At 67.6% G+C, this 53,516-nt stretch carries 62 protein-coding genes (2 of these 62 running past the window's edge); 36 read left to right on the top strand and 26 right to left on the bottom strand.

All coding sequences use genetic code 11. The features are described from left to right. Together EOJ32_RS02880 and cobF are read left to right on the top strand one after the other, a co-directional pair. Positions 1 to 308 carry the 3' portion of an energy-coupling factor ABC transporter permease gene (locus EOJ32_RS02880; RefSeq protein WP_127897636.1) on the top strand. Its footprint begins 358 nt before the window's first position, so 308 of the gene's 666 nt are visible here — the last part of the coding sequence; the start codon falls outside the window, past its left edge; its stop codon occupies positions 306 to 308. After that, positions 305 to 1,045: a precorrin-6A synthase (deacetylating) gene (gene cobF / locus EOJ32_RS02875; RefSeq protein ID WP_127897635.1), complete on the top strand. Its 741-nt coding sequence runs from the start codon at positions 305 to 307 to the stop codon at positions 1,043 to 1,045. The genes EOJ32_RS02880 and cobF overlap by 4 nt, the downstream gene beginning before the upstream one ends. A 15-nt stretch (positions 1,046 to 1,060) precedes the next feature. Here the strand turns inward: cobF and EOJ32_RS02870 are convergent, their stop codons facing one another. Further along, positions 1,061 to 1,957: a GAF domain-containing protein gene (locus tag EOJ32_RS02870; protein ID WP_164871385.1), complete on the bottom strand. Its 897-nt coding sequence runs from the start codon at positions 1,955 to 1,957 to the stop codon at positions 1,061 to 1,063. Positions 1,958 to 2,288: 331 nt separating this feature from the next. Between EOJ32_RS02870 and EOJ32_RS02865 the strand changes: the two genes are divergently transcribed. The 5 genes from EOJ32_RS02865 to EOJ32_RS02845 all read left to right on the top strand — a co-directional run bounded on the left by EOJ32_RS02865 (position 2,289) and on the right by EOJ32_RS02845 (position 7,181). Then, entirely contained in the window at positions 2,289 to 2,780 is a 492-nt protein-coding gene (locus EOJ32_RS02865; protein WP_127897633.1) for a spore coat U domain-containing protein, read from the top strand. 11 nt (positions 2,781 to 2,791) lie between these two features. Beyond that, a complete protein-coding gene (locus EOJ32_RS02860; RefSeq protein ID WP_127897632.1) occupies positions 2,792 to 3,505 on the top strand; it encodes a molecular chaperone in 714 nt (237 codons plus the stop codon). Between the two features lie 25 nt (positions 3,506 to 3,530). Further along, positions 3,531 to 5,876, top strand: coding sequence for a fimbria/pilus outer membrane usher protein (locus EOJ32_RS02855; RefSeq protein WP_164871384.1), 2,346 nt, complete (start codon positions 3,531 to 3,533; stop codon positions 5,874 to 5,876). Beyond that, complete coding sequence (locus tag EOJ32_RS02850; protein ID WP_164871383.1) at positions 5,873 to 6,853, top strand: spore coat U domain-containing protein; 981 nt, start codon at positions 5,873 to 5,875, stop codon at positions 6,851 to 6,853. The genes EOJ32_RS02855 and EOJ32_RS02850 overlap by 4 nt, the downstream gene beginning before the upstream one ends. Before the next feature lie 127 nt (positions 6,854 to 6,980). Next, complete coding sequence (locus EOJ32_RS02845; RefSeq protein WP_127897629.1) at positions 6,981 to 7,181, top strand: hypothetical protein; 201 nt, start codon at positions 6,981 to 6,983, stop codon at positions 7,179 to 7,181. Positions 7,182 to 7,208: 27 nt separating this feature from the next. Here the strand turns inward: EOJ32_RS02845 and EOJ32_RS02840 are convergent, their stop codons facing one another. From EOJ32_RS02840 to EOJ32_RS02810, 7 genes are all read right to left on the bottom strand, one after another. Beyond that, a complete protein-coding gene (locus EOJ32_RS02840; RefSeq protein ID WP_127897628.1) occupies positions 7,209 to 9,086 on the bottom strand; it encodes a bifunctional sugar phosphate isomerase/epimerase/4-hydroxyphenylpyruvate dioxygenase family protein in 1,878 nt (625 codons plus the stop codon). Further along, positions 9,083 to 9,943 (bottom strand): shikimate dehydrogenase, encoded by an 861-nt coding sequence (locus EOJ32_RS02835; protein WP_127897627.1) that lies wholly within the window; start codon positions 9,941 to 9,943, stop codon positions 9,083 to 9,085. Before EOJ32_RS02835 ends, EOJ32_RS02840 begins: the two co-directional genes overlap by 4 nt. 3 nt (positions 9,944 to 9,946) lie before the next feature. Then, entirely contained in the window at positions 9,947 to 11,440 is a 1,494-nt protein-coding gene (locus EOJ32_RS02830; RefSeq protein WP_127897626.1) for a tripartite tricarboxylate transporter permease, read from the bottom strand. Positions 11,441 to 11,449: 9 nt separating this feature from the next. Next, positions 11,450 to 11,950, bottom strand: coding sequence for a tripartite tricarboxylate transporter TctB family protein (locus EOJ32_RS02825; RefSeq protein ID WP_045982583.1), 501 nt, complete (start codon positions 11,948 to 11,950; stop codon positions 11,450 to 11,452). A gap of 87 nt (positions 11,951 to 12,037) precedes the next feature. Next, entirely contained in the window at positions 12,038 to 13,027 is a 990-nt protein-coding gene (locus EOJ32_RS02820; RefSeq protein WP_045982582.1) for a tripartite tricarboxylate transporter substrate binding protein, read from the bottom strand. Positions 13,028 to 13,132: 105 nt separating this feature from the next. Then, positions 13,133 to 14,059: a LysR family transcriptional regulator gene (locus tag EOJ32_RS02815; RefSeq protein WP_127897625.1), complete on the bottom strand. Its 927-nt coding sequence runs from the start codon at positions 14,057 to 14,059 to the stop codon at positions 13,133 to 13,135. A gap of 65 nt (positions 14,060 to 14,124) precedes the next feature. Continuing rightward, complete coding sequence (locus tag EOJ32_RS02810; protein WP_127897624.1) at positions 14,125 to 14,607, bottom strand: DUF421 domain-containing protein; 483 nt, start codon at positions 14,605 to 14,607, stop codon at positions 14,125 to 14,127. A 162-nt stretch (positions 14,608 to 14,769) separates the two neighbouring features. Here EOJ32_RS02810 and EOJ32_RS02805 point away from each other — a divergent pair, with 162 nt between their 5' ends. Further along, positions 14,770 to 15,207 carry a DUF1810 domain-containing protein gene (locus EOJ32_RS02805; protein WP_127897623.1) on the top strand — a complete coding sequence of 146 codons (438 nt, stop codon included), beginning with the start codon at positions 14,770 to 14,772 and terminating at the stop codon, positions 15,205 to 15,207. Here the strand turns inward: EOJ32_RS02805 and EOJ32_RS02800 are convergent, their stop codons facing one another. From EOJ32_RS02800 to EOJ32_RS02770, 8 genes are all read right to left on the bottom strand, one after another. After that, on the bottom strand, positions 15,208 to 15,834 hold the full coding sequence (locus EOJ32_RS02800) for a TetR/AcrR family transcriptional regulator (RefSeq protein ID WP_127897622.1): 627 nt from the start codon (positions 15,832 to 15,834) through the stop codon (positions 15,208 to 15,210). Positions 15,835 to 15,993: 159 nt separating this feature from the next. Continuing rightward, positions 15,994 to 16,713: a sulfate/molybdate ABC transporter ATP-binding protein gene (locus EOJ32_RS02795; RefSeq protein WP_127897621.1), complete on the bottom strand. Its 720-nt coding sequence runs from the start codon at positions 16,711 to 16,713 to the stop codon at positions 15,994 to 15,996. A 13-nt stretch (positions 16,714 to 16,726) separates the two neighbouring features. After that, positions 16,727 to 17,587, bottom strand: coding sequence for a sulfate ABC transporter permease subunit CysW (gene cysW, locus EOJ32_RS02790; protein WP_127897620.1), 861 nt, complete (start codon positions 17,585 to 17,587; stop codon positions 16,727 to 16,729). After that, positions 17,580 to 18,419 (bottom strand): sulfate ABC transporter permease subunit CysT, encoded by an 840-nt coding sequence (gene cysT / locus EOJ32_RS02785; RefSeq protein ID WP_127897619.1) that lies wholly within the window; start codon positions 18,417 to 18,419, stop codon positions 17,580 to 17,582. Before cysT ends, cysW begins: the two co-directional genes overlap by 8 nt. Then, positions 18,416 to 19,390 (bottom strand): sulfate ABC transporter substrate-binding protein, encoded by a 975-nt coding sequence (locus EOJ32_RS02780; RefSeq protein ID WP_127897618.1) that lies wholly within the window; start codon positions 19,388 to 19,390, stop codon positions 18,416 to 18,418. The genes cysT and EOJ32_RS02780 overlap by 4 nt, the downstream gene beginning before the upstream one ends. A 23-nt stretch (positions 19,391 to 19,413) precedes the next feature. After that, a complete protein-coding gene (locus tag EOJ32_RS20515) occupies positions 19,414 to 19,539 on the bottom strand; it encodes a hypothetical protein (protein ID WP_256370508.1) in 126 nt (41 codons plus the stop codon). 17 nt (positions 19,540 to 19,556) lie between these two features. After that, the gene (locus EOJ32_RS02775) at positions 19,557 to 19,769 is read right to left on the bottom strand and encodes a hypothetical protein (protein WP_127897617.1); all 213 of its coding nucleotides are present in this window, start codon (positions 19,767 to 19,769) and stop codon (positions 19,557 to 19,559) included. A 148-nt stretch (positions 19,770 to 19,917) separates the two neighbouring features. Next, complete coding sequence (locus EOJ32_RS02770; protein WP_045983366.1) at positions 19,918 to 20,382, bottom strand: Rrf2 family transcriptional regulator; 465 nt, start codon at positions 20,380 to 20,382, stop codon at positions 19,918 to 19,920. A gap of 193 nt (positions 20,383 to 20,575) precedes the next feature. Here EOJ32_RS02770 and EOJ32_RS02765 point away from each other — a divergent pair, with 193 nt between their 5' ends. From EOJ32_RS02765 to EOJ32_RS02755, 4 genes are all read left to right on the top strand, one after another. Next, positions 20,576 to 21,058 (top strand): Lrp/AsnC family transcriptional regulator, encoded by a 483-nt coding sequence (locus EOJ32_RS02765; protein ID WP_164871382.1) that lies wholly within the window; start codon positions 20,576 to 20,578, stop codon positions 21,056 to 21,058. Between the two features lie 85 nt (positions 21,059 to 21,143). After that, a complete protein-coding gene (locus EOJ32_RS02760; protein ID WP_127897616.1) occupies positions 21,144 to 21,743 on the top strand; it encodes an alpha/beta hydrolase in 600 nt (199 codons plus the stop codon). A gap of 26 nt (positions 21,744 to 21,769) precedes the next feature. Further along, on the top strand, positions 21,770 to 21,904 hold the full coding sequence (locus EOJ32_RS20510; protein ID WP_256370507.1) for a hypothetical protein: 135 nt from the start codon (positions 21,770 to 21,772) through the stop codon (positions 21,902 to 21,904). Positions 21,905 to 21,937: 33 nt separating this feature from the next. Then, a complete protein-coding gene (locus EOJ32_RS02755; RefSeq protein ID WP_127897615.1) occupies positions 21,938 to 23,335 on the top strand; it encodes an FAD/NAD(P)-binding protein in 1,398 nt (465 codons plus the stop codon). A gap of 512 nt (positions 23,336 to 23,847) precedes the next feature. Here the strand turns inward: EOJ32_RS02755 and EOJ32_RS02750 are convergent. After that, positions 23,848 to 24,750 carry a LysR substrate-binding domain-containing protein gene (locus tag EOJ32_RS02750; RefSeq protein ID WP_127897614.1) on the bottom strand — a complete coding sequence of 301 codons (903 nt, stop codon included), beginning with the start codon at positions 24,748 to 24,750 and terminating at the stop codon, positions 23,848 to 23,850. Between the two features lie 77 nt (positions 24,751 to 24,827). On the opposite strand from EOJ32_RS02750, the gene pcaD reads away from it, so the two are divergent. From pcaD to EOJ32_RS02680, 14 genes are all read left to right on the top strand, one after another. Further along, positions 24,828 to 25,610 (top strand): 3-oxoadipate enol-lactonase, encoded by a 783-nt coding sequence (gene pcaD, locus EOJ32_RS02745; protein WP_127897613.1) that lies wholly within the window; start codon positions 24,828 to 24,830, stop codon positions 25,608 to 25,610. Beyond that, positions 25,607 to 25,996, top strand: a complete 390-nt coding sequence (pcaC, locus tag EOJ32_RS02740) for a 4-carboxymuconolactone decarboxylase (protein WP_127897612.1) — start codon at positions 25,607 to 25,609, stop codon at positions 25,994 to 25,996. The genes pcaD and pcaC overlap by 4 nt, the downstream gene beginning before the upstream one ends. Beyond that, positions 25,993 to 26,706 carry a protocatechuate 3,4-dioxygenase subunit beta gene (gene pcaH, locus EOJ32_RS02735; protein ID WP_127897611.1) on the top strand — a complete coding sequence of 238 codons (714 nt, stop codon included), beginning with the start codon at positions 25,993 to 25,995 and terminating at the stop codon, positions 26,704 to 26,706. The genes pcaC and pcaH overlap by 4 nt, the downstream gene beginning before the upstream one ends. Before the next feature lies 1 nt (position 26,707). Further along, positions 26,708 to 27,301 (top strand): protocatechuate 3,4-dioxygenase subunit alpha, encoded by a 594-nt coding sequence (gene pcaG / locus EOJ32_RS02730; RefSeq protein WP_127897610.1) that lies wholly within the window; start codon positions 26,708 to 26,710, stop codon positions 27,299 to 27,301. Further along, positions 27,294 to 28,133, top strand: coding sequence for a 3-keto-5-aminohexanoate cleavage protein (locus EOJ32_RS02725; RefSeq protein WP_127897609.1), 840 nt, complete (start codon positions 27,294 to 27,296; stop codon positions 28,131 to 28,133). Before pcaG ends, EOJ32_RS02725 begins: the two co-directional genes overlap by 8 nt. A gap of 97 nt (positions 28,134 to 28,230) precedes the next feature. Then, a complete protein-coding gene (locus tag EOJ32_RS02720) occupies positions 28,231 to 29,562 on the top strand; it encodes a lyase family protein (RefSeq protein ID WP_127897608.1) in 1,332 nt (443 codons plus the stop codon). Between the two features lie 525 nt (positions 29,563 to 30,087). After that, positions 30,088 to 31,185 carry an alkene reductase gene (locus EOJ32_RS02715; RefSeq protein WP_127897607.1) on the top strand — a complete coding sequence of 366 codons (1,098 nt, stop codon included), beginning with the start codon at positions 30,088 to 30,090 and terminating at the stop codon, positions 31,183 to 31,185. A 474-nt stretch (positions 31,186 to 31,659) separates the two neighbouring features. Continuing rightward, complete coding sequence (locus EOJ32_RS02710) at positions 31,660 to 31,935, top strand: lipid-A-disaccharide synthase N-terminal domain-containing protein (RefSeq protein WP_127897606.1); 276 nt, start codon at positions 31,660 to 31,662, stop codon at positions 31,933 to 31,935. Between the two features lie 103 nt (positions 31,936 to 32,038). Beyond that, positions 32,039 to 32,404, top strand: coding sequence for a glycosyltransferase family 39 protein (locus EOJ32_RS02705; RefSeq protein ID WP_052714898.1), 366 nt, complete (start codon positions 32,039 to 32,041; stop codon positions 32,402 to 32,404). 24 nt (positions 32,405 to 32,428) lie between these two features. After that, a complete protein-coding gene (locus EOJ32_RS02700) occupies positions 32,429 to 32,728 on the top strand; it encodes a hypothetical protein (protein WP_127897605.1) in 300 nt (99 codons plus the stop codon). After that, on the top strand, positions 32,665 to 33,225 hold the full coding sequence (locus EOJ32_RS02695; protein ID WP_164871381.1) for a hypothetical protein: 561 nt from the start codon (positions 32,665 to 32,667) through the stop codon (positions 33,223 to 33,225). Before EOJ32_RS02700 ends, EOJ32_RS02695 begins: the two co-directional genes overlap by 64 nt. Further along, the gene (locus EOJ32_RS02690) at positions 33,222 to 33,959 is read left to right on the top strand and encodes a glycosyltransferase family 2 protein (RefSeq protein ID WP_127897603.1); all 738 of its coding nucleotides are present in this window, start codon (positions 33,222 to 33,224) and stop codon (positions 33,957 to 33,959) included. The genes EOJ32_RS02695 and EOJ32_RS02690 overlap by 4 nt, the downstream gene beginning before the upstream one ends. Positions 33,960 to 34,219: 260 nt before the next feature. After that, the gene (locus tag EOJ32_RS02685) at positions 34,220 to 34,690 is read left to right on the top strand and encodes a BrnA antitoxin family protein (RefSeq protein WP_127897602.1); all 471 of its coding nucleotides are present in this window, start codon (positions 34,220 to 34,222) and stop codon (positions 34,688 to 34,690) included. Between the two features lie 119 nt (positions 34,691 to 34,809). Continuing rightward, positions 34,810 to 35,454: a hypothetical protein gene (locus EOJ32_RS02680; protein WP_127897601.1), complete on the top strand. Its 645-nt coding sequence runs from the start codon at positions 34,810 to 34,812 to the stop codon at positions 35,452 to 35,454. Positions 35,455 to 36,032: 578 nt separating this feature from the next. On the opposite strand, the gene carB is transcribed toward EOJ32_RS02680, so the two are convergent. The 7 genes from carB to EOJ32_RS02645 form a co-directional block, all read right to left on the bottom strand. Further along, positions 36,033 to 39,371, bottom strand: coding sequence for a carbamoyl-phosphate synthase large subunit (gene carB, locus EOJ32_RS02675; protein ID WP_127897600.1), 3,339 nt, complete (start codon positions 39,369 to 39,371; stop codon positions 36,033 to 36,035). A 139-nt stretch (positions 39,372 to 39,510) separates the two neighbouring features. Next, complete coding sequence (locus tag EOJ32_RS02670) at positions 39,511 to 40,284, bottom strand: DUF1217 domain-containing protein (RefSeq protein ID WP_164871380.1); 774 nt, start codon at positions 40,282 to 40,284, stop codon at positions 39,511 to 39,513. A gap of 7 nt (positions 40,285 to 40,291) precedes the next feature. Continuing rightward, entirely contained in the window at positions 40,292 to 40,696 is a 405-nt protein-coding gene (gene flbT / locus EOJ32_RS02665) for a flagellar biosynthesis repressor FlbT (protein ID WP_045982339.1), read from the bottom strand. Further along, positions 40,693 to 41,058, bottom strand: a complete 366-nt coding sequence (gene flaF, locus EOJ32_RS02660; protein ID WP_052714760.1) for a flagellar biosynthesis regulator FlaF — start codon at positions 41,056 to 41,058, stop codon at positions 40,693 to 40,695. The genes flbT and flaF overlap by 4 nt, the downstream gene beginning before the upstream one ends. A gap of 86 nt (positions 41,059 to 41,144) precedes the next feature. Beyond that, positions 41,145 to 41,987, bottom strand: coding sequence for a flagellin (locus EOJ32_RS02655; protein WP_045982357.1), 843 nt, complete (start codon positions 41,985 to 41,987; stop codon positions 41,145 to 41,147). Positions 41,988 to 42,156: 169 nt separating this feature from the next. Then, complete coding sequence (locus tag EOJ32_RS02650) at positions 42,157 to 42,474, bottom strand: hypothetical protein (RefSeq protein ID WP_127897598.1); 318 nt, start codon at positions 42,472 to 42,474, stop codon at positions 42,157 to 42,159. Then, positions 42,471 to 42,716, bottom strand: a complete 246-nt coding sequence (locus EOJ32_RS02645; RefSeq protein WP_045982336.1) for a rod-binding protein — start codon at positions 42,714 to 42,716, stop codon at positions 42,471 to 42,473. The genes EOJ32_RS02650 and EOJ32_RS02645 overlap by 4 nt, the downstream gene beginning before the upstream one ends. 104 nt (positions 42,717 to 42,820) lie before the next feature. Between EOJ32_RS02645 and EOJ32_RS02640 the strand changes: the two genes are divergently transcribed. Both EOJ32_RS02640 and EOJ32_RS02635 read left to right on the top strand, forming a co-directional pair. Further along, positions 42,821 to 44,083 carry a flagellar hook-length control protein FliK gene (locus EOJ32_RS02640; RefSeq protein WP_127897597.1) on the top strand — a complete coding sequence of 421 codons (1,263 nt, stop codon included), beginning with the start codon at positions 42,821 to 42,823 and terminating at the stop codon, positions 44,081 to 44,083. 9 nt (positions 44,084 to 44,092) lie between these two features. Beyond that, positions 44,093 to 44,761 carry a flagellar hook capping FlgD N-terminal domain-containing protein gene (locus tag EOJ32_RS02635; RefSeq protein WP_045982334.1) on the top strand — a complete coding sequence of 223 codons (669 nt, stop codon included), beginning with the start codon at positions 44,093 to 44,095 and terminating at the stop codon, positions 44,759 to 44,761. 117 nt (positions 44,762 to 44,878) lie between these two features. On the opposite strand, the gene cbbR is transcribed toward EOJ32_RS02635, so the two are convergent. Next, positions 44,879 to 45,811 carry a LysR family regulator CbbR gene (cbbR, locus tag EOJ32_RS02630; RefSeq protein WP_127897596.1) on the bottom strand — a complete coding sequence of 311 codons (933 nt, stop codon included), beginning with the start codon at positions 45,809 to 45,811 and terminating at the stop codon, positions 44,879 to 44,881. Between the two features lie 98 nt (positions 45,812 to 45,909). Here cbbR and EOJ32_RS02625 point away from each other — a divergent pair, with 98 nt between their 5' ends. The 8 genes from EOJ32_RS02625 to EOJ32_RS02590 all read left to right on the top strand — a co-directional run bounded on the left by EOJ32_RS02625 (position 45,910) and on the right by EOJ32_RS02590 (position 53,356). Further along, positions 45,910 to 46,788, top strand: coding sequence for a fructose-bisphosphatase class I (locus EOJ32_RS02625; RefSeq protein ID WP_127897595.1), 879 nt, complete (start codon positions 45,910 to 45,912; stop codon positions 46,786 to 46,788). A gap of 7 nt (positions 46,789 to 46,795) precedes the next feature. Continuing rightward, positions 46,796 to 47,668, top strand: a complete 873-nt coding sequence (locus EOJ32_RS02620; protein WP_127897594.1) for a phosphoribulokinase — start codon at positions 46,796 to 46,798, stop codon at positions 47,666 to 47,668. A 21-nt stretch (positions 47,669 to 47,689) separates the two neighbouring features. Continuing rightward, on the top strand, positions 47,690 to 49,150 hold the full coding sequence (locus tag EOJ32_RS02615; RefSeq protein WP_205963172.1) for a form I ribulose bisphosphate carboxylase large subunit: 1,461 nt from the start codon (positions 47,690 to 47,692) through the stop codon (positions 49,148 to 49,150). A 12-nt stretch (positions 49,151 to 49,162) separates the two neighbouring features. Further along, complete coding sequence (locus EOJ32_RS02610) at positions 49,163 to 49,582, top strand: ribulose bisphosphate carboxylase small subunit (RefSeq protein ID WP_045982330.1); 420 nt, start codon at positions 49,163 to 49,165, stop codon at positions 49,580 to 49,582. Between the two features lie 74 nt (positions 49,583 to 49,656). Continuing rightward, on the top strand, positions 49,657 to 50,583 hold the full coding sequence (gene cbbX, locus EOJ32_RS02605) for a CbbX protein (protein WP_371705834.1): 927 nt from the start codon (positions 49,657 to 49,659) through the stop codon (positions 50,581 to 50,583). A 28-nt stretch (positions 50,584 to 50,611) separates the two neighbouring features. After that, positions 50,612 to 51,295, top strand: coding sequence for a ribulose-phosphate 3-epimerase (gene rpe, locus EOJ32_RS02600; protein WP_127897593.1), 684 nt, complete (start codon positions 50,612 to 50,614; stop codon positions 51,293 to 51,295). 137 nt (positions 51,296 to 51,432) lie between these two features. Then, complete coding sequence (locus EOJ32_RS02595; RefSeq protein WP_045982353.1) at positions 51,433 to 52,212, top strand: SDR family oxidoreductase; 780 nt, start codon at positions 51,433 to 51,435, stop codon at positions 52,210 to 52,212. Positions 52,213 to 52,276: 64 nt separating this feature from the next. After that, positions 52,277 to 53,356, top strand: a complete 1,080-nt coding sequence (locus tag EOJ32_RS02590; RefSeq protein WP_045982329.1) for an ABC transporter ATP-binding protein — start codon at positions 52,277 to 52,279, stop codon at positions 53,354 to 53,356. Here the strand turns inward: EOJ32_RS02590 and EOJ32_RS02585 are convergent. Further along, positions 53,353 to 53,516, bottom strand: the 3' portion of a protein-coding gene (locus tag EOJ32_RS02585) for a hypothetical protein (protein WP_127897592.1). The gene runs 1,546 nt beyond the window's last position; 164 of the gene's 1,710 nt are visible here — the last part of the coding sequence; its start codon lies beyond the right edge, outside the window — the gene reads right to left on this strand; the stop codon is at positions 53,353 to 53,355. The genes EOJ32_RS02590 and EOJ32_RS02585 overlap by 4 nt on opposite strands.

Here is a 53,516-nt window from a genome sequence, read left to right as displayed (position 1 = left end):
TGCCGCTGTTCGCGCTGCAGGCGGTGGCGCGGCGGGTGATCGCGCCGGGCACCGCCTATGTGGACCTGCGCTATGGCCAGGCGCTGGCGCTGTCGGCGACCTATCAGGGGGGCATCGTGGCCTGGGTCGCGTTCTGGGCGTTCTATGGTCAGGGCGCCGGTGCGACGGCGGGGGTCCTGTCCTTTGGCGCGGCCTATCTGCTGGTCATCGTGGTCGAGCCGCTGGTCGATCTGGCCGTGCTGGCGGGCGCCAAGGCGGCCCGCGGCCTGCGCGGCAGCGGGCTGGTGACGCCCCGGCTCTACGCATGATCGATCTGGTGCTGATCGGGGCCGGCACGGGCCATCCCGACCACCTGACCCTGCAGGGCGTCCGCGCCCTGCAGGAGGCCGATCTGGTCCTGATCCCCCGCAAGGGCGCCGGGAAGGAGGATCTGGCCCATCTGCGCCGCGCGATGCTGGACCGCCACCGCCCCGGCGGCGCCGTGGCCCAGATCGACCTGCCGGTGCGCGATGCAAACCTGCCCTATCTGGAGGCCGTCGACCGATGGCATGATGCCATCGCGCAAGCCTGGGCGGCGGCCGTCGCGGCGGCGCTGCCGCAGGGCGGGACGGTGGCGATGCTGGTCTGGGGCGACCCGTCGCTCTATGACAGCAGCCTGCGCATTGCCGCGCGTCTGGACTGGCGCGCACGGGTGATCCCGGGCATCACCGCGATCCAGGCCCTGTGCGCGGCCCATGCCATTCCGCTGAACGCCCTGGGATCCGAGGTGCGGATCACCACCGGGCGGCGGCTGCGCGACGCGGGCTTTCCCAATGACGCCGACCGGGTCTTGGTGATGCTGGACGGCACCTGCGCCTTTGCGACGCTGCCCCCGAAGGGCCTGCAGATCTGGTGGGGCGCCTATCTGGGCATGCCCGAACAACTGCTGGAGGCGGGCCCCTTGACCGAGGCCGGACCGCGGATCGAGGCGGCACGCGCCGCCGCCCGGGCCGCGCATGGCTGGATCATGGATTGCTATCTGCTGGCCCGCGACGATGCAGCGTGACCGGCGCGCGGGACGTCAGGATGTCAGGCGGGTCGCGTCGTTGATCGTGCAGTCCCATGTCAGCCCGCCGTTCCGACCGGATGCGGGAAGCCCATGCCCCTCCAGCCACTTGACCTGACCGTCAGGCAGACGGATGCGCCAGCGATGGTGCCATGGGATCATTCCAGCGGCAGAGTTTCCGAACGATGCGCGGGCCAGCGGGTAATCCTCGACCATGCAAAAGGCGAAGACATCGCCGAACCGCGCCATGTATTCGGCGGCCGGGATGCCCCAGATCTGCTGCGTCTCCGCGGTCGCCGCGTCGATCGTCTCGGTCCCGTCGGGGGCATGGTGATAGGTCAGGACCGCGCTGGCCGGCTGTGGCAGGGCCGAGGCGCCGCCCGGTTCCTGACCGATGGCGGTCCGCATCCGTTCGGACAGGACCATCGTCTTGATCTGGGTCGAGACACCTTCCGCAAAGGCCTGCAGCACCTCGACATTGGCCGACGTCCAGTCCCGCGGCCTGCTTTCGGCCACGCAGAGGGCGGCGATGGCCCTGCCCGTCTCGTCCTTGACCGGCACGCCCAGATAGGCGACCACGCCGAACCTGCCGATTGCCAGATGCCCGCTGAACCGCGGATCGATCCGGGCATCCGCGATGACCAGCGGCGCGGAATTCGCGACGACGATCCGGCAGAAGGAATAGGCAAGCGACGTGACGCGATCCTCCTCCGCGGTCAGCATCAGGCCCGCCTCGGCCTTGAAGAACTGGCGGTCGTTCGCCTCGTCGATGATCGTCAGCAGGCTGGCTTGGCATGAGAATATCCGCCGCGCCTGCTCGACGACGCGGTCGAAGACGGGCGTCCGCGTCGGACGCAGCACGCCGTTTTCGTAAAGACGGATCAGGCCCGAATCGGTCGGCGGAACGTCCATGCCGGACAAGTCCCGTCGCGGGGTGCCATCTGTGGCGGCGGATCCGGCGCCAGGGTCACCCGCACGTTTCCAGTTCAAGGTCATGACCGAATTCTTTCGATACCCGGACTGCGACGGCAATGACCGCCGCGGCCAGGGATAAGGCATGGGTCCGCGGGGCGATCCGCGGATATTGGGAATTTGAGCAAAATCAAGGTTACACACTGGAAGGTTTAGTTTGACGCGAAATCACTGTGCCCGATACTTCTTAATACACCTTTAAGATGTGCTTTTTGCTTAGTCTGCAAAACTTCGGATCGGCGTTCTCGAATTTTGGAGCATATGAACCATCATGACACAGGAAATTTTTCCGACGATCTTAGCCGTCATCGCCCTTTCGGCGACCGCGCCCCTGGCGCAGACGGTGACGAAGGACAGCTTTGACGTCCGGATCACCATCGTCGCCGAATGCGAGATCACCTCGACCGAGACGCTGGATTTCGGGACCCAGGGCGTGCTTGGCACGGATGTCGATGCCACGGCCACGATGGAGGTCACCTGCACCGACACCACCCCCTATGACATCGGCCTGAACGAAGGGCTGGGCGCAGGGGCCACGACCAGCGTGCGCCAGATGACGTCGGGCGGAGAGACGATCGCCTATGCCCTGTTCCAGGACGCCGGGCGGGTGACGAACTGGGGCAATGCCGTGGGCGCGGACACCCAGCCCGCGACGGGGACGGGCGACGCGCAATCCTTCACGGTCTTCGGCCGGGTCCTGGCACAGGCGACGCCTGCCCCCGGAACCTATACCGATACCGTCACGGTGACCGTCACCTACTGAAAGGCCAGACCATGCGTGGATTTCTTGCAGGCGGCCTTCTGGCCGTGTCGATGTCGCTTGGCCTAGCGGTCGGGGCTGCAGCGCAGGGGTTGAGGGTCTCTCCGGTGCTGCTGGAGGTTCCGGCGCCCGGGGCGGCGACCACCCTGACCCTGCGCAACGACGGCAGCCGGCCGATCACCGTCCAGTCGCGCGTCTTCCGCTGGCTGCAGCCCGGCGCCCAGGACAGCTTGGAACGCAGCGCGGATGTCGTGGTCAGCCCGCCCGCGATCCAGCTTGCACCCGGCGCGACGCAGACGATCCGCGTCGTCCGCGTCGCGCGCACCCCGGTCAGCGGAGAGGAGGCCTATCGCGTCATCCTGAACGAGATCCCCGACCAGTCGCGCAGACAGGCGGGCGCCGTGGCCTTTGCCACCGAACTGCGCATCCCGGTGTTCTTTGCCGATGCCGGGGTGCGGTCCGCCGATGTCCGCTGGTCGCTGCGCCGATCGGGGGGCGCGACACATCTGGTGGCCCAGAACACCGGGGACAGCCGCCTGCGCATCGCCGACGTCACGCTGAGCGCGCCGAACGGCGCAACGGTGCGCCATCCCGGCCTGCTGGGATACGTGCTGGGCGGATCGTCGATGGAATGGCCGATCGCGCCGGCGGGGCAGATGGGCGGTTCGGCGCGGCTGTCGGCTGCGACCAACCTGGGGGCGCTGGACGTCGATGTCCCCATGCGCTGAGCGCATCGGCCGAGGGTGGCTGGTCATGACCGTCCTTGCGTCGCTGTGCTGCGGACCGGCGAGGGCCCAGGACATCCCGCCACCCGAGGCGGGGCAGGACCTGTACCTGGAGGTGTTCGTGAACGGCCAGCCCAGGAACCTGATCGCCCGCTTCACCGACGTGGGCGACGGCGTCCTCAGCGCGGATGCCGAGGACCTGCGCACCAGCGGCATCCTGGCCGGTGATGCCGTGACCGGAGAGGTCAGGCTGGACCAGATCCCCGGCCTTGGCTGGCGCCTGGTCGCGCCCGACCAGACGATCCGCTTCATCGTCCCGCCCGACATCGCAGCGCCCCACGAACTTGACGCCGGTACCCCGGCAGAGGACACCCCGCCCGGCGAAGATGCCGGACCCGCGGTCGATCAGGGCTATGGCGTGGTGCTGAACTATGGGCTGAACGTCGAGACCTGGCGCGGCGATGCGGGGGCCGGCGGCCAGCTGGTCTCGGGCAGTGTCGACGGGCGGCTGTTCATGCCCCTGGGGGTGCTGAACCACGCATTCGTCGTCGCGCCGGACAGGGACGGATCGCCCCGGTACCGGCGGCTGGAGACGAGCTGGCGCAGTTCGTTCCCCGGGCGCGCGATGCAGGTCCAGGTCGGGGACATCGCGTCACGCGGTCCCTCCTGGGCCAGGCCGGTCCGCATGGGCGGCGCGATGGTCGAGCGCAATTTCGGCCTGCAGCCCGATCTGATCACGATCCCGCTGGCCGGGTTCGAGGGCAGCGCCGCCCTGCCCTCGACGGTCGAGGTCTTCTCGGATTCGATCCGGGCCTATTCCGCCGAGGTGCCCGCCGGCCCGTTCAGCATCCGCGACCTGCCCTTGACGGGGGGGTCGGGGGTGGCGCGCGTCGTCGTGCGCGACGTGACGGGCCGCGAGACGCAGGTCGATCTGCCCTTCCTGATGTCGGACCTGCTGCTGAAACCGGGGCTTGCCGATTTCGCGCTGTCCGTGGGGCGGCCCAGGCTGGGCATCGGCACGCCAGGCGATCGCTATGGCGACGACATCTTCGGCGTGGGCACGCTGCGCTATGGCGTGACCGACGCGCTGACCCTGTCGGCCCATGCCGAAGGGGGGCGCGGCCTGCAGATGGCGGGGGCGGGTGCGGTGGTCCGGATCGGCCATCTGGGCACGGCCAGCCTTGGCCTGGCCGGCAGCCGGTCCGACAGGGGCAGCGGCGCGCTGCTGGATCTGTCGAGCAGCCTGTCGATTGGCTCCGCCGCCCTGTCCGGCCGGCTGATGCGGACCCAAGGGCGGTTCGATGACGTCGCCGCCGTGTCGGCCACCGCGCAGGGCGCGCGCACCGACCGATACGACTTTCCCCGCCAGATCGCCCAAGTAAGCTTGTCGATGCCGCTGGACAGCCGGATCGGCAGCGGCGCCAGCCTGTTTCTTTCCGACATCCGTGCGCCCGGCCCGGTCGCCCGCGAAACCGCCCTGGGCCTGTCCTTCAGCCGGAGGCTGTGGGGCGACAGCAGCGTGACGCTGAGCGCGACATCGCTGCGTGGATCGCGGCGCGACACGACCGCGGGGGTCCAGCTGCAGATCCCCCTGGGAACCCGGCATTATGCCGGGATGCAGTCCGAACGCCGCCAGGGCGGATGGCGTCACTATGCGCAGATCAGCGGCCAAAGCGCGGGCGACATCCCGCGGTGGAACTGGCGGGTGCAGGCGGACCAGGGGGACGGGCGCTCGATCCGGGCCGATGCGGGATACGAGAACCAGCTGGGTCGGGTCGAGGTCGCGGCGCGCAGCCAGTCGGGCGCCCAGGCCGTGGGCCTGCGGGTAGACGGAGCGATCGTCGCGTCGGGCGGCGGCGTCTTTCTGTCGCGCCCGGTCCAGGACGCCTTTGCCGTCGTCGATGCCGGCGCCCCCGGGGTCGAGGTCAGCGCCGAGAACCGCACCGTCGGCCGCACCGGGCGGTCGGGCCGCATTCTGGTCCCCGACCTGCGCGCCTACGAGGGCAACGCGATCTCCATCGACCCGCTTGGGCTGCCGCTGGATGCGGCCGCCGATGCCACGCAGCGGGTCGTCCGCCCGGCCCACCGGTCGGGGGCGACGGTCACCTTTGGCGTGCAGACCAGCACGCGCGAGGCGCTGATCGGGCTGGTCGACGGCCAGGGCCAGCCGCTGGAGGTCGGGGGACGGGTGGAGCTGAACGATGACGGCGGCGACAACCTGGTCGGATTTGACGGAGAGACGTTCCTGTCCGGCATGCAGGAGACCAATGTGATCGCGGTGTCCTATCCCGACGGGCGGCGCTGCCGCGCCGAGGTCGCCTATGTCGACGAACCCGGTGTGCTGACCCATCTGCAGAAGGTGCCATGCCTATGACCCCTGCCCCCTTCCCGCGTGCCATCCTGCTGTTCCTGATCGAAGGTCTGCTGACCCTTGGGTTGGCCGCGCCGGCCCAGGCGCAAAGCTGCACCTTCTCGGCCAGCAACATCGTGCTGGGGCCCGTCGACGTCCTGGGCAGCAGCCCGACCACCGCCACGGGCAACATCGCGGTCAACTGCTCGACCTTTCTGGGGCTGCTGACCTCGATCACGGTGACGATCGAACTGGGCGACGGTTCGGCTGGCCTGTTCGGCAGCTTGCGCCGCCTTGGGGGGCCGTCGGGCAGCAGCCTGGCCTATGACCTGTACCAGAACCCGACCCACACGACGATCTTCGGAGGACGTCAGGGAACGCATGGCGGGCAGCCCGTGGTCCTGACGGGCAGTTCCGTCCTGTCGCTGCTGACGACGACGGGCATGAACGTGCCGGTCTATGCCCGCGTCCCCGGCGCGCAGAACGCGGCCGTGCCGGGTGCCTACAGCGCGACCTTTTCGCGTCAGCCGCTGGATGTCCGCGCCACGACAAGGGCCTGCAGCGTGCTCGGATGCGACACGCGCGTGACGGGCTTCACCTTTGGCGTGCAGGCCCAGGTCCGCCCGAACTGCCGCGTCGTCGCCGACGATCTGGACTTTGGCCAGCATGGCCTGCTGGATCGACCGGTCGATGCGACCAGCCAGGTCCGCGTGACCTGCACCGCGGGAACCAGCTACAGCCTGGGGCTGGGTCACGGGTTGCAGGCGGCGGGGATCGGCGGCCGGCAGATGCGCGATCTGGCGGGACATCGCGTGGGCTATCAGCTGTATCGCGACGCGGCCCGGACGCAGCCATGGGGACTGATCGCGGACGGCCTGGCCACGACGGATGCGGGAACCGGGGTCTCGCGCGCCGTGACGGTCCATGGCCGCGTGCCCCCGCAGCCGACGCCCCCGCCCGGTGCCTATTCCGATACCGTCGTGGTCACGGTCACCTATTGATCTGTCCAAGGATTGGGCAGCGGCGAAAATCGGCTGATCCGGGCTGGCATGATGCAACCAAAGGATGAACGATGCAGTTTACCTGCGCCGACCGACAGTGCCCAGCTTTTGCGAAGACGGACATGCCATGCCCCGAATGATCCTGACCGATCCCGACACGCTGCAACCGCGGGCCATCGATTTCGACCGCGACACGGACTTTGAAACGCACGAAACGGTGGGTGGCTTGACCTCGCTCACGGTGCTGCATCGCAACCGCGCGACCACCTATCGGGTGGTCGAGACGGTCACGCAGATCCAGCTGCTGCGCAACGTCGCGCTGCGCTGACGCCTGTGAGCCGCGGCCGCCGCGACGCTAGTGGCGCGGCATTCCGGCAGGACGGGCGGCGCGTTTCTGCGCGGCGATGCGGAACGGGGCATTGGGCGCGCCATAGCCCGCATAGTTGCCCTGCCGCTGGACGATCTCAAGGAAGAAGCCGTCGGCGCGCGGTTCGCTGTACAGCTGGAAGAACTGTCCGCCCTCATCCTCGTCATACATGATCGATGCCGCCTGCATCCGATCGACGAAGCCCTGATCCAGCCCGAACCGGGCCTGGATATCATCATAGTAGTTGGCGCCGATCCGCAGCGTGGCGAAACCGCGTTCTGCCAAGGCGGCGGCGGTGGCGAACAGGTCGTCGCTGGCAAAGGCCACATGCTGGACCGAGGCGCCGAAGCTGTCCTCGATGAACCGGCCGGCCAGGGTATGGCGCGCATCGGCCCCGTTCAGCGTCACCCGCAGCCCGCCCGACCGGACCGCCCGGCTGCGCACCAGCCCGTCGGGGTCCACGACATCGACCATGGGCGCCTTCTGCGCGTCGAAGATCGACGTGTAGAACAGCGACCAGCTGAGCATCTCGTCATAGGCCATGGTCTGGCCGATATGGTCGATCCCGGTGATCCCGGCCCCGGCCTGCGCGGGCGTCGCGCGGAAATCGACCTGCCAGATGCCCGCCAGGTCCGACGTGGCATCCAGCAGGCGGATCACGTTTCCGCTGACGCCCCGGATCGCGGGAATCGCCAGCTGTCCCGGCGGCGTCTCCTGGACCAGCGGCCGCGCCAGAAGCGCGGTCGCGCGCTGATACGCGGCGCGGGCATCGGGGACCATCAGCGCGATTTCCGACACGGTCGTCCCGTGGGTCACGTACGCGCTGTGGGCAAAGCCCGAGGGGTCGGAATTGACCAGCACGTTCACGCCGCCCTGACGCCAGACCGTCACCGGCTTGGAGACATGGCGCCCCCCTGCCGCAAAGCCAAGGCTGGACAGCAGCGTCTCCAGCGCGGGGGCCTCGGCCGCGCTGGTGGCGAATTCGATGTATTCGATCCGCTCGACCGGGGCCGGGGCGGGAAAGCGCGGCAGGTCGGGGGCGGCGGCCGGTTCGACACGCCGCACCTGATCCATCAGCGCGATCAGGCTGCGATGCCCGTCCTTGGCCACCATGCGCGGCAGGCCCGACCGGAACTGGTCGTTGAAGATCTCAAGGCTCAGCGGTCCGGCATAGCCCGTCGCCGCGACCGCCTGCATGAAGCTGGTCACGTCCAGATCGCCCTCGCCCGGCATGTTGCGATAATGCCGCGACCAGTACAGCAGGTCCATGTCAATGGCCGGCGCATCGGCCAGCTGCACGAAGAAGATCCGGTCGCCGGGAATGGCCCGGATGGAGGCCGGGTCGATCCGGCGTGCCAGCGTGTGGAAACTGTCCAGGATCAGGCCGACATTCGGGTGGTCGGCGCGGCGTACCACCTCCCAGGCGTCGCGGTGGTCGTTCACGAAACGGCCCCAGCACAGCGCCTCGAAGCCCACGCGGATGCCGTGGCGGGCCGCCAGATCGCCCAGGTCGCGGAAATCGCGCGCCATGCGGTCGATGCCGCCGATGGCCGCCGGATGCACGGTCGAACAGACCAGCATCAGGTCGGTGCCCAGCTGGTTCATCAGGTCGAACTTGCGTTCGGCCCGGGCCAGTGCGCGGCTGCGATGCGGTTCGGGCAGGCCCTCGAAGTCGCGGAAGGGCTGGAACAGCGTGATCTCCAGCCCGTGGTCGCGGACCATGCGCCCGACCTCGGCCGGGGTGAAGTCCGAGGCCAGGAAATCCTGCTCGAAGATCTCGATGCCGTCGAACCCGGCCTCGGCGATGGCGGCCAGCTTGGCGGTCAGGCTGCCCGACAGCGACACGGTGGCGATCGAGGTCTTCATGGCGCGTCCCGCCCGGCCGCCAGATCGTCGCGCAGGCGCCCCTCGGCCAAGGGCAGGCCGGTGAAGATGGCCCAGGCATCCACGCCCTGCCCCACGAACAGCTCGTATCCCGAGATGACGTCCAGACCCGCCGCCCCCGCATCGCGCAGGAACGGCGTGTCGACCGGGGTATAGACCGCGTCGAAGACCCATTCCGCCCCCATCATCAGATCGGCGGGCAAGGGCGTGCCGCCATATCCGACCATGCCGACGGGGGTGCAGTTGATCAGCCCCTGCGCGCCGGGCGCCAGCGCCGCCGCATCGGTGCCGGTCCGCACGACCAGCCCCGGCGCGGCGCGGCGCAGCGCATCGGCCAGGCCGTCGGCCTTGGCCGCGTCGCGATCGGCCAGCCGGATCTCGGTTGCGCCCAAGGCGATCAGGCCGAAGGCCACTGCGCGCCCCACGCCGCCCGCGCCGATCATCAGCACGGCCCCCGGCGCCCGTTCGCCCCGCACCCGCCGATAGGCCGCGACAAAGCCGGAATAGTCGGTGTTGAAGCCGCGCGACCCCTCCGGGTCGAACAGCACCGTGTTGCAGGCCCCGATCGCCTTGACCAGCGGATCGTCGATGCGCAGCCGCCCCGCCACGACCTCCTTGTAGGGATAAGTGACGTTGATGCCGCGATAGCCCCCCGCCGCGCAGCGGGCGAACAGGGCGTCGAAGTCCAGCCCCTCGACCGCGGGGATCAGGCTGTCATAGCGCACCCGGCGCCCGTTCTGCAGGCCTGCCAGACGGTGCAGGCGGGGCGACTGCGAGGCCGCGATGTTGTCGCCGATCAGGCCCAGCAGGATCGTGTCGGTCATGGTCAGGTCTTTCATTGCTCAGGCCTTGCGGGCGCGCCGCCGGGCCCACCACGGCGTGTTGGTGACAAGGATCATCACGACCGCAAGGAACAGGCAAAGCGACAGCGGGCTGGTGAAGATGCCCATCATCATCGCGCCGAAATCCTCGCGCTCGCTGATGATGGCCCGGCGCCAGTTGTCGTCCAGAAGCCGCGACAGGATCACCCCCAGGATGATGGGCGCCAGCGGATAGCCGTAAAGCCGCATGAAATAGCCCAGCACGCCAAAGCCCAGCATCCAGTAGACATCCGTCAGGCTGTTGTTGACCGCATAGGCGCCGACGATCGACAGCACCATGATGACCGGCAGCAGGACCGTGCGCGGCAGTTCGACGATGCGCACGAACAGGCGGATCCCGGTCAGGCCGAAGATCAGCATGAACACGTTGGCCAGCGCCAGCGAGCTGACGATGAACCAGAACATGTCGGGCTGTTCGATCATCAGCATCGGGCCAGGGTTCAGGCCGTGGATGAACAGCGCGCCGATCATGATCGCGGTGACCGCGTCGCCCGGGATGCCAAGCGTCAGCATGGGGATGAACGCCCCGCCCACGGCGGCATTGTTGGCGGTCTCGGGGGCGACCAGCCCTTCGATGGCGCCCTTGCCGAAGGGGGTCTCGGGGTTGCGGGTGACGCGCTTGGCGTGGTCATAGGCCATCAGTGCGGCGATGTCGCCGCCGGTGCCCGGCAGGGCCCCCACGACCGTGCCGATGGTCGAGGTCTGCAGGCCAAGCGGCAGGTGCCGACGCACCTTGGACCAGCTGGGGATGATGCCGGTGATCTTCTGGCGCACGGCCGGGGTGTGGATGCTGTGCAGCTGGATCAGCGCCTCGGACACGCCGAAAAGGCCGATCATCACCGCCACGAACGAGATCCCGCCCCGCAGTTCGGAGATGCCGAAGACAAACCGGTCCTGGATGGTCAGCGGGTCCATGCCCACTGCGCCCACGCCGATGCCCAGGGCGCCCGCAAAGATGCCCTTGACCAGGCTGTCGCCCGACAGCGATCCGACCAGCAGGATGCCCATGATCGCCAGCAGCATGAAGTCGCGCGGCTGGAACCCGATGGCGAAGTCCGACAGCAGCGGGGCAAAGGCGCCCAGGGCGAAGATGCCGATGAAGCCGCCGATGAACGAGACCACGGTCACGATGCCGATCGCCTCTCCGGCGCGGCCCTGCTGGGCCATGGGAAATCCGTCCAGCGCGGTGGCGATGGCCGATGGTGCGCCGGGGATGTTCAGCAGGATCGCGGTGCGCGACCCGCCATAGACGCCGCCCATGTAGATGCCGATCATCAGCGCCAGCGCCGGATAGACCTCCCATGAGAAGGTGAACGAGATCAGGATCGACACGGCCATCGTCACCGACAGGCCGGGGATCGCGCCGACATAGATGCCCGCGAAGGTCCCCACGGCGATCAGCATCAGCAGGTCAAGATTGACGATCGGGATCAGCAGGTTCGACATGATGTCCATGATGCGCCCTCAGAACAGCGACGTGATGGCAGAGACGATGCGTCCCTCGGGAATGATGCCCTGGGGCATCAGGACGGCGAAGATCAGGCGGAAGATGATCCAGATCACGAAGACGGTGCCCACCGACACGGCCAGGCAGAAGCCCCATCCGCGCCGCGACAGAAAGCGGATCATCACCAGCAGGAACAGCACCGAGGTCGGCAGGAAGCCAAGCGGCCGCAGCAGCACCGCATAGGCGGCGATCATCGCGATGGTCACGATCACGATCAGCGGCAGGATGTCGGCGGCCATGGTCTGCCCGCCGCCCGTGCCCTTGCGCAGCGTCTGGACCAGGATGATGATCGCGCAGACCGCCATGATCGCGGTGGTGGCCATCGGCACCGCGCCGGGGGCCGAAAGCGCCTCGAAGCCCGAGATGCCGTAGGCGGAATAGAGCAGGCCGAAGCTGGCCAGCATGACCGCGATGTTGAAGACAAGTTCGCCCGGACGACGTTTGGGGGTCGGTTCCATGGATGGGTCCCTCCGTCGGACCTGTGACTTGCGCGGACCTTGGGATGCCGCCCCGGTCGGACCGGAGCGGCGGATGATCGGGACGGATCAGGGACGGCTGATGCCGAAATCCTCGGGCGAGTTCTTGGCGATCTCGGCGTCGTACAGGATCCAGGCGGTCTGGCTCTGCCAGCCGTCCAGGAACTCCTGGGCTTCGGCGCCGGTCAGCGACAGCATGCGGAAGCCGCGTCCCTCCATCATCGACAGGAAGTCGGCGTTCTGCGTGGCCTGGCCATAGGCGTCGGTCAGCTTGGCCACGATGTCGTCGGGGGTGCCCGCCTTGACGAAGATGCCGAAGAACGGACCCCAGGGCAGCAGGTCGGCGAATTCCGGGTTCGTGTCGGTGATCGCCGGGACATCGGGCAACTGCGGCACGCCTTCGGTGTCGAAGATCGCGATGGCCTTGAGGTTGCCGGCCCGCACCGGCTCCAGCGCGGCGCCCAGCACGGCGGGCATCACGTCGATCGCCCCGCCCTGCAGCGCGGTCAGCGCCGGGCCGTCGCCGTCATAGGGCACGGCGGTCACCTCGATCGGGGTCTTGTCGTTGATCATCGCCGTGACCACAGACGGCAGGCCGCCCGGCCCGGTCGAACCGAAACGGACCTCTCCCGGGTTCTCGTTGATATAGGCGATCATCTCGGGGAAGGTGTCGAAGGGCGCATCGGGCTGGGCGACCAGGATGGGGATGCCGCGCGCGATGACGTTGATCGGCACGAAGTCCGAATAGTCCTTCTCTCCCAGACCCATGACCTTGTAGAGCAAGGGGTTCTCGGCCCCGAACAGCAGGGTATAGCCGTCGGCATCCGCGCGGTCTGCCTGGTTCAGGCCGATGGCCCCGACCCCGCCGGTCACGTTCTGCAGGATCACCTTGGCGCCCAAGATCTCCTCGGCATGCGGCGTCACCGAACGGCTGACCGTGTCGGTCGACCCGCCGGCACCCCACTGGATGATGCCCTGGATGTCGCGTTCGGGGTATTCGGCCATCGCAGGCATCGCCAGACCCAGCACCACGGCCGCGCCGTAAACAAAATGTCGCATCGTTCCTCCCTCAGATCAGCGCCCATCCTCCTGGGCCGTCGCCCATGCATCTCAGATCGCAGGGCTAACCGCAAATACCGATTGAACGCGGAACGTAACCTGACGTTAATCGGCGAGCTGGTCCCACCTCTCGCGTGCCCGCGCCCGGCCCAGTTCGCGGCGGAACAGGGTCACGGTCTGTTCGGCAAAGCTGGACAGCTGCCGCCCCCGTTTCTGCACCGACCAGGCGGTGATCGTCGCGGGCTCGACAAGCGGCCGGCGGACCAGCCCGGCCATGTACACCTCGGCCACCGAGAATTCGTCGATGACCGCGACGCCCAGGCCGTGGCGCACCAGGCTGACGATGGTCTGGGCGAACCGCCCGCGCATCGCATGACGCGGAGTCAGGCCGGCATCGTCGAAGGGCCGCGCCAGGGTCTTGCCATAGGGGTCGGACGGATCGACGCCGATGAACGGATACTGGACCAAATCGTGGATCGACACGGCCAGCTTCTGCGTCAGCACGTGCCCTTCGGGCATGATGGCCACGATCCGGCCCTCGCCGATGGGGGTGCACTGGATGCCGGGATTGTCCAAGTGCGACGACATGATCACCACCTCGCCCTTTTCCAGCAGCAGATAGTCCAGCGTCTCCTCGATCTTGAGGATGTCCAGGTCGATGTCCAGATCGGGGAACCGCTGTCGCAGTCCGCGGATGACCCGCGCCGCGATGAACTGCGCTATCGAGGGCGCGGATGCGAAGGACAGCGTAAACTGATGCCCCTTCTGCAATGCGCTGACCGCAACGTTCAGGTTGTCCATCTGCCGGTGGACCTGCTCCAGCATGGCAAAGATCGCATGCGCCTCGGTCGCGGGGACGAAGATCCCGGCCTTGCGTTCGAACAGCCGGATGCCAAGGCCGCTTTCGGTATGCTTGATCAGCCGGCTGATCCCGGGTGCGGACACGTTCAGCAGATCGGCGGCACCTTGGATCGTGCCGGCGATCATGACGGCGCGCACGACCTCGACCTGGCGCAGGGTAAGCTCTCTCATCGCTTATGCTTCGGGCGGAAAGGCGCGCATTGCAAGGTTCCGATCGCGCCCCGCGCCGGTCACCCTTACTGCTGCAGCGACACGCTGATGGTGCCGTCGGCCTCCAGGATGACGAAGCGGACCTCGGCGATGTCGCGCGCCCCGGCCGACCGGACGACGCCCATGATCTCGTCCTCGGTCAGCCGCTGCTGGGTCATCGTGGCGCTGCAGAACCGGCCGTCGCGGGCCAGCAGGCTCGGCTCGGCCCGGATCAGCCGGGCGAAGGTGGCGGAATGGACCGACCCATAGGTGACGATGAACTGCAGCAGCAGAAGAAGGCCGATCGCCGTGGCCCCTTCGGCCAGCGCGATGGATTCCTGCAGCAGGATGCTGGCCAGGATCGAGCCCAGGGCGACCGTCACCACGAAGGCAAAGGCGTTCAGCTTGGCAAGGCTGCGCTTGCCGGCGATGCGCAGAAAAGCCACCAGCACGACATAGGCCAAGGTGCCGACAAGCAGCGTGCGCACGATGCCTTCCCAGCCCTGAAAGAACATTGCGCCCCAATCCATCCGATCCCCTCCATCATCACGTTGCAGGGTCCAACGTGGCGGGAACGGATCGGTTCGCCTTGGGCCGATGCCCATCGGACATTGGCCCGGGCCATGTGAACCCGGCAGGCTGGTCGGGGCGTTGTCCTGATGTCCCGTCCGAAACCCAAAGGCAGCACCCCCATGACCCGCCATTCGCCCGCACAGGACCCCGAAAGCCTCGATCGGTTCGCCGCCGCGCAGGACCGCGTCTATGCCGTCGCGCTGTCCGAACTGGAGCGGGGCCGCAAGGAAAGCCACTGGATGTGGTTCATCTTTCCGCAGCTGCGCGGATTGGGACAGTCGGCGATGTCTCACCTGTACGGCATAGCGGACCGCGACGAGGCGCGGCGGTACCTGGCGCACCCGCTGCTTGGTCCGCGCCTGGTCGCCTGCGCGCAGGCCGTTCTGACCCATGACGACCGGTCGGCCGAGGCGATCTTTGGCACCATAGACGCGGGCAAGCTGCGGTCGTCGGCCACGCTGTTCGCCGTCGATGGCCCCGCGGTCTTCACGACGATTCTGGACACCTTCTTCGACGGTCGGCCCTGCCCCGTGACGGCGCGCCGCCTGCACGCCTAGTCACGCGACCGCGTGACCCGACGGGCGCAGCAGGTGCAGGATGAAGACGCGCATGTTGGTGCGCGCGGCCTCGATGTCGGACGATCCGGGGTTCCAGCGGGCCAGATCGCCCAACAGCATCTTGCTGGCCACCCCATAGGCAAAGGTGTGCGCGACAGAAACGAAGGTCACCAGGTCCTGATCCCGCGCGATCAGGCCGGATGCCTGCGCCCGCTGCAGCAGCCTGATCATCAATTCGTGGATCGACGCCTCATAGCGCATCAGGCGTTCGTTGCCCTCGAAATTGCCGGCGGGCATCGACCCGACGATCCGGAACTCGCGGGGATGGCGATGCGCCCATTCGACATAGCCGTTCGCGATGGCCAGGAACTGCGCGACCGGATCGTCGCGGCGGGCGGCCGCGACACAGTCGATCAGCGTCTGGTTCAGCACCATCATCGCGCTTTCGGCCATCGCGACCAGCAGGTGCTGAATGCTGGGAAACAGCTGGTCGATCCGGTCCCGGCACACGCCCATGTGGTCGGCGATCTCCTGGATCGACGGCACCGCGCCGTTGCGCGCCGCAAGCTCTGTCAGCGCCTCGATGGCGTTTGCATAGACGTTGCCACGCAGGGTCGTCCCGGTCATCGCAGCCTCTGTGTCCTGTCCGTCATCGCAGCATCGCGAACCGCATTTTGTCTGCGCAACTACAAGCAGAGTTGGCCGCATTTCGCAAGAGGCGGCAGCGGCATTCGCGACACCTGACCACCCGCCACCGACAGGACATCGACCCGCGGCGGGCGTCCGTCACACGCCGACGAATTCGCGCACGAAGGCGGTGGCAGGGCGGGTGCGGATGTCCTGGGGCTTTCCGATCTGCTCGATCCGGCCCATGGACATGACGACGACCAGATCGGCCAGCGCCATCGCCTCGTCCTGGTCATGCGTGACGAAGATGGTGGTCAGCCCGGTCTCGTCATGGATGTCGCGCAGACCCTGGCGCAGCTCCTTGCGGACCTTGGCGTCCAGCGCGCCGAACGGCTCGTCCAGAAGCAGCATGCGCGGCTCGATCGCCAGGGCGCGAGCCAGGGCCACGCGCTGGCGCTGCCCGCCCGACAGCTGGGTCGGATAGCGGTCGGCGATCTGGGGCAGCTGGATCAGGTCCAGCAGCTTCAGCACCCGCCGCTCGATCTCGGCCTTGGGGGGGCGGCTGGCGCGGGGCCGGGCGCGCAGGCCATAGGCGATGTTCTCGAAGACGGTCATGTGCCGGAACAGGGCATAGGACTGGAACACGAAGCCTGCGCGGCGGTCCTGCACCGACAGGCCGGTGGCGTCCTGGCCGTTGAACAGCACCCGCCCCGAGGTCGGGAATTCCAGCCCGCCCAGGATGCGCAAGAGCGTGGTCTTGCCCGAACCCGACGGCCCCAGCAGCGCCACCAGCGCCCCCGAGGGGATGGACAGCGACACCGGGTGCAGCGCGGTGGTGGTCCCGAATTCCTTGGCGATCTCGTCGATCTGGATATGCATGGGATGTCCTTCCTCAGTGGCGGCGGGTGGCCGACAGCGCGTCGGCATGGCGCAGTTCCAGCGCGGTCTTCAGCAGCAGCGTCAAGAGCGCCAGCCCTGTCAGCGTCGCCGCCATCGAGAAGGCCGCGACCGACAGGTATTCGTTGTAGAACATCTCGATGGTGATCGGCATGGTCGCGGTCTGGCCGCGGATCTTGCCCGAGACGACGGCCACGGCGCCGAACTCTCCCATCGCGCGGGCGGTGCAGAGCAGCGTGCCGTAGAGGAGCGCCCACCGGATGTTGGGCAACGTCACGGTGCGGAACACCCGCCAGCCCGATGCGCCAAGCGTCAGCGCGGCCTCCTCCTCGGCGCGGCCGTGCTCGATCATCACGGGGATCAGCTCGCGCGCGACAAAGGGGAAGGTCACGAAGACCGTGGCCAGCACGATCCCCGGAACGGCAAAGACGATCGGGTATCCGCTGGCCACCAGCCAGCCGCCGATGGCCGAATTCGCCCCGAACAGCAGCACGATGCACAGGCCCGCCACGACCGGGCTGACGCTGAAGGGCAGGTCGATGAGGGTGATCAGGAAGGCCTTGCCGCGAAAGTCGAACTTGGTGACGAACCAGGCGGCGGCGATGCCGAAGACCGCATTCAGCGGCACGGCGATTGCGGTGATCAGCAGGGTCAGGCGGATCGCGGATTGCGCGTCCCGGCTGGCCAGGCTTGCGACCGCGGCAGCCCAGCCCCGCGACAGGGCCTCGGCAAAGACGATGACCAGCGGGGCGCCGACAAGCAGGGCCAGGCCCCCCACCGCGACGGCGATCAGTGCCCACCGGGCGGCGGGTGATTCCTCGGTCGCGCGGCGGAAGGGGTGGGTGGCGTCAGACATGACCGATCCTCCGGCGTGACCAGATCTGGATGAGGTTGATCGCCAGCAGCATGGCGAAGCTGATGGCCAGCATCGCCAGGCCGATGGCGGCGGCGGCACCGTAGTTGTACTCCTCCAGCTGGATCACGATCAGCAGGGGGGCGATCTCGGTGCGCAGCGGGATGTTGCCGGCGATGAAGATGACCGACCCGTATTCGCCGACCGCACGCGCCAGCGACAGCGCGAACCCGGTCAGCGCCGCGGGCATCAGCATCGGTGCGATCACGTGGCGCAGGGTGTGCCAGCGCGACGCGCCGAGCGTGGCGGACGCCTCCTCGACCTCGGTCTCGATCTCCTCGATCACCGGCTGGACGGTGCGGGTGACGAAGGGCAGTCCTACGAAGACCAAGGCCAGCCAGATGCCCCATTGCGTATAGGCGATGCGCCAGCCCAGATCACCGGCCAGGCTGCCAAGCACTCCGTTCGGCGCGTAAAGCGCGGTCAACGCGATGCCCGCCACCGCGGTGGGCAGTGCGAAGGGCAGATCGACCGCGGCATCGACGATGCGCCGGCCCGGAAAGCGGTAGCGGACCAGAACCCAGGCCAGGATCACCCCGAAGATCAGGTTGAAGCAGGCCGCCAGGAAGGACAGCCGGAAGGACAGCCACAGCGCCGCCCAGACCCGCTCGCGGTTGATCGTGTCCCACACGGCCGCCGGGCCGAAGGCCGCGCCCTGCCACAGCAGCGCGCCGATGGGCAGGAACACCACCAGCATCAGCATGAACAGGGTGATCCCGGCCGACAGGCCGAGACCGGGCATCGCCGTGCGGCTGATGAGGGGTCGGCCGCTCATTTCGCCACGTAGATCTGGTCGAAGATTCCGCCATCGCCGAAATGCTGGGGCTGCAGCTTGGCCCAACCGCCCAAGTCGTCGATGGTGACCAGCTCCAGCTTGGGGAAGCGGGCGACATCCGCGGGGTCGGCGGCGCTGGCGTCCCACGCGCGGTAATAGTGCTTGAAGGCCAGGGCCTGCCCTTCCGGGGTGTAAAGATAATCCAGATAGGCGCTTGCCAGGTCACGCTGCGCGTCGTCCGCGATGTTGCCGTCGACCAGGGCCACCGGCGGTTCGGCCAGGATCGACAGGCTGGGCACGACGATGTCGAACTGATCCTCGCCCAGTTCGGCCAGCGCCAGATAGGCCTCATTCTCCCAAGCCAGCAGCACGTCGCCGATGCCGCGCTGTGCAAAGGTCGTGGTCGAGCCGCGCGCGCCGGTGTCCAGGACGGGCACGTTGGCAAAGATCTGGCCCACGAACTCGGCTGGATCGCGGCCGTTCTTCTGGGCCCAGGCCCAGGCCGCCAGATAGTTCCAGCGCGCCCCGCCGGACGTCTTGGGGTTGGGCGTGATCACCTCGACCCCCTCGGCGGTCAGGTCGCCCCAATCCTGGATGCCCTTGGGATTGCCGTCGCGCACAAGGAACACGATCGTCGAGGTATAGGGGCTGGAATTGTGCGGCAGCCGCGACTGCCAGTCGTCCGGCAGCTTTCCGGCGGCGGCGATCTGGTCGATGTCGCTGGCCAGCGCCAGCGTCACCACCTGCGCGTTCAGGCCGTCGATCACGGATCGTGCCTGCGCGCCCGACCCGCCGTGGCTGGTCTCGATCCGGGGGGCATCATGGCCTTGGGCCTGCCAATGGGCGGCAAAGGCCTGATTGACGTCGCGATAGAGCTCGCGCGTGGGGTCATAGCTGACGTTCAGCAGATCCTGCGCTTGGGCGGCGGGGGCCAGCAGCAGCAGCGACAGGATGGCGGGGCGGATGAACATGATGGTCCTCGTGATGGGATGGGTCAGATGCCGGTGGGCGTCAGACGGCCGGTCGGCCACCAGCCCGGCGCGGTGCGCCGGGTCTGGGGGGCCGTGGCCGCGTCCGGGCCGGCGGTCTGCGCGGGGATGCTGGCTGCGATCGGGGCCATGGGCCGGCCTGTCCGGGTCAGCGGGCGCTGGCGGGCAGCGGCTGGATGCGGGCATCCCACAGCCGGGCATCGCGGCCGGCCAGCAGTTCGGCCGCGGCGCCGTGGGGGTCGCGGCTCGGCGCAACCAGAGCCGCGCCGTTCACGCGGTGCGGGCGGCCGGTTCGGCGGTCGATCAGCGTCACGGCGCACAGCGCCGGGCGGCCATGGGTCAGGGGGTGGGTCGAGGTCATCGGGTCATCCCTTTCAGTTCGGGCCAAGTGCGGCGCTACGATACCTTAATAACGACAGGGATACTCGTGTTTAGCAAAGGAAGAATCACGCCTATTTCGGCCGTGAAAAGAGATGATTATTCTCCGAAACCGCTGGATCGCGGTCGGCTCAGGCGGTCGCGCCGTCCTGCAGCACAGCCTGCGCCACGTCGGGCGTGCCCAGCATGTCGGCCAGGCTGAGGGATTCGATCAAGATAAGATAGGACCAGAACACCTCCGAGAATACGCGACGCAGGCGGCAGCTGGCCTCGTCGGTGCAGTCCTCGCAGCGCTGATAGGCACGCCGCGACAGGCACGGCAGGGGCGCGATCGGCCCGTCGATCAGCCGCAGCAGCTCCGAGATCGACACGTCCTCGGGGCGCTTGATCAGCGTGTACCCCCCCGACCGTCCACGGATCGAGGCCACGACACCGGCATTGCGCACCTCCAGCAGGATCTGCTCCAAGAACCGCTTGGGGGTGCCCGACCGCCTGGCAATGACTTCGATCGTCAGCGGCTCGGGACGCGGGCTGCGCGCCTCGTCGCCCAGAACCAGCAGGGCCTTCAGCGCGTATTTCATCTTTTGCGTGATCATGACCCTGCCCCGGACTGCGTTGCTGTCCACCGGATATAAGGCGGATCGCGCCCTGCGAAAAGAAAAGACGACCTGGCAGCGGGGTTTTTATTGGACATGTCTGCGCCGGGATCACCCGGTCATCGATAATAACGACAAACACGCTAGACTTTATATTCTATTGCGGCATGCTGACGGCGAAAGGAATCGCACGATGACCCAGATCCCTCCCCTGGACCTGATCGACCGCAAGATCGTCGCCACGCTGATGGCAGACGCCACCACGCCCATCGCGCAGATCGCCGACAGGGTGGGCCTGTCCCAGACCCCCTGCTGGAAGCGCATCCAGAAGCTGGAGGCGAACGGCGTGCTGACCGGGCGCGTGGCGCTGGCCGATCCGGCGATGCTGGGATTCGGCCTGACCGTCTTCGTCGGCATCGAGGCGCCAGACCACGGCACGGAATGGCGCGCGGCCTTTGCCCGCGCCATCGACGCCCTGCCCGAGGTCATGGAAGCCTGGCGGATGGCCGGCGACATCGACTATCTGCTGCGCATCGCGGTGCCGGACATGGCCGCCTATGACCGCTTCTACAGGGCGCTGACCGACGCCGTGGCGATCAAGAACGTCACATCGCAATTCGCAATGGAACGGCTGCGCCACACCACCGCCTATCCCGTCAACACCCGCGACCGATAGAACCCTGTTCCCTTTTCGGGGTGATCTTTGGAATCGCAATACACGACCATCCTTGTAGTCTTATGCGAGATAAAGGAGACATCCGATGACCAAGACCCTGATCGTCCCCGGCCTCGACGGCTCTCCTGCGCCGCACTGGCAGGACTGGTGGGCGCGCACCGACCCCAATGCGATGCTGCTGGACATGGGTGACACGGGCCGTCCCGTCCGCGAGGTCTGGGAGGCCACGCTGGCCGTCCACATCATGGCCCATCCCGACAGCATCCTGGTCGGCCATTCGCTTGGCGCGGTGACCATCGCGCATCTGCTGGCCCGCTGGCCGGGGCTGCGGGTGCGGGCCGCGCTGCTGGTCGCGCCTGCCGATCCGGCCACCTCGGACCGCACCCGCGGTTTCGGTGCCCTGCCGCGCGAACGGTTCGACGTGCCCGCGACGCTGGTGGCAAGCCGCAACGACCCGTGGATGGCTTTCGACCACAGCCGACAGCTGGCGGCGCATTGGGGCGCGGACCTGCACGACATCGGCCATGCGGGCCATGTCAATGCGGCATCGGGCTTTGGCCCCTGGCCCGCGGGCAAGGCGCTGCGCGACGACCTGCTGGCGCGCACCGCGCGACCCGGGGTCCTGCGGCGCCTGTTCGGCGCGCGCCCCGCCCCCCTGTCCCTGCCCGCCCGACGGCTGGCCTGACCCCCATCACCGGACCCGAGATTGCCATGTTCGACATCCAGACCGAGGCCTATCTGCGCCGCACCCATCCCCGCGACACCGACCGTCCCGACCGCATCGTCCCCACGCTGGTCGGTGCCAGCCTGGCCCTGTGGACAGGACTGATGATCGCCGCCCTCTAGGACCGCCCCCGCAGCCAAGCGAAGGAGCCCGCCATGAAGACCATCCCCCTGGCCGACACGTCTGCGCCCCATGCGGCCCATCTGCCCCATGTCGTCATCATCGGTGGCGGCGCCAGCGGCGTCCTGTTGGCCGCCCATCTGCTGCGCGACCCGGCCACGCCCCTGCGTGTCACCGTGATCGAGGGGCGGCACATGCTGGGCTGTGGCGTCGCCTACTCGACTATCGATCCGGGCCATCTGCTGAACACCCGCGTCGCCAACATGAGCGCCTTTCCCGACGATCCCGACCATTTCCGCCGCTGGCTGGCCGCGCGCGGAGACGGCGCGACAGGCGCCTGCTTCGTGGGCCGTGCGACCTATGGCGCCTACATGACCGACCTGCTGGCGCCGCTGTCGGCCGACGGACGGCTGCGCTGTATGCGCGCGACATGCATCCGGCTGGTCACCACGCGGGCCAGGGTCGCGGCGCATCTGGACGACGGCCAGGTCGTTCCCGCCGACCGGGCCGTGCTGGCCACCGGCCATGCCCTGCCCGAACCGGACCCGACAGGCCTGGTCCACGGCGCCTGGCAGCAGGCCGACCCCCCGCCCCAGGGCGGGCGCGTGGTCATCATCGGGTCCGGCCTGTCGATGGTGGACCAGGCCATCAGCCTGCTGTCCCACGGCCACCGCGGGGAAATCGTGGCCCTGTCACGTCGCGCCCAGCTGCCGCGCGTCCACGCCACGGGCGCGCCCCTGTCGATCACCCGCGCCGAGGTGCCCCTGGGCGCGCCCGTCAGCTCTGTCCTGTCCTGGCTGCGCGATCTTGCCGCCAGGGCCGAGGCGCAGGGCGGCACCTGGCGCGACGCGGTCGACGGCGCCCGCCCGCACCTGCCGGCCCTGTGGCGTGCCATGTCCGTGGCGGACCGCGCCCGCTTCCTGCGCCACGCCGCCCCCTGGTGGGAGGTGCACCGCCACCGCCTGCCCCCGGAAAGCGCGGCCATCCTGCATCGCGCGCTGGACAGCGGCCAGATGCGGCAGCTGGCGGGCCGCTTCGACGGGGCCAGCCGGGACGGCGCGATCCTGCGCGCGCATTGGCGCCCGCGCGGGGCCGATCGTATCCTGACGCTGGATGCGTCGCGGATCGTCGACTGCCGCGGCATTCGCCGCGACCCGCGGGCCAACGCGACGCCGCTGGTCGCCGACCTGCTGGCCACCGGCCGCGCCCGTATCGATCCCGTGCGGATCGGTCTGGATGTCGCGGCCGACTGCGCCCTGATCGGCGCCGACGGCCGCCCGGCCCCCCGCATCCGCGTCATCGGCCCGGCATCGCGCGCCGCCTTCTGGGAGATCACCGCCATCCCCGACATCCGCGGCCAGGCCCAAACGCTGGCCGTTGCGCTGATCCGCGACGTGGCCCCGCACCGGCAAGCGGCCACAGCGGCACCCTGAAACCGACGGCAGGGCCCGTCGCCCTGCGGCATGGACTGCTCAGGGGGGAGGCCCTCCTATCGGACATCTCGTTTGTGGGTCTGCAAGGGCGAACCTGTCGGCAGGTGACTGGCCGTTTTGCCCGGCATGGACAAAGACAGATCGTGGTGCCGTACGGCCAAGTCACGACAGACAAAGCCACAAGCATGCTTGGCTTGAGGAAGCGTCCGAACCGCCAGTTGTCCGTGCTCCACGATAGACGGGGAAAAACGGCCTCGATCGCGCAGCGTACCAGATGACGGTGCAGCCAAAGGCATTGTGTACCGCGAAGACAGCACCGAACCTTCCAACAAACAGCGCAAAGACCGCCGGTGGACCGCAATCGCAGTCGCAGCACCTCAGAACATTGATGCGCAGGGGGCGGTCAATGAGGTCGAGGGTTGCAGGCCACCGGCGCGTGCCGTCGTCGACCATGCCTCATGCCGTGGGACATCGCCGCAAGACATGCACAATCATGACGCCCGCGATCCTGCCTAGGTCCGTGCCCCGTCTGTCGCCAGGCGCGTCAGCACGTCCAGCATCGCATTCTCCGGCCCGACCTGCCGGCGCGTCAGGCCGACTGCGCCGGTCAGGAACCCTGCATCGGTCGGCCACTGGATCAGCGCGCCCCGGTCCAGCTCGTCCCCGACCACGCCTTGCGAGATGAACCACAGCGCGTCCGATGCCGCCAGGATGCCCCGACCCACCGCCAGGGCCGCGGTCTCGAACGCGGGATGCAGCCCGGCCAGGTTGCGGGCCTGCAGGTAATCGTCGACCGCCCGGCGGATCAGCGCGTCCTGTGGCGGCAGGATCACCGGACAGGCCGACAGGACGTCACGCACCGGCTGCCCCCAGCACGGATGCCCGGCGCGGGACACCAGCGCGATCTGATCCTCGTAGAGGTGATCGAAGCGCAGGCCCGCCATGTCGGCGGCGGCCGGCATGCGCCCGATCATCAGGTCGATCCCGCCCTCGCGCAGCAGGCGGATCAGATGCGGATGCGGCCCCGTCTCGACCGACAGGGTCACATGCGGATGCATCTCGCGAAAGCGCAGCGCCACGCGCGGGAACAGCCGCGTGGCCGCCGTGGGCAGGATGCCCACCCGCAACCTGTCCGTCCCCGCGACCGGATGCAGCGCGGCGACCCCGCTTTCCAGCATCTGCAGCGCAGCGGCGGCATGGGTGCGCAGCAGCGTGCCCGCATCGGTCAGAACCAGCCGCCGCCGCTCGCGCCGGAACAGCGGCACCTGCAGCAGGGCCTCCAGCTCGGCCAGGGTGCGGCTCAGCGCGGGCTGGGTGATGCCCTGCGCCCGCGCCGCCGCGGTCAGGCTGCCGCGGGCCGCGATGTCCAGAAAGACCCGCAGATGCCGCAGCTTGATGCCGGGATGCATAATCATATGGGCATCCTTTGCTGCCGATTTTGCATTATCGGCGATCCTGCCCCCATGTTACGTTATGGACAGGAGGAGTATCCATGCAAATCTTGTCCCGCCCCTATGGCGCGCTGCACTATCGGCTGGACGGGCCGACGGGCGCGCCGGTGGTGCTGATGGCCAATTCGCTTGGCACGGATCTGCGCCTGTGGGAGGCGGTCCTGCCGCTGCTGCCGCAGGGGCTGCGCTATCTGCGCTATGACAAGCAGGGGCACGGGCTGTCGGATCTGGGCGTCGCAGACCGCATCGCCGACCACGCCGCCGACGCAGCCGCGCTGATCGAGGCCGTGGCCCCCAGCCCGGTGGTCGTGCTGGGCCTGTCCATCGGCGGACTGATCGCGCAGCGCCTGGCGGCCGACCGGCCCGATCTGGTCCGCGCGCTGATCCTGTCCAACACCGCCGCGCGTCTTGGCACGCCCGACAGCTGGCAGACCCGGATCGACGCGGTGGAACGGGACGGCATGGCCAGCATCGCGGACGCGGTAATGGAACGCTGGTTCGCGCCGGCCTTCCGCGCGACGCCCGCGCTGGCACCTTGGCGCAACATGCTGGCCCGTACGCCCGCCGCGGGCTATGTCGCCGCCTGCCGGGCGCTGGCCGGGGCCGATCAACGGCAGGCCAGCGCCGCACTGCGCCTGCCCACGATGGTGATCGCGGGCGAGGCCGACGGCGCATCGCCCCCCGACGTGGTGCGCGCCACCGCCGACCTGATCCCCGGCGCGACCTTCCACCTGATCCCCGGCGCGGGCCACCTGCCCTGCGTCGAGACGCCCGACGCCCACGCCGCGCTGATGACCCCCTTTCTGGAAAGGCATGCCGCATGACCGAATTGTCAGACACCGGCCTTGCCACCCGCATACGCGTGCTGGGACCGGCCCATGTCGCCCGCGCGCAGGCTGCGCAGACGCCCTTCGATGCGCCGTTCCAGGCGCTGATCACCGATGCGGCCTGGGGCCATGTCTGGTCGCGCGGCACGATTCCGCTGCGCGAGCGGTCGATGATGACCATCGCCCTGCTGGCGGGCCTCGGCAATGACGGCGAACTGGCCCTGCATCTGCGGTCCATCCCGAACACCGGCACCAGCCGCGACGACGTGATGGAGGCGCTGCTGCACGTCGCCATCTATGCCGGCGTCCCGCGCGCCAATCACGCCATCGCCCTGGCCCGCCGCATCTTTGCCGAGGCCGACGCCCAAGGAGGACAGGCATGACGCTCTATCAACGCGACCGCACCTGGCATCCGCCCGCGCTGGCCCCCGACTACAAGACCTCGGTCGCGCGGTCGCCGCGACAGGCAATGCTGTCGATCGAGGGCACCGTGTCCGAACTGACCGGCCCCCGCTTCGGTCATGGCGCCATCACCCCGCTGGATGGCGATTTGATCGCGAACTATGCCAAGGACGGCGATCCGGTGGGCGAACGCATCATCGTCCACGGACGCGTCCTGGACGAGAACGGCCGCCCCGTCCCCCGTACCCTGGTCGAGATCTGGCAGGCCAATGCCGGCGGCCGATACCGCCACAAGAAGGACGGCTACCTGGCGCCGATCGACCCGAATTTCGGCGGCTGCGGGCGGGTTCTGACCGACGATCAAGGCCATTACGCCTTTCGGACCATCAAGCCCGGCGCCTATCCGTGGCGCAACTGGGTCAACAACTGGCGGCCCGCGCATATCCACCTGTCGGTCTTCGGCACGGCCTTTGCGCAGCGCCTGATCACCCAGATGTATTTCGAGGGCGACCCGTTGATCGCGCATTGCCCGATCGTGCAGGCGATCCCCGATCCCCGCGCCATCGACGCGCTGATCGCCCCGCTGGACCTGAACCAGGCGGTGCCGCTGGACTGTCTGGCCTATCGGTTCGACATCGTGCTGCGCGGGCGGCGATCGACCGTCTTCGAGAACCGGCCGGAGGGAAACTGACATGCCGCAGCCGCTGAACTACCTCAAGGAGACCCCGTCCCAGACCGCCGGACCCTATGTCCATATCGGGCTGGCCCCGCGGGCGGCAGGATTCGACATCTATGACACCGAACTGGGCTTTGACGCCATGCCCGACGACGTGCCCGGCCCGCGCATCCGCGTCACCGGCTGCGTCTTCGACGGCATGGGCGCACCGGTCCGGGACGTGCTGATCGAGGTCTGGCAGGCCGACGCGGCCGGGCTGTACCCCGATCAACCGGGGGCCGCCGCGGGGTTCCGGCACTGGGCGCGCGTGGTGCCCGATTTCGACACCGGGCAGTTCACGCTGGACACCGTCCTGCCCGGCGCCGTGCCGGGGCCGCGGGGCCACATGCAGGCGCCGCACCTGTCGCTGTGGCTGGTCGCGCGGGGCATCAACACCGGACTGCAGACGCGGATGTATTTCGCCGATCAGGACAACGCCGCCGACCCGGTGCTGTCCCTGATCGAACAGCCGCATCGCCGCGACACCCTGATCGCCCGTGGCGCCGACGGCCACTATCACTTCGACATTCACCTGCAAGGTGACAAGGAAACGGTATTTCTCGATGTCTGACCCCTGCATCATCTGCGTGGCCATCACCGGCAGCCTTCCGACCAAGGCCGACAACCCGGCCGTTCCCGTGACCATCGCCGAACAGGTCGAATCGACCCACGAGGCCTTCGAGGCGGGCGCCGCCATCGTTCACGCCCATGTCCGCGACGACGAGGGCAAGCCCACTAGCGACCCCGACCGCTTTGCCCGCCTGCTGGAGGGGGTTCGCCGGCATTGCCCCGGCATGATCGTGCAACTGTCCACCGGCGGGCGGTCGGGCGCGGGCCGCGACCGGGGCGGCATGCTGCCGCTGCGACCGGACATGGCCAGCCTGTCGGTCGGGTCGAACAACTTCCCGACCCGCGTCTATGAAAACAGCCCCGACCTGGTGGACTGGCTGGCGTCGCAGATGGCCACCCACGGCGTCATGCCCGAAATCGAGGCCTTTGACCTGTCCCACATCCTGCAGGCCCAGGCGATGTGGCAGGACGGGCGGCTGACCACCCGGCCCTATGTGCAGTTCGTGATGGGCGTCAAGAATGCCATGCCGGTCGACCGCAACGTGTTCGACTACTACATCGCCACGGTCCGGCGGCTGTTCGGCACGAATGCGCCCTGGTGCGCGGCGGGGATCGGCCCGAACCAGATCGTCCTGAACGAATGGGCCGTGGCATCGGGCGGTCACGCCCGCACGGGCCTGGAGGACAACGTGCGCCTGGACCGCACGCGCCTGGCACCGTCCAACGCGGCGCTGGTGCGGCGGGTGGTGGACCTGTGCGACCGCTATCGCCGTCCGGTGGCGACATGGCAGCAGGCCCGCGCGATTTTGAACCTGCCAGAGGCCGTTTCATGACACAGGTCCATGTCACGACGGGGCGTAAGTCGCCCCTGCCACCGCCGACCTACGGCCCGCACCGGCAGGCGGTGCGCAGCCCCGCCACGGTCGGTCCATGACCGCGACCGGTAACCCCCTCTATGCCATGCTGTTCGGCGACCCGGACACCCAGGCGCTGTTCACGGCCGAGGCCGAACTGGACGCGATGATCCGGGTCGAAGTCGCGCTGGCCCAGGTTCAGGCGCAGCTTGGGGTCATCCCCCCAAACGCCGGTCCGGCCATCGCCGTGGCCAGCCGTGGCCTGCTGATCGATCCGGCATCCCTGGCCCAGGCCACCGCCCGCAACGGCGTCCCCGTCCCCGCCCTGGTCCAGGAGATGCGGCGGCAGATGGCCGGCGATCCTGCGGCCGCGCATCTGCACTGGGGCGCCACCAGCCAGGACATCATGGACAGCGCGCTGGCTCTGCGCCTGCGCCCCATGCTGGACCTGTGGGGCGCCCGCCTGGATGCCGTTCTGACCCAGCTGGCCGCGCTGGCCGATCGGCACGCCACCCTGCCCATGGCCGCCCGGACCTATGGCCAGACGGCGACACCCACCAGCTTTGGCGCGGTCGCGGCCGGCTGGGGATGGCCGCTGCTGGATCACGCGCAGGATCTCGCGCGGGTTCGCGACGCGGTGCTGCGCGTTTCGTTGTCCGGGGCGGCGGGCACGCTGTCGGCGATGGGGCCGCAGGGCCCGACCGTGCGGGCGGGCCTTGCGCAGGCGCTGGACCTGTCGGATCCCGGCCATGGTTGGCATTCCGACCGTTCAGGGCTGGGTCGGCTGGCGGATTGGGCTGCGGCGGTGGCCGTCGCCCTGGCCAAGCTGGCCGAGGACCTGCTGCTGATGACGCAGTCGGGCCTGGCCCTGGTGCGGATCGAGGGCGGAGGGGCATCCTCGACCATGCCGCAAAAGCAGAACCCGGTCGGCCCGTCGGCGCTGGCGGCACTGGCGCGGCAGGTGATCGGGCTGGCATCGGTTTTCGGGGCGGCGGGGGTGCATCGCCAGAACCGCGACGGTGCAGCGTGGTTCACCGAATGGCTGACCCTGCCGCAGATCTGCGTCAGCCTGGGCGCAATGCTGCGGCTGACGCAGGATGTCCTGGACCGGTTGACCCCTGACCCCCAGGCAATGGAGCGCGACCTTGGTGGCGGGTCCGGCACCATCCATGCCGAGGCGCTGACATTCGCGGTCCTGGCCGAACTGGGCCTGGACCGGGCCTCTGTCGCAGGCAGGGTCGGTCGGCTTTGCGCAACCGCCCTGGCGGAGGGCCGCGACCTGCTGGACCTGGCCCAGAAGGAATGGCCAGACCGGGACTGGGCCGCGCTGGTCCGCGCCAACGGTCTCGGCCTGGCCCCGCAGGAGGCCCGCACCTTTGCCGACCGTCAGCGGACCCGTATGCCCTAGGCGTCGGTCTGTCGGTCTGGCGGCAAGGTGAACAGCAGGCGCACGACCGGCGGTCGTCGCAAGGCCCGCCGTGGCTGGCGTTTCCGACGCGACCCCGTCGCGGCGGGCGCCCTTCCCTGTTGAGATGGTCATGCGTCATGCCATACCGGAACAAACCCCGGCTGCCAGAGGTCATGCCGGGGTTCGGCAGCCGGCGCCCTAAACCGACCTGCGCGCTGCTAACGTCCCCGTCATCGCGTCGCTATGGCGAGCGTCCGACTTACGATCAGTGAGGGGGCTGCACGCAGCTGACCATGCCCCGATGAGGGGACGGAAACGCCCCTAGCAATGGCTCAGGCGACGCGCATGCTCTACCGTGCCTAGACCGTCCGCCCTGTGCCGCGGCTGTCAGCCCCCCATCGCCCGGGCTGCGGATGCTGCGACACCGTGCGTCAGGCAATATTTCACGGCCCTGAAAACATTCCGCCCGCTGCGCGTTACCTGCCCTGAACGACCATGACCAATCACACCCGGAAAGCGGAAACGATGAACCAGAACACGCTCTTTCAGCCCTATGACCTTGGCCCCCTGCGCCTGGCGAACCGCATCGTCATGGCACCGCTGACCCGCAACCGCGCCGCGGAGGGTCTGGTGCCCGGACCCCATGCGGCCGAATATTACGCGCAGCGCGCGACCGCGGGGCTGATCATCGCCGAGGCGACGCAGATCTCGGCGCAAGCGCAGGGCTATCAGGACACGCCCGGCGTCTATACGCCCGAACAGATCGCCGGATGGCGCAAGGTCACCGATGCGGTCCATGCCAAGGGCGGGCGCATCTTCCTGCAGCTGTGGCATGTGGGTCGGGTGTCGCATGTCGACGTGCAGCCGGGCGGCGCGGCCCCCGTGGCCCCCTCGGCGATCGCGGCAGAAACCAAGACCTTCGTGAACGGCGGATTTGTCGAGACCTCGACCCCGCGCGCCCTGCGCCTGGACGAGATCCCGGGCATCGTCGACGATTTCCGCCAGGCTGCGGCCAACGCCATCGAGGCGGGCTTCGACGGGGTCGAGATCCATGGGGCCAACGGTTATCTGCTGGACCAGTTCGCCAAGGACGGCGCGAACAAGCGCACCGACGCCTATGGCGGCTCGGTCGAGAACCGCGCCCGGCTGATGCTGGAGGTGGCCCAAGCCGTCGTGGCGGAGATCGGCGCGGACCGCACGGGCATCCGCCTGTCTCCGGTCTCTCCGGCCGGCGGGGTGTCCTGCAGCGATCCGCAGCCGCAGTTCGAGCACATTGTGGACGGGGTGGAGGCGCTTGGCCTAGTCTACATCCACGTCGTCGAGGGCGCGACCGGCGGCCCGCGCGACGTGGCGTCGTTCGATTTCGACAGCCTGCGCCAGCGGTTCTCGCGCACCTATATCGCCAATAACGGCTATGACCTGGACCTGGCGACGAAGCGCCTGGAGGAGGGCAAGGCGGACCTGTTCGCCTTTGGCCGCCCCTACATCGCGAACCCCGACCTGGTCGCGCGGATGAGGGCCGGCGCCCCCCTGGCCAAGCCCGACGAGTCCACGATGTATGGCGGCGGTGCCGAAGGCTATGTGGACTATCCCCCGATGGATGCGACGGCCGATCAGGCCTGAGTCCCCTCCGCGGCGCCCCATGACAGGGCGTCGCGTCGCACCCGATGGACCGGCCCGATACATGGGCTGGCCCCTGTCACGCGACGCAGTTCATCAGGTGGCGGGACAGCAGGATGCTACCGTAGTCACTTCGTAACATTCCCCTATCTAAGATGACTTGGCGCAATCACGGCGGTGAGCATGCCCCATCAGTCGGCCTCCACCGACCATAGATAGTCGGCACAGCTTTAGCCGGTGGTCAAATCCGGCTGACACCGTAATAAGGCGTCCGGGCCAGCACGGCCGCTGATCCCACGGCCCATCGAAGGCCCGGTGTCGCAGCTGTCATGACCTGAGGGACGGCCCCGGCCATTCGATGACAGGCTTTTTGGAAGACGCCCGGCGATCGACGATGCAGTTCGGCGCATCCAAGCTCTCGACTGCACGCTTCCTGCAAGCCTCGCGTGGCACGGCTGTCCTGCAACGACGGGGCGGATGACGAGTCAGACGGTTTGGCTTAGGATCGGGTTTTTTGGGCAGGCGCTGTTCAGCGCGCGTTTCGTCATCCAGTGGCTGACCAGCGAAAGGATGCGACGCAGTGTCGTCCCGCATCGGTTCTTGTGGGTCTCGCTGGCGGGCGGGGTCACCCTCTTTGCCTATGCGTCGTGGCGTGGTGACCCGGTCTTTGTGCCGGGCCAGGGGCTGGGGCTGTTCGTCTATCTGCGCAACCTGATGCTGATCCGTAGGCATCGCCGGACGGCCGCAGCATAAGGATGCGTCCCGTCCTGTCCGCCACGCTACTGTTCGCGCTGACCGCGCTGACGCTAATCCTGCTGCGCTTGCTGAGGCCCGCTATGTCGCCGCCGCGTGGAAGATGCATGTCGGCGGATCACCCTGGGTCCTGCACCTGAACGGGGCGATCTACGGGCACCAGCCGCCGCTGCTGTTCTGGCTGATGCTGTTCTGGCTGATCAACCTGGTCTGGGCGGTCGTGGGCGTCGATGCCTTCGCGGCCCGACTGGTCGGGCCGGCCTTCGCGACGGCCTGCGTGGCGATGACCGGGCTGCTGGCCTTGCGGCTGCGGCCGGACAGGCCTGCGCGCGGCGGGGCCGCGGCGCTGATCCTGGCGGTGTCGCCGGTCTGGCTGCTGTTCGGATCGACGACCATGTCCGACGCGATGCAGACCGCGGCCACGCCGCTGGCGATGCTGGCGCTGTGGTCGGCGGTCCGCAGGCCGTGACGCGGGGCCTGGGTTGCCCTGGGGATGGCCGTGGCCTTGGGCGTCTATGCCAAGGGGCCGGTGATTCTGATCCACCTGCTGCCCGTGGCGCTGTCGATGCCGCTGCGGGCGGAGGCGGAGCGTCCGTCGGCGCGGCAATGGGCGGGCGGGCTGGCGCTGGCCGTCGCGCTGGTGGCGGTCGGCCTGTGGCTGGTGCCCGCGCTGATCCTGGGCGGCCGGAGTACCGCATCGAGGTCCTGTGGCGGCAAAGCGGCGGGCGCATGGTGGCATCCTTTGCCCATCGCAAACCCTGGTGGTTCTATGCCGCCCTGTTGCCCGCGATGATCTGGCCGTTCGGCTGGACCGGGGCGGGGCTTGGTGCGCTGCGGCCAAGGCAACTTTGGGCCGATCCCGGCACGCGGCTGGCGGCGGTCTGGGCCATGGGGGCGTTCCTGCGGTTGCGGCTGCGGGCGCGGGTCACGGCGCTGGCCGCGCTGCTGCTGGCGCTGGCGCTGATGATCGGGCTGCATCTCGGGCTGAGCCCGCTGCTGTCCGCGTGCTATGACATGACCGATCTGGGCCGGGCCGTGACGCCCCATGATGCCGCAGGCATCGCCGTCACCGACGGCACCTATCACGTGCAGCTGAACTTTTCCGGACGCCTGCTGAACCCGGTCGCCCGCCTGTCCGACGACGCCGTTGCGGGGTGGCTGCGCGACCATCCGGGCGGCGTGCTTCTGGACCAGACGGACCGGCCCGTCCCCGGCATGACCCCCGTCCTGCGGCTGCCGTTCCGCGACAAGACCTATACCCTTCACCGCTCACAGAAGGTCGCGCCATGACGCCCGACATTTCCGTCGTCCTGCCCGCCCGCGACGAGGCCGGCAACATCACCTCCCTGCTGACCGGCATCGCCGCCACTCTGCGGGACCACGCGCACGAGATTATCGTTATCGACGACGCCTCGCGCGATGGAACGCGGGCCGAACTGGCCGCGCTGCAGACGCGGCTGCCGCAGCTGCGGGTGATCTGCCACGACCGGTCCTGCGGGCAGTCCGCCGCGATCCGCAGCGGGGTCTGGGCCGCGCGCGGGGCGCTGATCGTGACGCTGGATGCGGACGGTCAGAACCCGCCCGACAACATTCCTGCCCTGCTGGAGTCATTTGCCGGGGGCGGCATTGCGCTGGGCCTGGTCCAGGGCCAGCGGGTGGACCGCCGCGACCGCCCGTCCCGGCGGCTGGCCTCGGCCGCGGCGAACGGCATCCGCAACGCACTGCTGCGCGACGGCGTGCGCGACAGCGGCTGCGGGCTGCACGCGCGACCTGGCCCGGTCCGGAGCCACCGACCTAAGGGGCGCAGCATGAGCCTCCTGATCACCGGCTCTGCAGTGTCCATCGGCATCACGGCCATCCAAGGCCCTCTGCGATGCCCATGCCATTCCCCTGAACGTGCTTGGCGGAGAGGTCCGCATCACTACCGGCCGTTAGATACAAGAGCGCGGCTAGCCCGCGGGGTAGGAATGAGTGGTGGTGATGCTAGACAGGGGCTGCGCTGCTGGACGCTGAGTTGTTGGTAGAAACCGGGCCGCGGATTGTGTGCGTTGAGAGAGCGGCGCGCGGCGCATGGCTGGATCATGGACTTCTTTCTTCTAGCCCGGAACGGCACGTGCCAGGTGGTCACCGAGGGCGCACTGCGTAGATACAGGGCGTACACCGACAACGCACGGTCGCTTAGGCATCGTTAACGGCCGGGAGGCAGCTTGGCGGGCATCCATACCGCGAAGACAATGTGCCTGTCGCCAAGGCAGAAGGAACCCGGCGCGCGGACTACCACTATTTGGCCGACGCGATGCGGATGCTGGAATGGGACCTGCACAGCACCGTCATGGCGCGGATGCGCATCCCCGACGAATGGCACCGCATCGCGCAGGAAAAGGGCACGGCGCCCAAGATGCGCGTCACGCTGCGGCTGGATGCGGGTGTGGTGGCGTTCTTTCGATCCATGGGGCCGGACTGGCAGGTGCGGGTCAACCGGCTGATGGCGGCCTGGATGCATGCGCGGCTGGCGGGGCTGATCGAGGGGGCCGAGACGATGGATTACCTCAAGCGCCGCGAGGCCGAGGGTCTGGACGGCCCCCGCCCCGAATTCGGCGACCTGCAGCGCGCCGAGGACGCGGCCTGGGCCGAGATGGGCGAGACGCCGCTGCCCCCGGGCGGGCCGGGGGTGCCGATGGAGGGGCCTCGGCGGATGAGTGCGGCGGGGAAGCGGGCGTTACTGGAGGAGATGAAGGGGCGGAGGGGGTTGTGAAACGGTAAGCCCTCGATTTACGCCCTACATTAGAAATCCAAGTTGTTCTTGCGTGACGTTGACGCTGGTGGTCAATACGATGAGGCTGCGCAAAATTAAAAAGGCAAAGATAGATCGTCATGGATAAAGTGCGAAAATTTGCTTTAAAGGATGTTTTGATCGATGGCAGGAGTCTTGGCGCTGCGGTAGTCCCGTTATTCAAGGAAAGATCTGGGCGACTTACCTTTCATATCGGGGCAATTTTCCCTGATGGAAATCCCGACAGCCACGACGATCTCCTTAAAAGCAAGATAGAACTAGTTGGACCTGACGGACGAAGATTTGAGGTGCTTGCAAGTAAACTCGCTCACTCCTTCCACGGAGATCAAAATTCAGTTATAGTTGTCCCTAAGAGAAGGCCGATTAGCCTTATTTACGCAAAACAATTCACCTCAGGTTCGGCGATCATTGCTAGCCCTCCCGAGATGATTATAAAAAACATCGACCTTACGGAATGCAGTGGAAACTGTTTCTCAGTACAATTTGATAAAGATAGTGGAGGGACATTCCTTCGCATTCGCACCGATCATCCTGGTGATTCTGAGCGCCTGCTTGAACACTATTTAGAGTTCCATGAGTTTATATCATTCGCCAAAGGTCAGTTTTGTGGCCTTGGCAACATCGAAGCGTACGACGCCACAAACGGACTTGCCGCAGAAATAATAGGATTCACTCGATACGACGAAAATAAGGTTCAGACAACGTGGTTTGACGAAGGGATCTAGGAGCATCTGCCTGAGATTTTTTTGAAGTTTAGTTTCGCCCGTAGATCTGACCTTCATCGGCGCGCTCTTCGACAAACATTGGAGTTCTATCGGGCATCGAATGCCTCTCGCGATATCTCAATTGAGATGTCAGTTATCGCAGCCCATAGCGCATTAGAAGCGATTGTGAACTATATACTCGAGCATGAAGCTGGCTGTTCCAGAGCATTACTTAGCGAGAGGGCCAATATATTTAGTGACAAAGCCAGAGCCGCATTTAAATTTATGCGGTTAACTAACGACCTCATGGAACACAGCGCCGAGCTAAAGCTTTTGTCGAAAAGCCGACAGAATATGGATGGATTCCAAATCATTAGCTTTTTTAGAAACAAAATAGTGCATCAAGATCTAAATTTCAGCCCTAACGGCGTCCAGTTGCACAAATGCTGGCTGCTAATTCAATGGCTAGTAGAGGCGCTTACGCTAACCTCTATTGGCTACTACGGTAAAATAGTTGATAGAAGAATTTACCAAGGCTGGCGAGGATCAACTTGCCTATTAGGCTGATCCCCGCATGCATGACGTAAAGCTTTCAAAATTTAAGCCTGCAGCGATCTCACCCCGACTTCCCCTTCCTCCCGCGACTTGATCGCGGCCACGGCGGCGATGCTGCCTGCGGCCGTGGTGAAGTAGGGGATCTTGTCGTAGAGGGCGACGGCGCGGATGTCGCGGCTGTCGGCGATGGCCTGGACGCCTTCCGTCGTGTTCAGGACCATCGCGATTTCGTCGTTCTTGAGGCGATCGACGATGTTCGGACGGCCTTCATAGACCTTGTTCACGCGGGTGGACGCCACGCCCTGCGCATCCAGGAAATCGGCGGTGCCCGAGGTCGCGACCAGATCGAAGCCCATCGTCACCAGGTCGCGGGCGGCCTGCGCCAAGGCGGGCGTCTTGTCGGCGTCCTTGACGGACAGGAAGACGCGGCCGGTGGTCGGCAGGTCGGTGCCCGCGCCCATCTGCGCCTTGAGGAAGGCGCGCGCGAAGTTGCGGTCCCAGCCCATGACCTCTCCGGTCGAGCGCATTTCCGGGCCCAAGAGCGTGTCGACGCCGGGGAAGCGGGCGAAGGGCAGCACAGCCTCCTTGACCGAGAACCACGGCGTGATCGGGTCGGCCAGCGTCATCGGGTCGGCAAAGGGCAGGTCGGTTTCCGGGCCAACACCTTCGGGATAGGGGGCGCGCGCGGGGAAGTTCGACATCGGCTCGCCCGCCATCAGCCGCGCGGCGATCGAGGCAATGGCGCTGTCCGTGGCCTTGGCGACGAAGGGCACGGTGCGGCTGGCGCGCGGATTGACCTCCAGCACGAAGATCTCTCCGTCCTTCAGGGCGAACTGTACGTTCATCAGGCCCTTGACCTTAAGCGCACGGGCCATGGCCGTGGTCTGGACCTTGAGTTCCGCAACGGTCGCCGCATCCAGCGTGTGGGGCGGCAGCGAACAGGCACTGTCGCCCGAATGGACGCCGGCCTCCTCGATATGCTCCATGATGCCCGCGACGTGGACGGTCTCGCCGTCGCACAGGGCATCGACGTCGACCTCGATCGCGCCGGACAGATAGCTGTCCAGCAGGACCGGACTTTTCCCGCTGACGGTCACGGCCTCGGTGATGTAGCGGCGCAGGTGGTCCATGTCGCGCACGATCTCCATCGCGCGGCCGCCCAGGACATAGGACGGGCGGATGACCAGGGGAAAGCCGATACGCTCGGCGATCTCAATGGCTTGGGCGTCGCTGCTGGCGATGCCGTTGATCGGTTGCTTGAGGCCCAGATCCTGCAGCAGGCGCTGGAACCGCTCGCGGTCCTCGGCCAGGTCGATGGCGTCGGGGGTCGTGCCCAGGATCGGGATACCCTCGTCCTGCAGCGCATTGGCCAGCTTCAGCGGCGTCTGGCCGCCGAACTGGACGATGACGCCGTGCAGGGTACCGTTCTGCTGTTCGGTATGCAGGATCTCCAGCACGTGTTCGAAGGTCAGCGGTTCAAAATACAGCCGGTCCGAGGTGTCGTAATCGGTGCTGACCGTCTCGGGGTTGCAGTTGATCATGATCGTCTCGTAGCCCGCCTTGGTCAGCGCATAGCAGGCGTGGCAGCAGCAATAGTCGAACTCGATCCCCTGGCCGATGCGGTTCGGACCGCCGCCCAGGATGACGACCTTCTTGGCGTCGGTGGGGCGGGATTCGCATTCCACGTCGCCCATCGCGGGCGCCTCGTAGGTGGAATACATGTAGGGGGTCTGGGCCTCGAACTCGGCCGCGCAGGTGTCGATGCGCTTGAACACCGGGCGGATGTCCAGGTTGCGCCGGGCGCGGCGCGCCGTGGTCTCGTCGGTCTTGGTCAGGTGGGCCAGGCGGGCATCGGTAAAGCCCATCATCTTGATGCGGCGCATCCCGTCGGCATCGGTCGGCAGGCCGTTCTCGCGGATCTGATGCTCGACATCGATAATCTCGCGGATGCGGGCTAGGAACCACGGATCAAAGCTGGTGACGCGGTGGATCTCGTCATCCGACAGGCCGAACCGCATCGCCTCGGCGATGACGCGGATGCGGTCGGGGGTGGCCTTGGACAGGGCGGCGATGACGGCGGGCTTGCCCTGCTCGGACGCGCCCTCGATGGCGATCTCGTCCAGGCCGGTCAGGCCGTTCTCCATCGAGGCCAGCGCCTTCTGCAGCGATTCGTGGAAGCTGCGGCCGATCGCCATGACCTCGCCCACGGACTTCATCGCGGTGGTCAGGTCGGGCTTGCTGCCCGGAAACTTCTCGAACGCAAAGCGCGGGATCTTGGTCACGACATAATCGATGCTGGGCTCGAAGCTGGCGGGCGTGACGCGGGTGATGTCGTTGTCCAGCTCGTCCAGCGTGTATCCCACCGCCAGCTTCGCGGCGATCTTGGCGATCGGGAAGCCGGTGGCCTTGGAGGCCAGCGCGGACGACCGCGACACGCGGGGGTTCATCTCGATCACGACCATGCGGCCGTCGGCGGGGTTCACCGCCCATTGCACGTTGGAACCGCCGGTCTCGACGCCGATCTCGCGCAGGACCGCGATGCTGGCCGTGCGCATGATCTGGTATTCGCGGTCGGTCAGGGTCAGGGCCGGGGCGACGGTCATGCTGTCACCGGTATGCACGCCCATCGGGTCGATGTTCTCGATCGCGCAGACGATGATGGCGTTGTCGTTGCGATCCCGCACGACCTCCATCTCGTATTCCTTCCAGCCCAGCAGGCTTTCGTCGATCAGAACCTGCGCCATGGGCGAGGCGTCCAGGCCCGACCGGACGATGCGTTCGTAATCGTCGCGGTTATAGGCCACGCCGCCGCCGGTGCCGCCCAGGGTAAAGGCCGGGCGGATGATCGCGGGCAGGCCGATCTCCTCCAGCGCGTCCATCGCCTGGCTGACGCCGGCATTGATGTCGTATTTGCCCGATGCCAGCCTGGGGGCGGCGATGATCGTGGCCTTGGGATTCTCCAGGCCGATGCGGTCCATCGCCTCGCGGAACAGCTTGCGGTCCTCGGCCATCTCGATGGCGCTGCGCTGCGCGCCGATCAGCTCGACCCCATAGCGGTTCAGCGCGCCGCTGTCGGCCAGGGCCAGCGCGGTATTCAGCCCGGTCTGACCGCCCATCGTCGGCAGCAAGGCGTCGGGGCGTTCCTTGGCGATGATCTTTTCGACGATCTCGGGGGTGATCGGCTCGATATAGGTCGCATCGGCCATTTCCGGGTCGGTCATGATCGTCGCAGGGTTCGAGTTCACCAGGATGACCCGGTAACCTTCCTCGCGCAGCGCCTTGCAGGCTTGGGCCCCGGAATAGTCGAACTCGCAGGCCTGCCCGATGACGATGGGCCCTGCCCCGATGATCAGGATCGACTTGATATCGGTACGTTTCGGCATGGTTCTGGCCCCCGGGCTGGTCGTGCATCGATCGCGGCAAATCGTCCGGGGTTATAGCCAGCCACGCCTTGGGCGCAAGGTGCGGCGGGCCGCTGGCGCGTGGAAATCAGGCTTTGCCCGCCGCCAGGGTGACGCAGGGTCAGAAGTTCTGCAACAGGGTCAGCGCCGCGCTGTAGCGATTGGCCGTCGGCGACGTGGTCAGCTGCGATCGCGCCATGAAGGTCTGGATCAGCTTCTCCACGTTCTCGGGCTTGGAAATGTCCTTGAAGCTGGAACTGCCCAGCAGCCTCTCCGAAGCCTTGGTGTATTCCTCCAGCTGGCGGTCGATCGGCAGTCGGGCATAGTTGTCGCCGAACCCGAATGCACCCTGAAAGACCTTGCGCAGCGGGGCGTTGCCGATGACCTCGAACCACAGGGTCCGGTCGGTCGAGGTGCGGCCTGTCAGCTCCTGCACCTCGCGCCGGGCATTCAGGCTAAGACGCAGGTTGTCGTCGCTTTCACCGATGCGCCGTTCGAATTCACGCTGCACAAAGGCGGTGCTGATGGTGTCGGCCAGATCCTTGGCGGGCTTCGTCGACCCAAAGCCCATCGCCTCGTTCATGCGCAGATAGCGCTTGTCGGCCAGACGGTTGACCAGCGACGACTTGTCCGCGGGATCGCTTTCCAGGACTTTTTGGATGAAAGCCTTGTTGGGCAGGTCCGCCTCCAGCCCGAAGGCCGAAAGCGTCGTGCTCAAAAGGCGGTAATCCTTGACCAACTCCTCGGCCTTGGTGGCGGCCGCGATGTTGTCACGGAAGTAGGTCGTGCTGCGCTGGACCACAGGGTCGCGGGCGACGGATTCGATCTGCCGGGCCTCGGTTCGCTGGACGATCTTCCAGCCCAGCAGGCCCGTGGCGCCGACAGAGATGGTCATGATACCCTCACGTCCGGGCGGCGGCGAACAGCCGCGCCTCTCGGGGCAGCAGGTCGCGCAGCTTGCGCAGCGCCTGATAGGCATTCGCATCGACCGCGGCGGCACTGGCCTCGGCCAACAGCAGGCGGCTGTCGCGATCGTCAAACACCTGGCTCAGCTGTTCGATGGCGATCAGCAACTGCCGGCGGCCCTCGGACGGTTCGGCATCGCCGGACAGGATCATCTGCGCGACATACATCGCGCGTGACACCGGCGTCTGGGCGCTGTCGGGGTGGATCGCGTCGCGCAGGCGCAGGACGTTCACATTGGGCGTCTTGATCGCGATCTTGGTGCGACGGTCGCCGTTCTCGATCACCGCGCCGTTGATCAGCACACGCTCGTTCGGTGCCAGCTTGAGGACAAGGCCGCTCATGGTGCGCCCTCTCCGCGCAGACCGCGCATGACGGTCATGTTGATGTCGATCAGCGGATCGGTCTGGGCGCTGCCCGCCATCACGGCCTGACCGTGGCGGATGGCAAATCCCGCCAACGAAATCAGGCCGGCCTTGACCTGATCGGGCAGCCCGTTGCCGGGATCGGCAAGGTCGGTTGCCAGGATCGTCCACAGTTCGGAATTCTTGTGCACCGCCTGGATGGTATCGGTGTTGTCGGCCTTTCGCGGGGCCTGCCGCAGCATGCGCGTGACGCGCGAGAAGATGTCGTATTCCGCATCGCGCGGAGAGCGGATGGCGGATGTCCTGTAGCCATGGTCGGTCAGTGGCGTTACCGCGTTCAAGATCGTGCTTCCCATTCTGGAGTGTGATCAGGGGCTGAATGATATTCAGAGGGTGACGGGCGCCCTTGGGGCGCCCGCCGGTCTTATCAGCGGAACAGCGACATGACGGCCGACGGCCCCTGGTTGGCGATCGACAGCGCCTGGATGCCCAGCTGCTGCTGCGTCTGCAGGGCCTGAAGGCGAGCCGACGACTCCTCCATGTCGGCGTCGACCAGCGAGCCGATGCCGGTTTTCAGCGAGTCCGACAGCTTGCCCACGAAGCTGGACTGGTCAGAGATCCGCTTGCCGGCCGAACCCAGATCGGCGGCACCCTGAACAGCGACGTCGATCAGGGCCTCGATCTCGCCGATCGCGGTTTCGGCCGAGGCACGGTCGGTGACCGCGGTCAGACCGGCGACATCCAGGCCTGCCTCGAAGTCGACCGAGTCGACCTCGATGTTGGCAGCACCGGTGGCCACGGTGCCGTTGGTGCGGTCCAGCGAACCCAGAACCGTAAAGGCGGTGTTGGTGCCGGTCGGGTTCGTCTTCAGCAGGTTGACGCCGTTCAGCTGCGTCCCCTCGATGATCGCGGTGATCTGCTCGACCTTCTTCGCCATATCCGTCTGGATCTTGCCGAAGTCAGCAGCGTCGTTGGCACCGCCGATCGCCAGGTTCTTCATCTCCTTCAGCAGATCGGTGATCTGCTCGGCGCCAGCGCGGGCGGTTCCCACCACGGCGTCGGCTACGTTCAGGTTCGACTGGATCGTCTTGAATGCCGACTGGTCGGTTTCCATGACTTTCGAGATCGCCCAGACGGCAGCGTTGTCCTTGGCGTTCGCGACGGTCTTGCCGGTCGCGATGTCGGACTGGGTTTTACCCAGCTGCGAGTTGATGCTCTTCAGGGTCTGCAGCGCGACCATGGCGCTGTTGTTGGTCAGAATGCTGGACATGGTGTCCTCCAATATAAGGTGCTTTGCACCCAGGTTGCATCTTGTGGCCTTCTGACCTGTCGGGCGGTTGCCCTTGCCATTTCCCTGGCATGTCCCCGGTTTAGCGGCCGGTTATTGACAACTAGTGAATATCGGCCCTCCTCTCAAACAAACCTTCCGACGCATTTTATCAAAACCTTTGCGGTGCATTCGCGCGGGTTTCATTCACGTGGCGCTGACCCAAGGAATCATAGGTCTGCAGGCTGCGCGCGGCCTGGACGATGGCGCGCACCTGTTCGGCCGCCTGCTGCGCGCCCTTGAGCGAGGCCTGTGCCAGCGCGCGCAGGTCGGCCAAGGCGGGCTCCAGCAGATCACGGGTGGGGGTGTCGATGCCCCTGCGCGCGGCGATGCGGGTCAGTTCGTCCAATCCTGCCAGCGCGGCCTGTGCATTTCCGGCCATCAGCGCGCCGCGGATCTGGGCCACCTGGCGGGTTAGGGCGCGGCTCATGCGCGGCCCTCCAGCATGGCGGCAAACCCAAGGTCCAGGCGTTCCGCCAGCAGCCCCGCATGTTCGCGCGTCAGGAAGCTGGAGAACTGCTCCTCTCCGGCGCCGCCGGAAAAGGCGCCTTCGGACGGGCCGGGGCCGCAATATTTCAGCATCTCCTCAAGAAATGCCTGTTCAAGTTGATTCGCGACGGCCACGGGCGAGGGCTTTTGAGCCGCCGTGGGAATAATCGGTTCGATCTGCATTCTGTCCCCGCTGCATATGACGATGGGATTCAAAATATCGGGGCGTCGTAAATAATTGGTAAGGAATAAGGACTAATCAGGAAAAAACCCAAAGAGGCTTTTTCATGGCTGACATCCAGATCATATCGCCCATGCCCGCACGCGCCGATGCCTTCGTCGATGCGGCGACGCCTGTTCCCGTGACGGGCGAATCGGGTTTCGATGTCTGGTCGGCAGGCGCGATGGTACCAGCCGCCCCGGCGACCGCAGTGCCGACACCACCGAAGGACCCGCTTGCGGCATGGCTGCAGCAGCAGATGGGCTTCAGCGGAGAGTTCAGCGCACCGCCCGGTACCGATCCCGCGATCGAGGCGCTGGCCGCAGGCCTTCCGCCGCTGCCAGCGCCCGAGATTGACGAATCAGCCGACATTCAGGGCGGCGATCCTTTGGCCAGCCTGCTGCCCGTGGACGCAGGGACATCCGATGCGAGCCTGATCAGCGATGCGGTTCCAACGGTACCGCAGTCGACCGACCCGACGACCCCTGCTGAGACTGATGCCCCGGACGCGCCGGCCGTGCAGACCGCAGTCGCGCCGACCAAGACCCCCATCGTGGATGCAGGCGTCACACAGCAGGCCGCCAACCCGGCCACCACCCTGCCTGGGGCAACCGCCGCACAGGTGGCCCCGATCCATGGCAGCGGCCAGCCTGTCACACCGGCGCGCCTAGGCCGTCCGATCCCAGCGACCGAGAGTGTCGCGGCCCCACGCCCCGTCGATGGCGGCCCGATCGACGCCGCCCCGCCCCCGATCGACCGGGCGGCACCGGACCGTCCGGCGCCAACGGTGGCCCGCGACCCCGTCATTGCCGCTCGGTCCGAGATCGCCTTGCCCGCAGGCCTTGCCGAGACCTTGGCCGAACTGCCCTTCGGCACCGATTCGCACACCCCCGCCGCCGCACGGCCCACCGCCGCTGCCGGGTCCGGCTGGCAGGCTGCGTCGCACGATCCGCGCCCCGTGCTGCAGCAGGTCACCGACGCGCTGGTCAGCACCCGTGGCGACCGGACCGAGATCGCCCTGTCCCCCGAGGAGCTGGGCCGCATCCGCCTGGTCATGTCGGGCACCGATCGCGGCCAGATCACCATCTGGGCCGAGCGCCCCGAGACGCTGGACCTGGTGCGCCGCAACGCGGACCTGCTGACGCAGCAGCTGGCCGATGCGGGCGTGTCCGCGGGCAGTCTGGATTTCCGCCGCGACGACCGCAGCGACAGCCAGCCTGCGCAGGGCCGTGCCAGCGATGACGACGACATTCCCCTTTCGGCCGCCCCCTTGCGGGTCCGCATGTCGCCCACCGCGTTGAGCGACCGCCGCCTGGACATCAGATTATAGGAGCATTTCATGGTTGACGCGATCACCAGCCCGACAGTGACCATTCCCGCGGCCACCCCCTCTGCGGCAGGCGCGGGCGGGTTCGCAGGCGCCGGCGCGGGAGGGGACTTCCAGACGTTCCTGACCATGCTGACCGCGCAGCTGCAGAACCAGGACCCGCTGAACCCCATGGAAAGCACAGACTTTGCGATCCAGCTGGCGACGTTCGCCGGGGTCGAACAGGCGGCGCTGAGCAACAAGTTCCTGGAGCAGATGGCCGGGCAGGCCGGTGGTGCGGGCATCGCGGGCTGGATCGGCAAGGAGGGGCGGACCACCGCCCCGGTCTGGTTCGGCGACGACGCCATCACCCTGGACGTGGTGCCCCATTCCCTGGCCGACAGTGTGCAACTGGTCACCCGCGACGCGCAGGGTCGCGAGGTCACGCGCGAGGAGATCGGCCCCGGAGAGGGCCAGATCGACTGGCTGGGCCGCAGCGCCGACGACACCAAGCTGCCTGACGGGCTGTACAGCTTTACGTTGGAGAGCCGGCGCGGCGGCGAGATGATCCTGGAGAGCAAGGTCGGCGCCTATGCCCGCATCGTCGAGGCGCAGTTCGACGCCAGCGGCGGGCGGGTCGTGTTCGAAGGCGGCGCCTCTGCCCCGGCGGGAGAGGTCACGGCCCTGCGCGACGCCGGCTGACGGATCAGCGTTAAGAGGTGGTGTCGGTGGATTAGGGGAACGGCCCGCCATCGCGGCGGGCCGTTCGTATTTGTCTGGACGACGGCCGCACGACAACACGACTCGGAACCGGCAAGATCAGCCGCGCCCCTCCAGACGCGGCAGGAAGCTGCCGCCAAGACCCGCGATGGCCGCGCGGATGCGTTCGGTGGCCGGGCTGGGCGCGCGGTCGGCGCGGTGCAGCAGGTACCAGCTGCGCTGGATGGGCAGGCCGATGGCCTGCAGCGCGACCAGACGGCCGGTGCGCAGTTCCTCGGTGCAGGTATGCTGAGAGATTAGCGCGATGCCCAGGCCCGCGATCACCGCCTGCTTGATCGTCTCGTTCGTGCCCATCTCGGTCGCGCGCCAGGGCGTGCCTTCGCCGATGCGGTCCAGAAAGCGGGTCATCAGGATGCGGGTGCCGGACCCCTCCTCGCGCGACAGGAAGGTCTGGGACAGCAGGTCCATCGGCATGACCGGGTCCTGGGCCACCAGCGGATGGTCGGGTGCCGCGATGATGATGTGCGGATGCGGCCCGATGGGGGCGGCGATCACGGCGGGTTCGCGCGGCGGGCGGCCCATGATCGCCAGGTCCAGCTCATCCGCGGCCAGCGCGGCCAGGATCGCGTCGCGGTTGCCGATCCGCAGCGTCACCTCGATCCGCGGCAGGGCGCGTTGCAGCGTGGCGACCAGGAACGGCGCGAAATACTTGCCGGTGGACACCACCCCCAGGACCACGTTGCCGCTGTGCCCCTGGGCCAGGGACGCGACCTCGCGCCCGGCGCGGGCCAGTGCGGTGGCGATCTGGGCCTCTGCCATCAGCACGGCACGCCCCTGCGCGGTGGCGCGAAACGCCCCGTGCTCGGCGCGCTGCAGCAACGGCGCCCCAGCCAGATCTTCCAGCGATTTCAGCTGACTGTGAATGGCGGGCGGGCTGAGGCCCAGCTGCGCCGCGGCCAGGGTCAGGCTGCCGCTGTCGGCGACCGCGCGCAGGGCGCGCAATTGGCGCAGGGTGACGGCATCATGGCGCATATTAAGAATTCCTGAATGCGTCTTTCGCCTTATTAAATTTTCCGAAACGCGGTCGCCTGTCAATGTCCCCTGGCAGCACTCGTGCCGGGGAGGGGACGATGACCGAAGCGACCATCGACACGGACCTGATCCCGGCCGATCTGCACGCCTGCCTGGATGATCTGGCGCGCCACCTGGCCACGGGGGCTGCGCTGCGGGGCAAGGGGCTGCGCTGGATCAGCCGGGCGGATCAGGCCACGCCCGAAGGGGGCGATCCGCGGGGCGCGCTGGCCCTGGCCATCGCGCATTCGCCGCCCGACCAGCCTGATGCCAATGCCCCCACGGGCACCCTGTTCGCGATCTTCGACGCGGCGGCCACGGCCGAGGACAGCTTTCTGCGCCCCGCGCGGCAGATGCGGGCGGCGGGATACGTGATGCACGGACCGCGCTGCCTGATGGTGCTGACCTGCGGCGACGGCGTGCAGGTGCAGGCGCTGGACGGGTGGGCCTTCGCCATCGAACGGGCGCGGGCCAACCTGCCCGACGCCGTGCGCGACCTGGCCATCGACATGTCGCAGTACCGCCACTGGCCGCGCCCCGTGCGGGCCTATGTCGACGACTGCCTGGCCGGCGTTCAGGGCCCGCGCGGACGGACCATCGACCTGCGCTGGACCCCGTCGCTGGTGGCCGAGGCGCATCGGATCCTGATGCGCGGGGGAATCTACCTGGCGCCCGCCGATGCGCGGTCGGGGCATGCGCGGGGCAGCCTGTCGATGCTGCACCAGGCGGCGCCCATCGCGTTCCTGATCGAACAGGCAGGGGGACGGGCAACGGACGGCGCGCTGCCGATCCTGGACGCGGTGATCACCGGGTTCGACAGCCGCACGCCGCTGGTCTTCGGCTGCGTCGACAAGGTCGACCGCGTCGCCGCCTATCACGATCTGCCCGAGGCCGAGGTCTCGGCCCTGTTCGGCCATCGCGGCCTGTTCCGCACCTGAGGACCCCATGAGCCACAAGCATCCCATCATCTCGGTCACCGGCAGTTCGGGCGCGGGCACCACGACGGTCAAGTCGACCTTCGACCAGATCTTTCGCCGCGAGGGCATCACCGCCGTCAGCATCGAGGGCGATGCCTTCCACCGCTATGACCGCGCCGCGATGAAGGCCGAACTGGCCGCGCGGCTGGCCGCGGGCGACGCGACCTTCAGCCATTTCAGCTTTGATGCCAACGAACTCCAGGTGCTGGAGCAGATCTTTCGCGTCTATGGCGAAACGGGGCGCGGCCAGACCCGCCATTACGTCCATGACGACCGCGAGGCGGAACGATGGGGCACCTCGCCCGGCACCTTCACGGACTGGGCACCCTTTCCCGACGGCAGCGACCTGCTGTTCTATGAGGGGCTGCACGGGGCGGTGGCCAACGACACCGTCAACCTGGCCGCGCTGGCCGATCTGAAGATCGGCGTGGTGCCGGTGATCAATCTGGAATGGATCCAGAAGATCCACCGCGACAGCGCCCAGCGCGGCTATTCGACCGAGGCCGTGACCGACACCATCCTGCGGCGCATGCACGCCTATGTGCACTGCATCTGTCCGCAGTTCACCCAGACCGACATCAATTTCCAGCGCGTGCCGGTGGTTGACACGTCGAACCCGTTCATCGCCCGCTGGATCCCCACCGCCGACGAAAGCCTGGTGGTGATCCGGTTCCGCAACCCGAGGGGCATCGATTTTCCCTATCTGACCCAGATGATCGACGGATCCTGGATGAGCCGCGCCAACTCGATCGTCGTGCCCGGCCCCAAGATGGACCTGGCGATGCAGCTGATCCTGACGCCGATGATCCTGCGCCTAACCCATGACGCCAAGCGCGCCTGACCCTTTCACGGAGGACTGACCATGAATGAGATGCCAGCCAAGTTGGACGCGAAAAAGCGGTACTCTGCCGGGGTGCTGAAATACGCGCAGATGGGATACTGGGAGCCGGACTATACCCCCAAGGACACCGACATCATCGCGCTGTTCCGCATCACGCCGCAGGACGGGGTGGACGCGGTCGAGGCCGCGGCGGCGGTGGCGGGCGAAAGCAGCACTGCGACCTGGACCGTGGTCTGGACCGACCGGCTGACCGCCTGCGACAAGTACCGCGCCAAGGCCTATCGCGTGGACCCCGTCCCCAACGGCCCCGGAGAGTTCTTTGCCTATATCGCCTATGACCTTGACCTGTTCGAGGGGGGCAGCATCGCCAACTTGACCGCGTCGATCATCGGCAACGTCTTCGGCTTCAAGCCGCTGAAGGCCCTGCGGCTGGAGGACATGCGCCTGCCCGTGGCCTATGTGAAGACGTTCCAAGGTCCCGCCACCGGCATCGTGGTCGAGCGCGAGCGCCTGAACTGCTATGGCCGCCCGCTGCTGGGTGCCACGGTCAAGCCCAAGCTGGGCCTGTCGGGCCGGAACTATGGCCGCGTCGTCTATGAGGCGCTGAAGGGCGGTCTTGATTTCACCAAGGACGACGAGAACATCAATAGCCAGCCCTTCATGCATTGGCGGGACCGGTTCCTGTACTGCATGGAGGCGGTGAACCGCGCCAGTGCCGCAACCGGAGAGGTAAAGGGGACGTACCTGAACGTCACCGCCGGCACGATGGAGGAGATGTACGCGCGGGCCGAGTTCGCGAAATCGCTTGGGTCGGTGATCGTGATGATCGACCTGGTGATCGGGTACACCGCGATCCAGTCGATGGCCAAATGGGCGCGCGACAACGACATGATCCTGCACCTGCACCGGGCCGGGCATTCGACCTATACCCGCCAGCGCAGCCACGGCGTCAGCTTTCGCGTGATCGCGAAATGGATGCGCCTGGCCGGCGTCGACCACCTGCACGCAGGCACCGTCGTGGGCAAGCTGGAAGGCGATCCGGCGACCACCAGGGGATATTACGACATCTTCCGCGAGGAGCGGAATCCCATGGCGCTGGAGAGCGGGATCTTCTTCGACCAGGACTGGGCCAGCCTGAACAAGATGATGCCGGTGGCGTCGGGCGGCATCCATGCCGGCCAGATGCACCAGCTGCTGCATTACCTGGGCGAGGATGTCGTGCTGCAGTTCGGCGGCGGCACGATCGGCCATCCCCACGGGATCGCCGCCGGCGCGCAGGCCAACCGCGTCGCGCTGGAGGCGATGGTGTTCGCGCGCAATTCGGGCCGCGACATCTGGAACGAGGGCGAGGACATCCTGCGCGACGCCGCCCGCACCTGCACGCCGCTGAAGCAGGCCCTGGATGTCTGGAAGGACGTCAGCTTCGACTATGCCTCGACCGATGCGCCCGATTTCGCGCCCACCCCCGAAGTGTCCCACTGAGGAGCCAGAGCCATGAAGATGACACAAGGCCAGTTCAGCTTTCTGCCCGACCTGTCGGATGACGACATCCGCGTGCAGGCCCAGTACGCCATCGACAGGGGCTGGGCGGTGTCGGTCGAATACACCGACGATCCGCATCCCCGGAACACCTATTGGGAGATGTGGGGCCACCCGATGTTCGACAATCCCGACGCAGCGGCGGTGGTGTTCGAGGTCAACGAATGCCGCAAGGTGCATGGCGGGGTCTATATCCGCGTCATCGCCTTCGATGCCTCGCCCGGATGGGAATCGATCCGCATGGCGATGATCGTGAACCGACCGGCGGTGGAACCGGGCTTTCGGCTGGTGCGCCAGGAGGGCGAGGGCCGGACGGTCCGATACAGCATCGAGAGCTATGCCATGCGCGAGCCCGAGGGCGCACGCTATCCCTGAGAGGTTGCTCCTCCGCAGGGCCAGGTCCGGGCGGTGTCCTCCCATCGCCCGGACGCATTCCACGAAAGAGGTGCATGATGACCGAAGATGTCCCGACCCATGTCGACCTTGCCCGGGACTTTGCCGACAGCGGCGTGGCCGAGGTCCTGGCCGAACTGGACCAGGAGCTGGTGGGCCTTGCCCCCGTCAAGGCGCGCATCCGCGAGACGGCGGCGCTGCTGCTGGTCGACCGGGCGCGGCGGCGGCTTGGACTGGCGACCGAGACGCCGACCCTGCACATGAGCTTCACCGGCAATCCCGGCACGGGCAAGACGACCGTCGCGCTGAAGATGGCCACGCTGCTGCACAGGCTGGGCTATGTCCGCAAGGGGCACCTGGTGACCGTCACGCGCGACGACCTGGTGGGCCAGTACATCGGCCATACCGCGCCCAAGACCAAGGAGGTGCTGAAGAAGGCGATGGGGGGCGTGCTGTTCATCGACGAGGCGTATTACCTCTACCGGGCCGAGAACGAGCGCGACTATGGGCAGGAGGCGATCGAGATCCTGCTGCAGGTGATGGAGAACAACCGCGACGACCTGGTGGTGATCCTGGCGGGCTATGGCGACCGGATGGACCGGTTCTTTGCCTCGAACCCCGGGTTCCGGTCGCGGATCGCCCACCACATCGAGTTTCCCGACTACAGCGACGACGAGCTGCTGCACATCTGCGAAGGCATGCTGGCGCGGCAGAATTACCGCCTGGACGACGCGGCCCGCACCGCGATGGGCCAGTACATCGCCGCGCGGCGCACGCAGCCGCATTTCGCGAACGCCCGGTCGATCCGGAACGCACTGGACCGCGCCCGGCTGCGGCAGGCGAACCGTCTGTTCACCGAGGCGCAGGGGCCGCTGGACGCCGCCGCCCTGTCCACGCTGAGCGCGCCGGACATCCGCGCCAGCCGGGTCTTCGACGGCGGTCTTGACGTGGACCGCGCCAGCAGGCAGGCCGCAGCGGAGTGAACCCCGCCCGAACAGACTGGAGAGCGCCATGGATTTCGACCGCACGATCAAGATTGCCCCATCGATCCTGTCCGCCGATTTCGCCAATTTCGGGGCCGAGATCCGCGCCATCGAGGCGCAGGGCGCCGACTGGGTCCATGTCGACGTGATGGACGGGCATTTCGTGCCGAACCTGACCTTCGGCCCCCCGGCGGTCAAGGCGTTCCGCCCGCATGTCAAGACGGTCATGGACGTGCATCTGATGATCGCGCCGGTCGACGCCTATATCGAGGCCTATGCCGAGGCGGGGGCCGACATGATCACCGCCCATGTCGAGGCCGGGCCGCATCCGCACCGCACCCTGCAGGCGATCCGTGCGACCGGCAAGAGGGCCGGGATCGCGCTGAACCCCGGCACCCCGGTCGAGGCGGTCGAATACCTGCTGGACCTGTGCGACATGGTGCTGGTGATGACGGTGAACCCCGGTTTCGGCGGGCAGAAGTTCATCCACAGCCAGGTCGACAAGATCGCCCGCCTGCGCGGGATGATCGGCGATCGGCCGATCCATATCCAGGTGGATGGCGGGGTGGACCCGGCGACGGCGCCGCTGGTGGCGCAGGCCGGAGCCGACGTGCTGGTCGCGGGATCGGCGGTCTTCAAGGGCGGGTCGGTGGACCGGCCCGACGTCTATGGCACGAACATGCGTGCGATCCGCGAGGCCATCGCGGGGTGAGCATGGGCAAGGGCGGGGCCGTCGAGGCCCCTTCCTTGCCGCGGGGCTGCGCCCCGCCGCGCATCGCCGGCGTCATCGCGTTTGACAATGCCGCCCGGCCCGCGTTTCCTGCGCGTCGAACGCAGAGGGAGAACACGATGGATCTGGGGATCAAGGGCAAACGGGCGCTGGTCTGTGCGGCGTCCAAGGGGTTGGGGCGCGGCTGCGCCGAGGCGCTGGCCGAGGCCGGCGTGAACCTGGTCATCAACGCCCGCACCGAGGCCGAGATCACCCGGACCGCCCGCGAGATCGCTGAACGGCATGGCGTCGAGGTCACCCCGGTCGCCGCCGACATCACGACCGAGGAGGGCCGCGCCCGCGTGCTGGCCGCCGTGGGCCATGCCGACATCCTGGTCACCAATGCGGGTGGCCCTCCGCCGGGCGACTGGCAGGACTGGACGCGCGACGATTTCATCCGTGCCATCGACGCCAACATGTTGTCGGCCATCGCCCTGATGCAGGCGCTGGTGCCGGGGATGATGGACCGTGGCTGGGGCCGGGTCGTGAACATTACCTCGGCATCGGTGCGGTCGCCGATCTCGGTGCTGGGGCTGTCCAACACGGCGCGCACCGGGCTGACCGGGTTCGTGGCCGGCATGTCGCGCCAGGTCGCCGGCAAGGGCGTCTGCGTGAACAACCTGCTGCCCGGCATCCACGCGACCGACCGCGCCGACAGCCTGGATGGCGGCGTGGCGTCCGCGCAGGGCATCACCGTCGATCAGGCCCGCGCACAGCGGCAGGCGACCATCCCCACCGGCACCTATGGCACGGCTGCCGATTTCGGCGCGACCTGCGCGTTTCTGTGCAGCCAGCAGGCGCGGTTCATCGTCGGGCAGAACGTGCTGCTGGACGGCGGCGCGTTGAACGTCACGGTCTGAGGCCCTGTTGCGAGGCGGGGGCGCGCCTGATACGCAACCCCGACCAAATCGCCAAGGATCGCCCGTGACCGTGCCCCCCCGCCTGGAAGTTCAGGGACTGACCCGCCGATTCGACGGCCAGGCGGTGGTGGACGATGTCAGCTTCCAGGTCGAGGCGGGCCAGGTGGCCTGTCTGCTGGGCCCGTCGGGCTGCGGCAAATCGACCACGCTGCGCATCGTGGCGGGCGTCGACATGCAGGACCGGGGGCGGATCTTCGTCGACGGCCAGCTGGTCTGCGACACCCAGTTCCGCATCCCGCCCGAACGCCGCGCGATCGGGCTGATGTTCCAGGACTTCGCGCTGTTCCCGCATCTGCCCGTGCGCGAGAACGTGGCATTCGGCCTGGCCGGCGGCTGGAAGGCCAACCGCGACCGCGTGGCCGAGCTGCTGGACCGCGTGCGCATGACCGCCCATATCGACAGCTATCCGCATGAGCTGTCCGGCGGAGAGCAGCAGCGCGTGGCCCTGGCGCGCGCCCTGGCCCCGCGGCCGCGCGTCCTGTTGATGGACGAGCCGTTCAGCGGCCTGGACGAGCGCCTGCGCGACGGCATCCGCGACGAGACGCTGGCCCTGCTGAAGGATGAGGGCACCGCCGTCCTGCTGGTCACCCACGAGCCGCACGAGGCGATGCGCATGGCCGACCAGATCCTGCTGATGCGGGGGGGCCGGATCGTGCAGCAGGGTGCGCCGTACAACCTCTACAACGCGCCGGTGGATCGGCTGGCGGCGGGGTTCTTCAGCGACATCAACGTGCTGACGGGACGGGTGCAGGGCGCGCTGACCGACACGCCCTTCGGCCAGTTCCTGACCCCCGGCCTGCCCGAGGGGGCAGAGGTCGACATCGTCATCCGGCCCCAGCACCTGAAGATGGATTTCGACCGCGCCGGACAGGGCCCCGCCCCCACCGCCGAAAACGGCAGCGCCGCGCTGGCGCGGGTCACGCGGGCCCGCTATCTGGGTCGCGAATCGCTGGTCGAGTTCGCGACCGATGCGGGCGGCATCGCGCTGAACGCGACGGTGCCGGGGGTGTTCCTGCCGCCTGCCGGGACGCCGATGTGGCTGATGCTGCGCCGCGACCGGGTCTTCGTCTTTCCGCGCCGCTAGTCCTGGCCCGTGGCGCGGCGGTAATCGGCCAGCACCTGTGCCAGATGCAGCCTGCGCCCGGCAGGATCGGCCAGGGCATGGCACAGCCTGCGCGCATTGCGCGACATCTGCCGGCAGGCGTCCGGGTTTGCGCGGGCCCAGGCCAGCCGGTCGGGCAGGT

Origin of the sequence: Paracoccus sp. Arc7-R13, assembly GCF_004010775.1 — a bacterium.
Taxonomy (GTDB): domain Bacteria; phylum Pseudomonadota; class Alphaproteobacteria; order Rhodobacterales; family Rhodobacteraceae; genus Paracoccus; species Paracoccus marcusii.
The sequence above is the reverse complement of the archived record's forward strand: the minus strand, read 5'-3'. Positions and strand labels throughout refer to the sequence as shown.

Excerpts from the sequence above, each read along its gene's own strand:
- EOJ32_RS02770 (WP_045983366.1), bottom strand. The coding sequence starts at position 20,382 with ATGATCACGCAAAAGATGAAATACGCGCTGAAGGCCCTGCTGGTTCTG.
- EOJ32_RS02765 (WP_164871382.1), top strand. The coding sequence starts at position 20,576 with ATGACCCAGATCCCTCCCCTGGACCTGATCGACCGCAAGATCGTCGCC.
- EOJ32_RS02645 (WP_045982336.1), bottom strand. The coding sequence starts at position 42,716 with ATGCAGATCGAACCGATTATTCCCACGGCGGCTCAAAAGCCCTCGCCC.
- EOJ32_RS02830 (WP_127897626.1), bottom strand. The coding sequence starts at position 11,440 with ATGGACATCATGTCGAACCTGCTGATCCCGATCGTCAATCTTGACCTG.
- EOJ32_RS20515 (WP_256370508.1), bottom strand. The coding sequence starts at position 19,539 with ATGGCCCCGATCGCAGCCAGCATCCCCGCGCAGACCGCCGGCCCGGAC.
- EOJ32_RS02640 (WP_127897597.1), top strand. The coding sequence starts at position 42,821 with ATGGCTGACATCCAGATCATATCGCCCATGCCCGCACGCGCCGATGCC.
- EOJ32_RS02705 (WP_052714898.1), top strand. The coding sequence starts at position 32,039 with ATGCATGTCGGCGGATCACCCTGGGTCCTGCACCTGAACGGGGCGATC.
- EOJ32_RS02715 (WP_127897607.1), top strand. The coding sequence starts at position 30,088 with ATGAACCAGAACACGCTCTTTCAGCCCTATGACCTTGGCCCCCTGCGC.
- EOJ32_RS20510 (WP_256370507.1), top strand. The coding sequence starts at position 21,770 with ATGTTCGACATCCAGACCGAGGCCTATCTGCGCCGCACCCATCCCCGC.
- EOJ32_RS02720 (WP_127897608.1), top strand. The coding sequence starts at position 28,231 with ATGACCGCGACCGGTAACCCCCTCTATGCCATGCTGTTCGGCGACCCG.
- EOJ32_RS02690 (WP_127897603.1), top strand. The coding sequence starts at position 33,222 with ATGACGCCCGACATTTCCGTCGTCCTGCCCGCCCGCGACGAGGCCGGC.
- EOJ32_RS02810 (WP_127897624.1), bottom strand. The coding sequence starts at position 14,607 with ATGGATTGGGGCGCAATGTTCTTTCAGGGCTGGGAAGGCATCGTGCGC.
- EOJ32_RS02725 (WP_127897609.1), top strand. The coding sequence starts at position 27,294 with ATGTCTGACCCCTGCATCATCTGCGTGGCCATCACCGGCAGCCTTCCG.
- EOJ32_RS02840 (WP_127897628.1), bottom strand. The coding sequence starts at position 9,086 with ATGAAGACCTCGATCGCCACCGTGTCGCTGTCGGGCAGCCTGACCGCC.
- EOJ32_RS02625 (WP_127897595.1), top strand. The coding sequence starts at position 45,910 with ATGACCGAAGCGACCATCGACACGGACCTGATCCCGGCCGATCTGCAC.
- EOJ32_RS02595 (WP_045982353.1), top strand. The coding sequence starts at position 51,433 with ATGGATCTGGGGATCAAGGGCAAACGGGCGCTGGTCTGTGCGGCGTCC.
- EOJ32_RS02750 (WP_127897614.1), bottom strand. The coding sequence starts at position 24,750 with ATGATTATGCATCCCGGCATCAAGCTGCGGCATCTGCGGGTCTTTCTG.
- cbbX (WP_371705834.1), top strand. The coding sequence starts at position 49,657 with ATGATGACCGAAGATGTCCCGACCCATGTCGACCTTGCCCGGGACTTT.
- EOJ32_RS02815 (WP_127897625.1), bottom strand. The coding sequence starts at position 14,059 with ATGAGAGAGCTTACCCTGCGCCAGGTCGAGGTCGTGCGCGCCGTCATG.
- EOJ32_RS02860 (WP_127897632.1), top strand. The coding sequence starts at position 2,792 with ATGCGTGGATTTCTTGCAGGCGGCCTTCTGGCCGTGTCGATGTCGCTT.
- cobF (WP_127897635.1), top strand. The coding sequence starts at position 305 with ATGATCGATCTGGTGCTGATCGGGGCCGGCACGGGCCATCCCGACCAC.
- EOJ32_RS02870 (WP_164871385.1), bottom strand. The coding sequence starts at position 1,957 with ATGGACGTTCCGCCGACCGATTCGGGCCTGATCCGTCTTTACGAAAAC.
- pcaC (WP_127897612.1), top strand. The coding sequence starts at position 25,607 with ATGACCGAATTGTCAGACACCGGCCTTGCCACCCGCATACGCGTGCTG.
- EOJ32_RS02820 (WP_045982582.1), bottom strand. The coding sequence starts at position 13,027 with ATGCGACATTTTGTTTACGGCGCGGCCGTGGTGCTGGGTCTGGCGATG.
- EOJ32_RS02845 (WP_127897629.1), top strand. The coding sequence starts at position 6,981 with ATGCCCCGAATGATCCTGACCGATCCCGACACGCTGCAACCGCGGGCC.
- EOJ32_RS02850 (WP_164871383.1), top strand. The coding sequence starts at position 5,873 with ATGACCCCTGCCCCCTTCCCGCGTGCCATCCTGCTGTTCCTGATCGAA.
- EOJ32_RS02800 (WP_127897622.1), bottom strand. The coding sequence starts at position 15,834 with ATGACCGGGACGACCCTGCGTGGCAACGTCTATGCAAACGCCATCGAG.
- EOJ32_RS02710 (WP_127897606.1), top strand. The coding sequence starts at position 31,660 with ATGACGAGTCAGACGGTTTGGCTTAGGATCGGGTTTTTTGGGCAGGCG.
- flbT (WP_045982339.1), bottom strand. The coding sequence starts at position 40,696 with ATGAGCGGCCTTGTCCTCAAGCTGGCACCGAACGAGCGTGTGCTGATC.
- EOJ32_RS02780 (WP_127897618.1), bottom strand. The coding sequence starts at position 19,390 with ATGTTCATCCGCCCCGCCATCCTGTCGCTGCTGCTGCTGGCCCCCGCC.
- EOJ32_RS02635 (WP_045982334.1), top strand. The coding sequence starts at position 44,093 with ATGGTTGACGCGATCACCAGCCCGACAGTGACCATTCCCGCGGCCACC.
- EOJ32_RS02855 (WP_164871384.1), top strand. The coding sequence starts at position 3,531 with ATGACCGTCCTTGCGTCGCTGTGCTGCGGACCGGCGAGGGCCCAGGAC.
- rpe (WP_127897593.1), top strand. The coding sequence starts at position 50,612 with ATGGATTTCGACCGCACGATCAAGATTGCCCCATCGATCCTGTCCGCC.
- EOJ32_RS02835 (WP_127897627.1), bottom strand. The coding sequence starts at position 9,943 with ATGAAAGACCTGACCATGACCGACACGATCCTGCTGGGCCTGATCGGC.
- EOJ32_RS02795 (WP_127897621.1), bottom strand. The coding sequence starts at position 16,713 with ATGCATATCCAGATCGACGAGATCGCCAAGGAATTCGGGACCACCACC.
- EOJ32_RS02610 (WP_045982330.1), top strand. The coding sequence starts at position 49,163 with ATGAAGATGACACAAGGCCAGTTCAGCTTTCTGCCCGACCTGTCGGAT.
- pcaD (WP_127897613.1), top strand. The coding sequence starts at position 24,828 with ATGCAAATCTTGTCCCGCCCCTATGGCGCGCTGCACTATCGGCTGGAC.
- EOJ32_RS02805 (WP_127897623.1), top strand. The coding sequence starts at position 14,770 with ATGACCCGCCATTCGCCCGCACAGGACCCCGAAAGCCTCGATCGGTTC.
- EOJ32_RS02620 (WP_127897594.1), top strand. The coding sequence starts at position 46,796 with ATGAGCCACAAGCATCCCATCATCTCGGTCACCGGCAGTTCGGGCGCG.
- pcaH (WP_127897611.1), top strand. The coding sequence starts at position 25,993 with ATGACGCTCTATCAACGCGACCGCACCTGGCATCCGCCCGCGCTGGCC.
- EOJ32_RS02670 (WP_164871380.1), bottom strand. The coding sequence starts at position 40,284 with ATGACCATCTCTGTCGGCGCCACGGGCCTGCTGGGCTGGAAGATCGTC.
- EOJ32_RS02775 (WP_127897617.1), bottom strand. The coding sequence starts at position 19,769 with ATGACCTCGACCCACCCCCTGACCCATGGCCGCCCGGCGCTGTGCGCC.
- EOJ32_RS02865 (WP_127897633.1), top strand. The coding sequence starts at position 2,289 with ATGACACAGGAAATTTTTCCGACGATCTTAGCCGTCATCGCCCTTTCG.
- EOJ32_RS02695 (WP_164871381.1), top strand. The coding sequence starts at position 32,665 with ATGGTGGCATCCTTTGCCCATCGCAAACCCTGGTGGTTCTATGCCGCC.
- EOJ32_RS02825 (WP_045982583.1), bottom strand. The coding sequence starts at position 11,950 with ATGGAACCGACCCCCAAACGTCGTCCGGGCGAACTTGTCTTCAACATC.
- EOJ32_RS02700 (WP_127897605.1), top strand. The coding sequence starts at position 32,429 with ATGGCCGTGGCCTTGGGCGTCTATGCCAAGGGGCCGGTGATTCTGATC.
- carB (WP_127897600.1), bottom strand. The coding sequence starts at position 39,371 with ATGCCGAAACGTACCGATATCAAGTCGATCCTGATCATCGGGGCAGGG.
- cysT (WP_127897619.1), bottom strand. The coding sequence starts at position 18,419 with ATGAGCGGCCGACCCCTCATCAGCCGCACGGCGATGCCCGGTCTCGGC.
- EOJ32_RS02755 (WP_127897615.1), top strand. The coding sequence starts at position 21,938 with ATGAAGACCATCCCCCTGGCCGACACGTCTGCGCCCCATGCGGCCCAT.
- EOJ32_RS02650 (WP_127897598.1), bottom strand. The coding sequence starts at position 42,474 with ATGAGCCGCGCCCTAACCCGCCAGGTGGCCCAGATCCGCGGCGCGCTG.
- cbbR (WP_127897596.1), bottom strand. The coding sequence starts at position 45,811 with ATGCGCCATGATGCCGTCACCCTGCGCCAATTGCGCGCCCTGCGCGCG.
- EOJ32_RS02680 (WP_127897601.1), top strand. The coding sequence starts at position 34,810 with ATGGATAAAGTGCGAAAATTTGCTTTAAAGGATGTTTTGATCGATGGC.
- cysW (WP_127897620.1), bottom strand. The coding sequence starts at position 17,587 with ATGTCTGACGCCACCCACCCCTTCCGCCGCGCGACCGAGGAATCACCC.
- pcaG (WP_127897610.1), top strand. The coding sequence starts at position 26,708 with ATGCCGCAGCCGCTGAACTACCTCAAGGAGACCCCGTCCCAGACCGCC.
- EOJ32_RS02615 (WP_205963172.1), top strand. The coding sequence starts at position 47,690 with ATGAATGAGATGCCAGCCAAGTTGGACGCGAAAAAGCGGTACTCTGCC.
- EOJ32_RS02760 (WP_127897616.1), top strand. The coding sequence starts at position 21,144 with ATGACCAAGACCCTGATCGTCCCCGGCCTCGACGGCTCTCCTGCGCCG.
- EOJ32_RS02655 (WP_045982357.1), bottom strand. The coding sequence starts at position 41,987 with ATGTCCAGCATTCTGACCAACAACAGCGCCATGGTCGCGCTGCAGACC.